The sequence below is a fragment of the Nonomuraea sp. NPDC002799 genome (assembly GCF_053592075.1).
The window spans coordinates 57,672-115,342 of sequence record NZ_JBSFVA010000011.1; the positions used below are offsets into that span (position 1 = coordinate 57,672).

Here is a 57,671-nt window from a genome sequence, read left to right on the forward strand (position 1 = left end):
GCCCACCTGCACACCAGGTGTCAAGCCCGCCCATCACGCCGGGGACCGTTCCGGCCTCACGCGGGAACGGCGGCCACTGCAGTGAGCTTCAACCGAACCCGGCGATGACGCGGCTTCTCCCGGCCCAATGGCCGGTCCCGGCCCATCGGACAACCGCTTTCCCCGGCTCGCGAGCGGTCCCGCCGCTTGCCCCATGTCCACCACGACCACCCCTGGGGGCCGCCACGCCATCCGTGCCGGTCAGCGGCAGCAACCGCCCATGTACCCGTCCCCGACCGTTCGGCGGCCAGCACCCCCAACGGCGGCGCAACGGCCGTCAGCGTGTCACTCAACCCCGCCCCCGCACCATCACCCCCACAAGCCGCACCCGCACCCGCACCCAATGCCGGAGGCGGTGACACGCTCCGCCTCGTACGAGCCCCATCCAGGTCCGTCGCCAACAGGCCGATCTCCGTCGCACCGTGCTCGATCGGGGCAGAAGCAGACGAGGCGGACTCGGCCGAGGCTGGCTCTGTCGGAGTGGGCTTGACCGGGATCGGTGGCAGTGCCTGACGCAGTTCCTCCGGGCCGGTCGCACTGATCACGACATGCTTGCCGCGCAACGCGAGCCACTGATACCGCACTACCAGGAAGGCCCAATCAGGCCATTCCCGGCGCAGCCAGGCCAGCGCCTGCTGCGCCCACGACTCCTGCCCGAACGCGGACACCCGATCCCCACCCTGCCTCACCACGACCTCCAGCAAGGGCCCGGAAAGGCGCACGCCAACAACCACCTCCCCGCCATCAGAGCCCGGTCTACTCACCGAGGCCATCAAGGCGTCCGGAATGCTGCCCGGCACGTCACACGCGGTCTCCTCGCGCATCATGGGCGCAAGATTCTGGCAGGCCACGGGGCGGAGTGTCTCCCGCGCGGTCAGAGCGGCAGATGCCAACTCTGGCCTATAGCCCAGCTCCGGTACCTGCGCGCCCAAGTCGAACGCCTCGACCTCTGAGACCACCGGAGCCCCGTCGGCTCTTCGGGCCACTCGGGCAGTCGTGCCAGTGAGAGCGAGTTCGGCCCACACCGCATGCCCGGTGACCGCATCACCCGCCGCCCCCACCCGGACCGCCAACTCAGCCACCCCGGCCAAGCCGCGCCCGTGCTCGGCCAGCTCAGGTGACGAGCCGGGCGTTCTTGAAAAGTCCGGGACCAGACCGCCACCCAGGTCATACACCACGATCCGGACCACATCCGCGCCGCGCAACACCTCCACCACGAAGAACCCCCGCGCCTGCCCCGAACGCGAATGCCGCAGCGCGTTGCTGACCAACTCGGCCGCCACCCACCGCGCATCCTCCATCCGGCCGGTGTCGGCCAGCAACCGGCCCACCATGCGACGCGCGGGAGCCGACTGATCAGCCCGCCCCGGGAACGCTCGCCGCCAAGCCATCCCACCCCACAGCGGACGCGAACGAAACGTCGATATCACCAACCCCGGCGCCAGATCCGGAAACTCCTCCACCAGCGACTCCGGGTACGCCCGCGGCGAAAGGAGGCGGCTCGGCTCGCCCGAGATGTGGTGCGTGCGGTGATCCATGCTGGCCGTCCCTTTCCGGTCACGCCCCCAGACCGTCCAGGAGCGACCAGCACGATCACCCACCTCGCCGCCCAAATCACACCCCCAACCAGCAACCCCACCCCGCACCGCTCCTGACCAGCACCAACGCCACCCGCGCCACCCACCTCACGCCCACCCGGATCCCGACGATCACCCCACGCAGAAGCTTGAGCCCCTCGACCCAGCCCACCTACCGTCCCCCAACCCCATGACCACGGGACACCAACGCGCCCCCACGACCTGAACAAGAGAGGACATCACCCAATGTCCGGCACCGGCTACCAGACACTTCTCGACTGCCGCCGCCGCAGCCGATACCTGCGCCAGCACGGCTTCACCATCGACCAGATCGCCGTCATCCTCAGCCTCGACCACCCTGCCACCCCACTACGCCTCTACCGCCACGCCGCCGGCCTCACCGCCGCCCAAACCGTGACCGCCTACCACCACCTCGCCAACACCACCGGCGCAGGACTCCGCGAATCCCGCCTCTACGACCACGAGACCTGGCCCGATGCGGGCCGGCGACCCTCCGCCCACACACTGCGCCTCCTGGCCCGCATCTATGGCACCCAGTCCACCCACCTGCTCACCCCCGCCATGCTCGCCACCTACACCCCGCGCGACCAGCACACCCTCCACAAAGGAGACGGATAAGGCCCTGGCCGCAGGATCGGGGCGCCACGATCGCCCGTTAGTGCAGGCGTACACGCTCAAGATCAGAGCTTGGTACATGTAACCAGGCTCGTGCTCGCTCCTGCACACCAGAAATACGCCGCCAACTCGCCGCCCACAGACCCTGGCTAACGCACGAATCGCTCGTACACCTGGCGAGCATGCGGGCTCGGCACCGCGTCGATCTCCGCCAGCCGCTCCCGCAGCAGCTCGAACGATCGCCGTCCCGCAAGCTGGCGCCCCAGCTCGCCCTGAATCGTCATCAGCAGACACCACAACATCTCGCTGTGCGGGTCGATGCGCTCCACAGCCAGCCGCAAGACATCCAACGCCTGATCCGGATCGCTCACACGCACTAGCTCGGCCAGCCGCTCAGTCGCATCAACCGCCTGCCGCTGAGCGGCCTGCCGCAGCGGGACAACCCACAGATCATCACGCCCAGCCAGCAACGGCCCCCGATACAAAGCCAGCATCTCGTGCAACGCGGCAAGCCGAGCCAGCCCCTCCTTCGCGGTGCCCGCCCGGACGAAGGCATCCTCGAACCGCCAGAAGTCCACATCGAAGTACGCGCCCGCCAACTGGCGCCGCTGCCGCGCCTTCACCGTGAACTTCACCTCCACCGCAAGACCAGACGCCTGCCGCATCACCTGGTTGAGCTGCCGAACCGCCGATTCCAACAGGCGCCCGCCACGCTCACCATCGCCCGCCCACAGGGTGTCGATGATGCCCTCCGTCGACACCCCCTCCCGTGACGTCGACAGCAACGCGAACAGATCAGACGCCTCCACACGACCGAAAGAGACCTCCGCCCCGCCATACGACAACCGCGGCGCTCCCAGCACCTCGGCCTTCGCCTTCCCCCGCGCCGCCACAAATCCGGACGCCGTCAGCACCGTGGAAGGAGCATCCAATGTCGCGCCCTCCGAGTTTGCGACGCCCGGCTCACCAGCGTCTCCCTCGGCCTTGCCCAGCCCAGGCACATCGACTTCCGCCGCCTCATCGGCCTTCTCTTCTGCTTCTTCGGTGTGGCAGTCGTCAGCAACGGACTCCGCCACGACGGCGTCGATCACCGGCGCCTTCGAGGAGACAACAGTCACCAAACCGCCGTCTGCCCTGCCGCCCGAGCGCCCGATAGCAAGCCTGGCCGAAGAGCCCGCGCCTGCGGCGGACCTCGGCCAGCGGCGACGGACGATCAGCACAGCGCCCAACAGCATGACTACCAACCCGAACACCAACGCGGCGGCCAGCGACCCCCAGACATCGGACGAACCCCCAGCCCGCCGACCCGCCGCATGGGCCTCGCCGCCAGTCGCCGCAGGCGAAGGAGACGACGCAGATGACGGGAAGGGCAACGGCGGAGAAGTTGGACTAACGCGACCATGACGCCACGGCGTGCGCGAGTCCTTGCGCTGACCGTGCCGACGATCGATACGCCTGACGTTATGACCTCTGCCAGAGACAGATCTCGACGGCCGATCTGGCCGCGACACCGCCTCCAGTTGCCTGCGTGGCTCGTCTCCCCCTCTATGCGTACTCGCCGCTGGCGCTGGCGCAGGCCCTGGCGTGGACGGCTTCTTCCTGGGAAGCGAGCCTTTCGGCGTCGAGCGCACCCGGGGCCTCGGAGATGACGCCGTCTCCGCCGGCACGCGCTGAGACTCCCCCAGCCGCTTTTCGAGATCGATTACCCGGCCCTGTGTTAGGTCCCCGTATACCAGTGTGCACAGCTTGTCAATGTCGAACATCTGGTGCCCCTGCTCCGGGACCGACTCCGAGGGACAATACGGCTCCGCACGCGCCATAGCCACGCTGGGGCCAGCCAGCAAAACGACCATCAACGCGCCAGCGGTGATAAATCGACCCAAAAACCCGGAATTTTCGCGCTTCCAGTGGCATGGAAGGCATTCCCGAATCACCAGGCTCCTCCAGAGGGGTTTGACTACGCCAACTGATCTACCACCGCACCCTTCGCATCACGCCACGGAAACAGAATGCACATCACAAAGACTTGAAATCGTGCTGAACTCCGTGCCTTATTCCAGCACCCCGGTTCACGGCCGACGGCGATGACACAGAGGCGACGAACCCCGCCACGGGCAGGGGCGATCACGGGGACCGGTGCCCAGGTCCATGACCCGCTACGTGCTTCAAGGCCAGAGGCCGAATCACTCCAGCAAGCGCGTCGTGGAAAGCAGCGTCAGCCGGGCTGGTATTCCGCATTGCACGGCGGTGAAGGCGAACACCTTCTCAAGCCTGCTGGGTATTACTTCACGTCATTTCTGAAGATGCCGCCAGCGTCTTGCAAGGCCGAGACTCCTTAACAGTCCGGAGCCGGGGTCGTCGAAAGCGCCGAGCCAGCGATAACCGCACCGCACCATCGCCACCAGGCGAGCACAGCCGGAAGCGTACAGACCATCCGCGTGCCAGACACGATTCTCGAACAGCACCATGTCGATGGATACGAGGCCAGCAAGTGACGAAACCGAGCGAATCGATCTCGCCGACGGGGACGCTGACCAGGTCAGCCCATGCCCTGGGACTGCCGGGCGGGCACACACCGCAAGCCCCGACCTGAGCGCCGCCTACCTGCTGCCTCACCACGACTAGGACGCCAGGCAGAAATCCACTCCCACCCCTGGCCGTCCCAGCAGAACAACACACCACCATGGACGCCAAGCGCCTCGACGACTCCCTAACGAGCCGATCCGTGAGCAACCAGCCAACTGGCCGGCACATGCCGACTGCGACCGTGGACCCGTCAGAAGCGGAAGACTGGACCCGTCTTGGCGTAGAGCTCACAGGCGTTGGGAAAGGTCTCCTTCCAGCCGATTATCCGGTTCCGCCACAAACCGTTCATCGTCGCTGTGACCGGGGCGTGCTCATCGGTGCACCGGCGGCGTGGATTGCCAGGAAGACGCTCGAAGTCTCCGTCAACGGCATCGATTACGGCGCACACAGCCTCACCGTAGGGGTGACCCTGCGTCAGGCCTGGACACTGCATGCCGACCGCCCTCAGGGTGCTACCTCCATGCGCCGTAACGGCAAGGAATACACCGTTAGGCCGGGCAGCACCGTGGGCCGGAAGCGCTGCGAGAACGAGACTGGCACCAAGGCCAGCACTGGTGATCAGCAGGGGCAGGCGCATCGACGCTCCAGACACCTTGGTAACGTAAAGTACCCACAACACTACCGTAAGCTAATCGCCCCTGCTTGGTATCCGACCAGTAAGCCTCATGAGACAAGATCGCTCCTCTTCCGAGGCGCCACTTCCCACAGCGGAGAACGCGCATCCCCACTCCGGCACCGACCTGACGCGATGCGAAAACCCTGCCAGAAGCGTCTGCACCTGGAGAAGCCCAACGTCAGCCCTGACAGGCGCCATAGAAGCGGTCGCCGCTACAGGGATACAGTCACCCGTCGACCCGCATGGTTGCCAACGCCATGAATCAGCAAGGGAAGATCAAAGCCCGCAGAAGGCTCGAAGCGCCGCCGGTACGCTACGCACCGTAATGATCACGAGCATCGGGGAGCCGGGATGCCCGACAGGGGTGAACGACCACGTGGACTGCGTGGACGAGTGCACGTCAAGACTCTGCTGCCGGCGGGCGGAGCCGCCGCCGTCATAGCCGCCGCGATGACGCTGGGCGGCGCTGGGACAGTCAAATCCGGCGGCCAGCAGGACTCTTCACCTCAAGCTGTGGACACTCTGCGAGACGTCACCGGCCATGACGTCGCTACTCTGCCGTGGCATAAGTCGCACACCTCCTCCGCACCGGTGTCACTGGCGCTGCCCCACAGAATCGGAAAGGGAGACGACGGGAGGGGCAGCGCCAAGCACGTGGGCGTGGCCAGGAACCGTCCACACATCAATGAGTCGCACGGCCGCCATAAACTTCTACGCCCACCGCCGCTGGCCAGTTCTGCAGCCGACCGCCATTCTCCCCAGTCGAGCCCTCGATCCAAGCGCGCACCGAGCGATCCTCGTCCAGCCTCGCCGGATATCTCCCGCGGTAGAAGCCCATCGCTGATCGACATGAAGTGCGACGAGTTGTTCCCCTCTCACAAACGTGAGTTCCAGGTGCGCAACATCGCATGCCATCGTCTCTTCGGCTGACCCACGATCCTCCCAGTTCAGCACCATGGCGGCATCAACCCACCAATTGGCTTCTGCAACTCCAGGTAGTCGTCGGTGAATTCTCCGACGACGAATTCCGACGACGACTTCCGACAGCGACTCGATGACATGCACACTGCCTTGCTCGGCGCTGAGCCCTGGTGGGACTACATCGGGGAGGTCGAATCGGTAACCCGGTACAGGGTGTGTCACCACCTGCTCGACTGCTTGGGCCGTCACGGTCGCGGCGTTCCCCTGGAGCCGATACCTGAGCAGCGCAGGATGGGCAGCAGCGGAGTGGTCCACCACAGCGCGGCGGACGCGAGGATCATCAGCGGCGGCCCGGCCGGGCCGTAGGCGTCGAGATACTCGCGTTCCCTGTGCAAGTACGTCCGGTGTCGCGCCCGGCAGCCCTGGCACATCTGCGAAGGGTCGCGCTCGGCGAGCAGGGCCCTGGAGACCAGGGCCGGGCGGATGCCCAGCAAGGTGAGAGGTCCCCACACCAGGCCGATCCACTGGATGACGGTCACGACGCCACCCGGCGCTTGCGCTTCTCGTGGTGGTAGTGGAGGTGACAGCCCACCAGGTGGTTCCACACGAGGAGGGCTTTGAGGTGCGGGCCTCTGCCGGTCTCCATGCGTTTCCCGTCTCTGCTCCACCGCGTCACAACGCCCTCGCGGCCTTCGTGGAGCAGCGTGTATGCGCCGCAGCATGAGGACTCCTGTACCCACACGAAGACATCCGATCTGAGAATGTATGGTTCCCACTTGAGTTGCACGTAGATCACTTCCGGGTGGCGCGGCGGCCGGACACGGAGACCGGGTGTGGTTCGGCCAACCGCCCCGCCTGCTAACGGGCCCCGTGTCCAGAGGCGTCGAATCGCGTGCCCCCAGGGCGTTCCACGGGCTGGCGTCAGAGGATCGTGCCGAGCTTGCGCCAGTCGTCGCCGGGCCTGCGAATGTCGCCCGGGTGCTCCACGTCGCGCACCGCGTAGTCGTCGCCGTCCCCGATCGTGGCGTACTCCAGGCCCGTGCCCTTGACCAGCTCGAACCTGTCCTCGTCCACGTCGATGTCGTGCAGGTCCACCTTGTCCGACGGCTGCTCTCTGCTGTCGGGCCTTCTCTGGCTGACGACCGCACCGAGCTTGCGGAAGTCGTCGCCGGCCCTGCGGATCTCGACGGCGGGGCGGCCCTTGTCGCGGACGGCGTAGTCGTCGCCGTCCGCGATCGGCGCGTGCTCCAGGCCCGTGCCTTCGAGCTGCGTGAACTTGGACTCTTCCACGTCCATCGCGTACAGGTCGGGCTCGAACAGCCTCTGTGCGCTAACCATGGGGGTCTCCTCGGGTAGTTGCTTCGTTGTTGCCGGGCGCCGGGCCCAGCCTGGATTCCCCGACCCGCCGAAGCCGCACGCGACGACGGGTCGAGGAGGCTTCACGGGCGACGGCCGGTCATGTCGTGGATGATTGCCATCTGATTGCTCAACTCCGCCATGAGGGCGACAGGGTTTTCGCGCTCCAGCCGTGGCCGCAGCCCGGCGGCCAACATTTCCACCGAGAGCTGCCAAGACGGCGCGGCCCGCCAGATCCAACCGGTCGAGGCGAGTTCGTAGGAGATCGCCCACTGCGGGTAGGTGAGGCGGAGTACGGCCAACTGGCGGTCACGCATGTCCAGCTCAAGCCATGCTTCGATCACGGTCTGGGCCATCTCAGGCACCGCCGGGGAACAGAGACGAACCGCCCGGTATGCGCTGGATGCATATGACCGGCCGCGAGGTCAGGTAGCCGACGGGGTTCGCGTGGCCGAACCGCACCAACCTGCCGTTCTCCACAGCGCCGGGCAAGGGGGCGATCATCGCGGAGATGAGTTTCACCGTGGCGCGCAGACCACCGCATGTGGGGCCGTATCGAGAGCGGCTTCGACCATCCCAGGCCGTCCAAGAGGAGAAGATTTCTGTGTCCGGGTGCACAGATCCATCACAACGCTGAGTAACCAAGCGCGGACAGGTGGCGTTGGGGGACACTGGGGGACGCGAGCGTGTCACCTTCCCCTGATGAGGTGTGACGGCATGACCGACGAGACAGGCCTGCCAGCCTGGGCCGAACGCATTCGACACGAACGCCGGCAACGCGGCTGGTCTCAGAAACAAGTGGCTGTCCACCTGTTCAAAGCCGCCGGTGACGAGATCGCTTTGGCGGAGTTCGAGTCGGTCCTGCGGAGGATTAAACAGCACGAAGCGGGCAAGGGTCGTCCTCGTGATCCGTATCCCCTTCTGTACTGCCGCGCATTCAAGATCCCAGAAGCTAAGCTGTTTGAGCGTCCGGCGTTGCCGGAGGTTACGACCGATGACAGCGTCGACGACGCGAACTCGGTCTCCTCACCCTCCCTGCCTTGGCTCTGGGAAGCAGGACCGACAGCCGATGCCATCTACGACATCACCATGAGCGACCTCATGCTGAACCGTCGCGAAGCGTTCAAGGCGCTGGCCATCACGGCAGGGCTCCCGCTCGTCGATCCGGTACAGCGCTGGCTCGCGCACCCGCCCCCCGTGCCCTCCCCGTCGGAGTACAGCGGACGGATCGGATTGGACGAGGTTGCCCAGTTGGAGCAGGCGGCGAACGTCTTCCGCACGTGGGACGACCAGCACGGCGGCGGGCTCGCCCGGAAGGCCGTGATCGGGCAGCTCAACGAGGTGGCCGACCTGCTGCGCGACAGGCATCCCCATGAGGTGAGCGTGCGCCTGTTCCATGTGATGGCGCAGCTTTCGAAGATCGCCGCCACCATGTCATGGGACTGCGGCATGCAGACCGCAGCGCAGAAGTACTACGTCATGTCTCTGCAGGCGTCCACGCCCGGCGAGGATAGGCCGTTCGGCGCGAGCGTCTTGGCGTCCATGGCCCGGCAACTGCTGTATCTCGACCAACCGCAGGACGCGCTGGAGCTGATCCGGCTCGCCCTGGACGGAGTCAGGTCCACGGCTACACCTCGACTCCGCGCGATGCTGCACACCCGAGAGGCGTGGTCGTACGCCAAGATGGGCCGACCCGAGTCCTTCAAACGCGCCACGGGCAACGCCGAGGAAGCATTCGGCGAGATCGGTTCCCGCGACCCCGACCCGGACTGGATTGCGTACTTCGACGCCGCCGAGCTGGCCGGGGTGACCAGCGGCCGATACCTGGAGATGGCCCACCACGACAGCCAATTCGCAGGCGACGCCCTCGACCACATCCGACAAGCGGTGGCGCTCCGGCAACGTTCCAGCATGCGCAGCCTCGCGCTCGATCAGGTGGGGCTCGCCTACGCCCACCTCATCAGCGGTGACCTCGACGAGGCCGTGACCGTGGGCAACGCCGCAGCCGACACTGCCGGGCAAGTCCAGTCCGACAGAGTCAGAGTGCAGCTTCGCGAGTTCTATCTTGAGATCGAGACTCGGAGAGATCCCGTCGTGGCTCCTCTTCAGCAGCACATCCGCGAGACGCTGGCACGCTAGGGACCGGCAGCTAGGAAGGACTTGATGATGCGTATCGGCGTGACCGGCCACATGAACCTGACCCCGGCGGCGGCCCGCCTCGTCTCCGACGCGCTCCGCGCGCACCTTGCCTCGTTCACCGGCGAACTCGTGGGCGTATCCTGCATCGCTCGTGGGGCCGACAGCCTGTTCGCTGACGCGGTGCTCGCGGCCGGCGGATCGCTGGAGGTGGTGCTGCCATCGCGGGACTACCGGCAGATCAAGGTGAAGCCGGATCACACTGAACAGTTCGACCGGCTCATGGAGGCGGCGAAGACCGTCCGTCTCATGGACTTCGACCACGCCAACCGGCAGGCGTACGAGGCCGCCAACGAGACCGTACTGTCATCGGTCGATGAGCTGGTGGCCGTCTGGGACGGACAACCCGGTACCGGCTCGGGCGGGACGGCCGAGGTCGTGAACGAGGCCTGGAAACGCGGCCTCCCCGTGACCGTCATCTGGCCCGAGGGCGCCGCGAGAGGGTAAGCACCAGGGAGATCAAGCTTGAGATTTAAACCTGACCAGCCGTCGTATCAGACCTCATCGCCGGCACCGCTGCCCGCCGCTACCGCGCGACGGCGCCTCGCCGCTGCTGGAAAAGGTGCTGGCCTACTCACGCCGTCGAACCCCTCGGCCAGGCATGCGTCACAATGACCCGAAGCCGCTTGGAGAGACGGGCAATGACGAGGGTGGAGCCGAGGTTAGGCGGGATGGATCGCTTCGCGATTGAAAGCGCGGGTCGTCCCCTATCTCGAACCGCACCTGGGGATTCTGAGCCATTAGTGCCGTCTCCCACGGATTTAGCTTCCAATCGTGAAAGACTCACGGGGTGGAGCAGCTGATCGTTATCGTTGAGCAGGATCACCTTGAGAGACTGATTAAGTCCCCAATCTCCGGAGTGGCGGAGCTGGTCTGGAACAGTCTCGATGCGGACGCCTCCACCGTTGCCGTGGAACTCGCGACCAACGAGCTTGGCGGGATCGAGAGCATCGTGATCACTGACGATGGCTCAGGGATCACCCAATACCAGGTGCAGAAGTACTTCAGTCACCTCGGCGGCTCATGGAAGAAGACGGTGACGCAGACCGACGGCGGCCGGCTACTGCATGGACGCAACGGACAGGGGCGATGGGCGGCTTACGGCATCGGTGAGATGGTGCAGTGGACTACCGTCGCCGACGATGTCCAAGGCCAGCGCATGCACCTCGAGATCACCGGACGTCGCAGTGCGCTTCGAGAGTTCCACGTGGGTTCGCCCATCCCGGCACCCGACGCCAGCACGGGTACGCGTGTGATGGTCACCAATCTCACGGATACAGCTCAGAAGACCTTGGTCCAAGAAGCGGCTGTCGATGAGCTGACGACGACACTCGCCCTCTACCTGAAGCAGTACCCCGTCAAGGTTCTCTGGCAGGGACAACTTCTCGATCCAGCACGCCTTCAGGTAAATCTCCACGAGACCGAGCTCGAAATCGCTGACTTGACCGGCATCGCCCTGACCGTGATCGAATGGAATCAGCCCGTCAAGCGCTCCTTGCACCTGTGTGATACGTCAGGAACGTCCCTCTTTCAGCTCCCCCCTGGTATTCAGGCTCCGGGGTTCGAGTTCACCGCATACATCACCTGGAACGGATTCCGAGACTCAATCGCAGATCTCGCGCTGGCAGAACTCGGACAAGAGCCCCTGGCCTCGATCGTCGACGCAGCCAAGGACGAACTGAAGAGATACTTCAAAGAGCGGGCCAACGAGCGCGGCAGCATCCTGCTGAAGAGCTGGAAGGATGAGCACACTTACCCCTTCGCCGATGAGCCCCGCACGGTCATCGAGCGTGCCGAACGGAACTTGTTTGACCTCCTCGCAGTAGCTGCCGCGCCAGCGGTAGAAACGACCGATGCCCGATCTCGCAAACTATCGCTCCGGCTCCTGCGAGAAGCGATCGAGAAGAGCCCGCGGCTTGTCCATGAAATCCTGCGCGAGGTCCTGGACTTGCCCCCAGATCGGCTTGCCGAGCTCACCGAGTTGATCGAACGCACCTCACTCAGCGCCATCATCACCGCCGCTCGACACATCACCGATCGGTTGGACTTCCTCACAGGGCTGGAACAGATCGTCTTTGACCGCGATCTGAAGAAGCACTTTCTGGAGCGCAAGCAGCTTCATCGAATCCTGGCCGCCGAAACCTGGGTCTTCCGCGAGGAGTACGCACTTACGGCCGACGATGTGACGCTCAAGACGGCACTACGCGACCACATTCACTTGTTGGGGAGAGACGAACTAACGCCAGCCGAGGTGGACGCCGCCGAAGTGCTGGACGAAGACGGCCGACGAGTCATCGTCGACATGATGCTGAGCCGTGTCGTCGAGCAGCGCCGCAACCATCGCGAGCACATCGTGATCGAGTTGAAGCGTCCCAACGTGCATGTCGGCATGGAGCAATACTCACAGATCCAGAACTATGCCAGCGCAGTCACCGACGACTCCCGCTTCGCCCGTATCGACTGCAGATGGGAGTTCTGGATCGTAGGCGATACCCTCAAGCCGGCCGTCGAGAAGATGGCGAACCAGAAGGGACGGGATCCAGGCATCGTGGTCGAGGGGGATGGCTTCGTGGTTCGCGCCGTTACGTGGGCCGAAGTAATCCAGGACGCCCGGCATCGGCTGGCCTTCGTCCGCCAGGCACTCGACTACCAGAGCACCAATGACACCGGCATCCAATACCTGCAGCGCGCTCATGGCCAGTACCTTCCCGACTTGCTAACGACACCACATGTGCCAGCGCCACGCATCGAGGTGGATGCCGACCTCCCCAATGAACCGCAGGTCGACGAGCTGCCTCACTAATCAAGAAAGGCACCGCAGTCACCCTAAGGCGATTAATCACAGGCATACCATGGATAGCCGGGAGCCCGGCGAGGCGCGAGAATGATGCCGACGGCGTGCAAAATCTCCCACGCGTGGAGGCCGCGATCGGATACCCCAGGCATACCAACTCGCCCTGGATTCTCCGGTGCCCCCAGGTCGGGTTCTCCCGCGTCATCCGAACAATCAGTGCCTTGACCGGCCAACGATTGCAAGGGCGTCCCGGGTGCCGCCTGTCGGTGAAGGTCCACTTACGCCACACGAGGGTGCGATGCCAGCGTAAGATCGCCGCCGGGGTGACCGGGAACACCTCCGCCCACCGGCAGCGGAGGATCAGCCGGGACAACGCCTCCAGCCAGATCCGGTCGGCGTGACCCCACCGCGACGGGCCGCCGAACTGACGGCGCAGCACCTGCTTCTCGTGACGGAGCACCAGCAGCTCAACATCCTTGGACAGATCAGAGCTGATCAGCACGGCCAGCAGTCCGAACAAGCCCCTCACCAACCAGTAAGCCAACGACAACAACACCTCGAGATGGTCGCAAGCCACCGCCCTTATCACGCAGCAAAACACCAGCTCACAGCACGAAACCGTGTTTTCGAACGGGACACGATTAGTTAAAACACGGTGGGTTTCTCTGATGACGCCACTGATGGAGACTTCCGGCTTGAGGCTGGGACCGGGAAGACTGCAGCCTGCTCAAGATCAGCGAGTGTGATCAACGGTCCAGCGCAGACGCGTTCGAGCAGGTCGGCTTGTTTAGGCTCACCCTCTACACATAGCGTCAGGACATTGAGCAGTTGTAGTAGTTCAGTTGTAAAGTCCGCCGTCCAATGGTCAGAGTGGACATCGTCGAGCGGCGTGGAATTTCGACCTGCGGGGTTCTTCTTCCGGTAGCCGAACCACTTCTTCACGACCTTCATCCCAGAGACCTCATAGGCCCAGACCGCAGCACGCACTGGCGATATCTCCCCGGCTCCGACATGCAAGGTAAGGGTCTCAGCGTCATAAGAGATATCGTCCGGCATTTGCTCGGCCGAACCCGGTATGGCAACCTGAACCTTGGGCCGATCCGAAGTGGCCGTCCTGGGCGGCCCCAGTGGGCGCCCTTCCTCTGGATTGGTGAAGCGCTCCCCATACGTGTGAAGCCACAGAATCGTCTTCCCAACCTGTACGGCAGCTTTCCAGAGTGTGGGGTCTGCCGTGAGCGGCACGCGCACGCCGGGCGTCCGAAGGCCTTCACGGAAGCGCTTAGTGTAGCCGCTATGTGCCGTAATGGCAGCGATATAGGCGAGGATATCGTCAGCTGCAACGACAGAATCGAGTCTTGCTGAAAGATAACGGGTGAGGCCAGGGGCGAGGTTCGCCACGCCAAGTCTACTGTCACGATAGAAGGGTAGTACTCGTCCGCCACCACTGCCCTTGAAGTAATGCATGTCCGGCACTAGGGCAGAGAACATGAGCCCGGGCCCCGAATCAACCGGCTCTGCATGAAACTCTGTCACGAAAACCTGCTCAGCGCTACGCACTTCCCATAGCGGTGGACGAGCGTAGTCGATCACGCGTGGGTCGTAGATAATCCACTGCCGGTCGAAACTTCGATATCCGACTCGCTCGGTCCGTGGTATTGCGTCAGACTCTCCTGCGATCGGGCACCCAGGCTTGGGCAAGCCGGGAAGCGCGGCGGGCATGATAGATATCGTTCGATCTCGCGTCTCTTTGAATAGGGCGCCTTTGTCTATTTGCGTCGCCTTGATGAGACGATTCCAGCGGAAGTGGAGAATCTCAGGAGAAGGAGCATAAACCCACGTCCGATTGGGTTTCACGCCCGGGGCCTGCCACGGCATGAGATCACCTAGCGCAGGGTAGCTCAGCCAGTCGACTCCACCGGGTGGTTGAAGCCTGTCTTGCCAGCCGCGCAAGCAATCGACCCATACTGGATCATCGAGAGTCGTCTCCGCGAGGCGGACGAATTTCTCACTGCGGCGGCCCGAGACTTTCATATAGTGAACTTGAGCCGGTATGTCCGCCACCTGCGCGCCATACCTTGCAAAGATACCAATACACAGCGGGTGCTGTACGCCCGGGAAGATGCGCGTTGAAACATCAGGCTGATGTCCCTCCGGCGATAGGTCGATGATCCAGCCTTCATCGGTTGTGCGCCGGAGGTATTCGCGCATGCCCGCAAAGCCAGGACCTCGCGTATAGCCCGCAGTAGTGATGAAGGCAACGATGCCTGAAGGCTGCTCTGGGTGGGCGTCGAAAACCTTCCAAGTCGCCCAGCGCCAGAAGTAAACGTACAGGTTGGACAGGACATATTCGTACTTGCCGCGATTTTCTGCCTTGAAGGCATGAAGCGGGACGCCAAGCTCAGTATTCTCTTCACCCTGCTCGATCCAGCCGCCCATCCCCTTCGCGCGCTCGCGATATGGCGGGTTGCCTATGACAACCTGAACTGGTGTCTCCAGCTTCACTTTGTTAGCACCACGTCGTGAACGCACGATCGGCTCGTACATCGAGCCCAGTTCAAGTGTCGTGCCTTCGAACGGACTATCCAGCGTGTCAGCCACGAAAAGCCGTTGCTCTTTCTCCGCTATCTCGGCCCCGTACTCGGCTCTGATCGCCTGGTTCAGGCGCAGTTCGGCGACTGCGAATGGGCCCGCTTGTCGCTCCATGCCGATGAGCCGTCGGAAGAGTTTCTTCAGTTGTCCGGGGACAGCACCCTTCCCCTCTTCCTCCTCTACGGTCTGAGCGACGCGGTTGACAATGTTGAGCAGGTACGTTCCCGTTCCCATCGCCGGGTCCACAACAACTACGTCATCGGAGGCAAATCCGTTTTCCTTGCCAAGCCTGCTCCGCAGGATGTCCTCGGTGAAGCGGACCATGAACGAGACGATCTCGTTCGGCGTGTAGTACGAGCCACTCTGCTTGCGCAGGTCAGAGTCGTAAACCTCGAGGAACCGTTCGTAGAGATGCAGGTACGAATCGGCCGAACCGTCACTGATCTTGTCCCAATCAACGGCGCCGATCACCCGCTTGAGCGTTTCGACCACAACGCTTCGGCCTTCGACGGTTTCGTGTGTGAGAACGGCCAAGGCCTTGCCCATCAGGGAGTGGCTTTTGCCGAGCTGAGCAGCGATCTGGCTCAACGCGCGCCCCTCAAACGAGATCCCATCGACGCGGGCTAGGAGTAGCGCGAAGGTGACCGTCTGCGCGTAGGCGTCGGCGAACTCTTCGTGCGTAAGGCCAGGAAACAACAGCAAGCGCCAGTCGGTGGTCAGGTCAGTGAAGACCTTGGTCTTCTCCTCGCCCCGCTGCTCGCGCCCGATGGTCTCGATTACCTCGGTACGGAGCAGCTTGCACAGCCCGGCAACGGCGCGCACCAGTTGGCGGATGTTCCGAGGAGGGTTGGGCTTCCACAACACGAAATCGGACACGACTCTGGTGAACTCACCGTCGGCCGGAACTAGCTTGTCCCCCACCTTGCGGATGTCACCGTCCAGTCGGGCAACCTGGCCGATCAGCTCGCCGTCTCGAAAGACGGCCCATTGGCATCCGTCTGTATAGAGGACATTTGGCAGCAGGCTGAGCTTCTCCCACTGCCCCTTCTCGTGCTTGTTCGGCGTCCACGTGCTCGGCACCCCCCTCCCCGGGGCCTTCAGTTCCACGTATCCCACCCGAGCGCCGGCCACATCCACGGCATAGTCAGGGCGCACCCCAAGCGTAGTAAGCGACTTCTCACCGATCATCGTGATAGCGACGCCAAGAGCAGCAGCCATGTCCTCGAACAGTCGCTCCAAAGGTGCACGCAGTTGATCCTCCGGACCACCACCTCCACGCAGCTTGGGTGTAGCTGACTTGCCGAAGCGCGAAACCGCTTCGGCAGCCTTGTCCAGCAACGAGGAAGGGGGGTACGTCGCGGGCATGGAGTACCAATCGATTTGAAGTTGTGGAGCGGCATGCTCACTCGATGTATCGTCCCGGTCAGCCCGACCGTTTCACACGGTCCAATTCGATCACCTCACTCAGACACCCCTAGCTAAGCAGACATGCCATCTGACGAGCCGTGCGCCTTGATTCCACCCCAAGCGAAGATCCAGTCGGTAACATGTTCGGATATTCGATGTAGCCTCGGGGGCTCCATCATGGAGACAGAGCGGATCACATGACCGACCTCTACCAGAGCATCACCCCACACACCCATCCCGAACGCTGGACGGAAGTCGAGAAGAAGCTCTTTGGCCAAGGAAAGTGCTGCTGGCTAATCGAAAGCGGAACGGTTCAGAATGTCTACTGCACCGAGGAAAGCAAGCAGGGAGCGTCCTTCGGCCATTGCATTGAACACGCCGATCAATTCCTAGAGGATTTCTATCCAAACGGAACACCCCGTCCTTAGCCTCGGTGATCCACGGGTTTTGGGGTGATTTCGCCCAGCGAGTCGACTGCCTAGTTGGTTGATCTTCGGATTCGAGTTCTGGGCAGGGTTGTCGTGCGCGTGGCGTGTAGGGTGTCGCGCTATGCGCCGCACGGCCTTTGCTGCTCGTCGTCGTATCGGAGGCACCGGCGGTAGTAGCTGGTGTCGACCTCATCGCCCGAGCCATGGGCAACCGGCCACCGGCCACCTGCGCGGCGACTTCACTAGCCAGGACGTGGTCACCCTGCTGCATGCTCGGCCTGTAGCTCGCGGCTATCGCATAGATGTACGAACGAGCACAAAGTTAACGGTCAAGGCCATGCAATTGACATCGAGGAACCCCCGCAAACGCCGTCGCCACATTCTCAACGCATGCTCTTCGGCCCGCGATACGACCCAACGCCGAGCGGCATTCTTGGACATTCGGAAAATAGACATTTGCAATCGAAATGATACAATGAAACAAGTTGAGACATGGGCTGTTACAAAAGCTGGCTACTTTTAATCCGCAAGTTCGAGCGTTCTGATCCGTCGCCATATGTGCCACGATAACCGTCGCCTACCATAACTGGGCACCTTCTACTGGTTCGTCCAGATGATGAAGGTCCGGCTGTTTCTGTTCTGGCTCCCGTCGCCATGGTCAAGTCTTTACTTGCAGCGCTGTCCTATTTCGCGCCTGCAGGCAGGTATTTAGAAGGTGACAGGGATTGGTGGCCCGGATGGTCGGGCCACAGCAACGTGACACCCACAACGACAGCACAGATCCGAGCAGATCGATTCATCCGTCCCGCACCCGCCTCTGCTTTCCGTCCCGCGGTGCCGTCCCAGGCGGGCGCCAACGATCGGCCGTCGCGGAGCCAGCCGTCTCATTCTGCCTGCCGGAGTTCCTCCGCATCTGCACCAGAACCGCCCCTGTACTCGTCAGCTTCTGAGGAGCCGGCACACGGTGGTCACCACGACGCTGTGCCGCCGCGGTCTGCGCGCCCGTGCCACGGTGACCGTCGGATTCGGCTTGACCATCGCCATCCAGGTGGGCGTCGATTCCCCTGTCCGACACGGCCATCCATGTGACGGGTTGATCACCACGGGCGTGCTCGCCCGATCACGCCGCATCGGCCGCGCCGGATGGCCGCACCAACCCCCGTGCATCGCCGCCCGCACAACGGCGATGACGACCGGGGCCACTGGCCGCTCTACCCCAGCCATCGCTGACCGCGGTCGACAGAGGGCCGTGGCCGACGCGGCGGGATGAACGCCCGGGGCGGGACGTGACCTGCGGCCCGCCCCGGTTACGCACCCGCACCATGCCGAACAGTGCTTCCCGCCGCCCTGCTCGCCACCACCTCAGCCCGACCGAACAGCACCGAAGAGAACAGGAACGAGACACACGATGGCCGAAGGACGCACCTTCAAACGCTGCTCCTGCCGCGACGACAACGGCAAAGCACTCGGGCAGCAATGCCCCAAGCTGCGCCGTCCCGGTGGCGGATGGAGCTACCGGCACGGCATCTGGAACTACCAGATCGAACTCCCACCCGGCGTGGACGGGAAGCGGCGCGGGCCGCTACGCCGCAGCGGGTTCGACTCCCAGGACGCCGCCGAGGCCGAACTCGGTCGGGTGCGCGATCTGCTGGCGCTGGCCGATCCGCGTGAGCCCGCCACCCGCACCCAGATCGCTGACCTGATCAAGCGGACGCTGGCCGAGACCGACACGCTGCCGAACGTGGAGACGGTCCGCCGCAAGGTCAAGACCGGGCAGCATCTGACCCAGGAGATCACCGTCGAGCAGTGGTTGGCAGAGTTCCTGAACCGTAAGCGGAAGATCGAGGAGACCACCCGCCGCTCCTACGAAGGGCACATCCGGCTCTACCTCATCCCGTATCTAGGGCGGCTGCGGTTGGATCAGCTCAAGGTCAGTGACATCGCGTTGATGTTCGAGCAGATCGAGGAGTTCAACGACAGCATCGCCGAACGCCGCGCCGACCCCGACCCAGCGGTGCGGGCGGGCGTCAAGTATCGGCGGGCGATCAGCGTCACCACCATGCACAACATCCGCGCCACCCTCCGCCACTCGCTCAACATGGCGATGCGGCAAGACCGGCTGATCGATTTCAACCCGGCCGCCGTGCTGGAGATGCCGGCCAAGACCCGGCCCAGACCGCTGGTGTGGACCGAGGACCGGGTGCGCGCCTGGCAGACCGACTACCGCACCTACCGGGAGACGGAGAAGCAACGCCGGGGCGGGCGGCGGGTCGACCCGATCGACGCCTACACCAGCGTGCCGCGCCCCTCCTCCGTCATGGTGTGGACGCCCGCGCACACCCGCCGGTTCCTCCAAGAAGCCAAAGCGCATCGCCTGTTCGCCCTCTACCAGCTGATCGCGCTCCGCGGCCTGCGCCGGGGCGAGGCGTGCGGGCTGCGGTGGAAGGAAGTCGATCTCGACGGCCACACTCTGACCGTGAACTGGCAACTGGTGCAGCTGGCCTGGGAAGTGCACGAGGGCACGCCGAAGACCGACGCCTCGGTCCGGACCATCGCCCTGGACACCGCCACCACCCAGGTTCTGCGCGCCCACCGGCAGCAGCAATGTCAGGAGCGGCTGGCGATGGGCGAGGCGTGGACCGACAGCGGGTTCGTCTTCACCCAGCCCGACGGCAGCCGCTTGCACCCCCAGTACGTCTCTGACCAGTTCCTGTGGCTGGCCTATCTCGCCGGGCTGCCGCCGATCCGGCTCCACGACCTGCGCCACGGCGCCGCCTCGCTGATGCTGGCCGCCGGGGTGGAGATGAAGGTGGTCCAGGAAACACTGGGACACACCTCCAGCGCGTTCACCGCCGACACCTACACCTCCGTTTATCCACAGGTGGCCACGGCCGCGGCGGAGAAGACCGCCGCCCTGCTCTTCGGCCAGGAAGACCAGGCCCAACCGGGCAAACTCATCTCACTGAGGAGCTGACAGTCGGATTAAGCATCCGGCCCCGCATTCGCCACCTGCTCGCGGCGAGGCGGGGCCGCCGCTCTTCCCGCAGCAGCCGGAGATGGCGAATGGATCATGGTGTGTGCAGGGTTGGTGCATCCGAGCACACACGGAGCACACAAACGCCAGACGGAAATTCTAGAACGCATCCGATCCCGCATCACCGCAGGTCAGACCATGATCAAAGCGCGCCCTGCAGGATTCGAACCTGCGACCGTCGGATTAGAAGTCCGATGCTCTATCCAGCTGAGCTAAGGGCGCTCCCGCCTTATTGTGCATGATCCGGCGACTTGTCACGCACACGTTTTGCCCGTGTCAGTCTGCCAAGCCGATCACACCCCACATGAGAAGCGTTCCTACCACCGTAGCGGTCAGGGTCCAGCCTGTGGCGCGGCGGGGAGTGTGCGCCTCGGGGAGGATGTCTGAGTTGGCCAGATAGAGGAGGAAGCCGGAGAAAAAGCCCAGATAGCCGCCCAGGATTTCGTCGGGGATGGTGATGAGGGTGGTCAGGGTGGCTCCTGCGACTGGGGCGAGGGCGTCCAGGGCGAGGAGGGTGAGGGCTCGTCGGCGGGCGTTGCCGTACAGGGCTGTGATCGTGTACGTGTTGAAGCCGTCTGTGAAGTCGTGAGCGATGACTCCTATCGCGACGGCCACGGCCAGGGAGGTGTCCGTCTGGAATGCGGCGCCGATCGCGGCTCCGTCCAGGAAGCTGTGGGCGATCAGGGCTGAGCCGGCGGCGAGGCCGATGCCGGCTCGGGTGTGGCGGTGGGTGGCGTAGTCGGCCTCGTGAGCGTCGTGCATGCCCATGGAGCGCTCGACGATGTGGATGCCCAGGAACGCGGCGGCGAAAGTGAGCATGGGGAGGGGTACGCCGTGTACTCGGATGTCGTCGTGGGCGAGGGCTTCCGGGAGGAGATCGAAGGCGACCACACCCAGCATTACGCCGGCGGCGGCGCCTAGGACGAGGTGGCGGCGTTCCTTGACGCGGTCGGCTACCAGCCCGCCCAGGAGCGTCATGAGGAATGCCGCCACCGAGAGCAGGATCGGCATGGGAGTCCAGGTTAGGGGGTGCGCCGCTGCTGCTCTGTTGCGACACGGCACCGCGCGGCACGGCTCTGTGGGAGTGGCCGGGGTCGGGGCGAGAGCGGGTCGTGGGCGAGGGCAGGGCGAGAGCGGGTCGTGGGCGAGGGCAGGGGCGAGGGCGAGGCGAGTTGCCGCAGCGCTGTGACACGTGGCCGCCGGTACGGGACCGCTGTGACGGGACCGCTGTGACGTGTCGCTGCCGGCAGCGCTCCCCCGTGACACACAATCCGGGAAAAGGCCAGGCGGGGACAGGGCAATGGGGCTAAGGTGTTTTGCCATGGTCGCGACGCTCCTGCATGAGATTCCCCTGCAGGGCGGGGACGTGACTGCCGGAGTGGTGCGCGTTGGGGACACTGTGCGCAGACCGGCCAGTTCGTCGACTCCCGCCGTGCATGCCCTGCTCAGACACCTTGAGGGCGCCGGGTTCGAGGGGGCGCCGAGGGTGGTGGGGATGGATGGGCTCGGGCGCGAGATCCTCACGTACATCCCGGGTTCGACGGGGTTGCGGCTGGAGAGCGTGACGGATGAGGCGCTGGCCGGGCTTGCCGTGCTGGTGCGGGAATATCACGATGCGACGGCCGGGTTTCCGCTCACGATGGGTGGGTGGAACGGCGGGTCGAATGATGACAAAGCGCCAGAAGTCGTCGGACATTGTGATTTGACGCCGGAAAACGTGATTTTTCGTGAGCACCAGCCGTACGCGCTGATTGATTTTGATCTTGCCAGGCCGACGACCCGGCTGTTCGACGTCGTCACCACCCTGCGCCACTGGGGGCCCATCGCCGACCCCGTCGATTGCTCCCCGCTGCTCCGCAACCTCGACGTGGGCGCCCGTCTCCGCCTGTTCTGCGACGCGTACGGCGTCGGCCCCCGCGACCGCCGCCGCCTCCTCGACCTGGCCAGGGTCCGCTTCCAACGCTCCTACACGGTCATGCGCACCCGCGCGGCGGCGGGCGGTGGCTGGGCCAAGATGTGGGCCGGCGGCGCGGGGCAGCGCATCCGCCGGGCCGCGGCCTGGCTGGATACGTACGAAGATGAGCTTCATGCCCATTTGGTATGACCCGCTCGGCCTCGCTCTGGGCGTGGCCCTCGACCGGCTGATCGCCGACCCGCGCAGCGCCGCCCACCCGGTCGCGGTGTTCGGGCGCGCCGCCGCGCGACTGGAGAAGTTCGGGTACACCGACAGGAGGGCCGGCGGAGTCGTTCACGTCGCGGTGTGCGTCGCAGGCGCGGCCGGGCTCGGGTTCGCCGCACAGCGCCTGCCCCACCCGCTGGCCCGTACGGCGGCCACCGCCGTCGCCACCTGGGCCGTGCTCGGCGGCACCACGCTCGCCCGCGAAGGCGCCTACCTGGCCGAGGCGCTGGAACGCGACGACCTCAAGCGCGCCAGAGCCCGGCTGCCGCACCTCTGCGGCCGGGACCCCTCCCGGCTGGAGGCTCCGGAGCTGGCGCGGGCCACGGTCGAGTCGCTGGCCGAGAACACCTCCGACGCCGTCGTGGCCCCCCTGTTCTGGGGGGCGGTGGCGGGGGTGCCCGGACTGCTGGCGTACCGGGCGATCAACACGCTGGACGCCATGATCGGCCACCACTCCCCCCGCTACGAACGGTTCGGATGGGCGGCGGCCAAGCTCGACGACGTGGCGAACTACGTGCCCGCACGGGTGACGGGCCTGCTCACGGTCCTGACGGGGCCTGATCCGAAGAACGCGCTGGCCATGTTGCGACGGGACGGCCATCGGCATCCCAGCCCGAACGCCGGCCGGTGCGAGGCCGCGTTCGCCGGCGCGCTCGGCGTCACGTTGGGGGGCGCGAACGTCTACGGCGGTCGCACCGAGCACCGCCCCACCATGGGCGACGGTCCCGCGCCCGACGTCAAGGACATTCGCCGCGCCGTACACCTGACGCGGTCGGTGAGCCTGGCCGCCGCCGGTGCGGCCGTGATGACAGCTTGGCTGATGGCCACCAAGCGCCGCCGCCACTGACCCACAAAGCCACGCTGACCCACAAACCCCCGACCCACAAACCCCCGACCCACAAACCCCCGACCCACAAACCACTGACCCACACAACACGGACAGCGGTCGGCGGATCGCGGTCAAGGGCTCCGAGTTGGTCAGCCCTCCGGCCGCGAGCCGCCGGCGCGCGCAGCCCGGATCACATGATCCGGTTGAGGTTGACCGCCACCCAGATCACGAACACCGCGACCACGGTGATCCCGATCATCGACTTAGCGGCATTGTGCGCGACCACTTTTCGAGCCGTCACCTGCTTGGCGCTCTGCTTCCACACCTGACGCATGATGATCATGGCCTGGAATCGGCGGCCGAGGGCGAACACGGCGACTGCGATGAGGATGAATAAGATGACGCGACCGTCTGCAGGTTCCATGAGGATCCCCCCTGCAAGCCTGGTAGAGGTAATGCCCCCGAAGCATTTGAGAACACAGGATACTCAAACGACAGCAGTTTGTGACCTGAATTACGGTTCGAGGTCAACCACGATCGGCGCGTGATCGGAAGGCCCTTTCCCCTTACGCGCCTCGCGATCGACGTACGCGCCCGTGACCCGCTCCGCCACCTCCGCGCTCACGTACACGAGATCGATCCGCATCCCCTTGTTCTGGTGGAACATCCCCGCGCGGTAATCCCAATACGTGTACGGATGCGGCCCCTTCATCGGCGTCGGCACCACGTCGTGCAGCCCGAGAGCCCGCAACGACGCCAGCGCCTCGCGCTCGGCGGGCGTGACGTGGGTGGCGCCGACGAACAGCGCCGGGTCCCACACGTCGGCGTCCGTCGGCGCCACGTTGTAGTCGCCGCACGCCACCAGCGGCCCGGCCGCCAGCTCCGGCTCCAGCGCCTCGCGCAGCGCCGCGAACCAGTCGAGCTTGTAGCGGTAGTGCGGCGAGTCCACCGTGCGCCCGTTCGGCGCGTACAGCGACCACACCCGCATCCCGCCGCAGGTCGCGCCGATGGCGCGGGCTTCGGGACGGGCGGCGCCGATCCCGTCGAGCGCGCCGAAGCCGGGCTCGCCGGGGAAGCTCAGCGTCACGTCGTCCAGCCCGGCCTTGGACAGCAGCGCGACGCCGTTCCAACGCCCGTCGCCGTGGGCCGCGACGGCGTAGCCGAGCGCGCCGACCTCCGCCGCCGGGAACGCCTCCGCAGGGCATTTGATCTCCTGCAGGCACAGGACGTCGGGCTCGGCCTCGGCCAGCCATTCAAGCAGGCGGGGCAGGCGGGCCTTGACGGAGTTGACGTTCCAGGTTGCCAGGCGCATCCTCCCAGCCTGCCATCGGCGCCCGCGTTTCGGTGTCCGCGACCCAGCCCGCGATCGAAATCACGCCTGGCCGGCACCGCGCGTGCGTTCCACCCCGATGGTGATCTCGTTGCCGAGCCTGCGGCCCATGAGCAGTTCCAGGTCGTCGCCGCTCCAGAACCGGCCGGGGTCGTACCAGTTGGGGCGGCGCCGGTCCGGCAGCAGCCCCATCTCCTCGTAGGTGACCGCCACGACCTCCGCGCAGTAGGCGCGCTCCAGGGTCTCCTCCGTACGGCCTTTGCGCGGGACCCGCCCCCTGGCCCAGCGGGCGGCCAGCCTGGCCGTCGAGGGGAACGGGGTGCCGTCGAGCCGGGCGACCGTGCGCAGGGCGGCGTCCTCCATCTCCTGCGTCGCCTCTGGCTCCAGCTGGCGCAACCAGGCGCGTTGGTCGTATCTGTCGGACCAGGTCGTCACCGCCTCCCGCAGGTCGTGCAGTTGCACCCCGCGTTGATGGGTGCCGGCCCACAGGTCGAGCAGCGACCTGCCGAGCTCGGCGTGCCACATCATCGGTGGCAGGTCCTCGATCACGATGGCCATGCCCACGTGGTTGACCGGGCTGTTGGTCATCGTCTGGATGGCGCGGTCGGGCACGGAACGACCGCGGAAGACCCACAGATCGCCGGTCCTCGTCACCTTGACGGCCTCGTCGAGAGTCAGCACAGGGCTAGCCTAGGCAACATGCGCTGGTGGAAGATGCTTGGTCTGGCGGGAATCATGGGTGTCGCGGCCACGGGGGTGGTGATCGCGCGCGCCGAACGGCGCCGCCGCGCCTACACCCCCGAGGAGATCAGGCAGCGACTGCGCGAGCGGGTCGAGGGTCAGCCGGAGGGCCGCAGGTCGTAGACGAAGACCACGTCCGGGTAGGCCGGGTTGTCGTCGTAGCCCTGGATCGTGCCCAGGTAGGCCCGCTGATAGTTGACCACCCACGGCAGCGCGGCGGCGACCCGCTGGTCGAGCACCCGGGTGGTGGCCTGCTCGTATGCCCGCTGCGCGGCCGGCTTGTCGGTGACGGTCAGCTCGGGCACCGTGTCCAGCAGCGCGTCCAGGTTCTGGTCACGCAGGTAGGTCAGGTTGAACACGGGCGGGTCCGCGCTGTGGAAGACGTTGCCGAAGTAGGAGTAGCCGTCGGCGTAGTCGGGCCACCAGTACATCGCGAAGATGTCCTGGCCGCGCTTCTTGCCCTGCTCCCACTGGTCGTTCCAGGGCATCGGACGGGCCTCGACCGTGACGTTCAGCGGTTGCAGGGTCCTGGTCAGGCTCGTGGCGAGCAGACGCCAGTCCGCGTCGCCCTCCCCGTACGTCATGCGCAGCCGCAGCGGCTTGCCCCCCGGGCCGTACCCCGCCCGGCGCAGCAGCTCGGCCGCGACCTCGAGGTTCTGCGCGGGGACCCGGCCGGGCGCGTGGCCCATCAGGCCGTCGGGGATCACGCCGCTGGCCGGCGCGGCGGCGCCCTTGAGCTGCTTGACCAGGCCCCGGTAGTCGACCGCCCGCTGGATCGCGCGGCGCACGCGGATGTCCTTCATCGGGCCGTTCGCGGTGTTGAACAGCAACATCGCCGTCTGGAACGACTGCCGCTCCGAGGTCCGCACGCCCGGTGTCACCGAGGCCCTGGCGAACAGCCGGGGGCTGAGCCGGTCCACGAAGCTCGCCTCACCGCGCTGCAGCAGCCGCCACGCCCTGTCGGGGTCCGGCACGGCCCGGAACGTGACCGCGTTGTAGTGCGGCCGGTTCCACCCGCCCCAATAGTCGTCGTACGCCCTGAGCGTGAGCTCCTCCTCCTTGCCCTTCTGCCAGCTCGCCACCGTGTACGGCCCCGTGCCGGCGTCCCTGCCGCTCGCGAACCACGTGCCGAGGTCGGGCGCCGCCTTGGTGTCGTAGATGTAGGCGGCGTAACCCGCCGAGGCGACCAGGTCCAGGGGCACCGAGTACTTCAGCGCGAACGTCACCGTGTCCGGGTCCTCCACCCTGATGGAGGAGACGGCGTCCCAGATGTAGGAGGCCCCGGCCTTGGTCCGCACGGTCCGCTCGATGGAGTCCTTGACCGCCGTCGCGTCCAGGGGCCTGCCGGTGTGGAAGGTCACCCCCGTGCGCAGGTGGAAGGTCCAGGTCCGGCCGTCGGGCGATGAGCGCCACGACGTGGCCAGCCGGGGGGCGGATTTCTTGGTGACTGGGTTCCAGAGCGTGAGGGTCTCGTAGATGTTCTGGAAGGCGACGATCTCGCTGGAGTAGGACTTGCCGGGGTCCCATTCGGAGATGACGTCGAGGTTGTTGACGTAGACGAACGGCGAGAGCCCGGCCGGGGCCTGAGGCACCTCCGCGGGTGCCGAGCAGGCCGCGAGGAGCATCAGCGCTGCGGCCGCTGCGAGACGACGGCGCAACGCTTCCCCCTCTGTCACCGATCTACCCGGGGAAACCTACTCCAAGATCAAGGATATGTGTCCAAAAGCCCCGAAAAATTGGGCAATCTGGTGATCGAATTGCTATCCTCGGGGCTTGTCCCGTCCGGGGTTGCCAGCTTGGGACCGACCGGAGTGAGGTGCCATGAGCCGCAGCCGAACGATCCGCATGAAGATCATTGGACTGCTCCTGGTGCCGCTGACCTCCATGGTGGTGTTGTGGGGCGTCATCACCGCCGTCACCGCCACCGAGAGTTTGGATCTACGCCAGTACAAGACACTCTGGACGAACCTCCGCCTACCCGCGTACAAACTCATCATCGAGATTCAGCGCGAACGCCTGGTCTCGACCAAGCTTCTGCGTAACTCGGCGGGCAAGCCGGCCGTGGACACGCAGCGGACGCGTACCGATGCCGTGAGCGACACGTTCAGGCAGCTCTCCAGCATTTCCAAGGACAGATCGGAAGAGATCCGCACGCAGGTGGACGCGGTGAACACGCAACTCGACAGGCTCGACGCGATCCGAGGAGAGATCGACACGGGCCTATCCGACCGTCTGCACACCGTGGAGAGCTACAGCTCGGTCGTCGACACGCTGTTCGGCCTGCACAAGCGGGTCGCGCTGATCGACGACATCCCGATCTACGAGCAGTCGCGCGTGGTCATCGACATGGGCTACGCCAAGGAGCTGCTCACCCGGGAGCAGGCCATCGGGCTGGGGGCGACGACGGCCGCGGAGCGCAGGGTGTTCACCCAGCTCGTCGGCAACCGGCGCTTCCTGATCGATCAGGCGCTGGGGGAGCTGGATCCGGTCCTGCGCGACACCCAGGTGGCGCTGATCACCTCCACGGCCTACCAGCGCATGCGGCTGATGGAGGACCAGATCATCGCCGGGGGCACGCCCTCGGCCTGGCTGAGCACCACGGACGGGCTGGCCAAGTCCTTCCAGGACGTGCAGATGCGGGCCAGCACGATGCTCAACACCCGGGCCGACCCGGTCGCCGACGAAGTGCTCAACAGGGCGTTCCTGCTCGCTGGGACGGGTCTGGCGCTGGTGGTGTTGTCGATCGCGGTCTCGCTGCGCATGGGCGACCGGCTGTCCAAGGAGCTCGGCTCGTTGCGGATGGCCGCGCTGGAGGTGGCTCAGGAGCGGCTGCCGCACGTGGTCGCCAAGTTGCGCAAGGGCGAGACGGTGGAGATGCCCGATCTCTCGGTGGCCAGCAGCACGGTCGAGATCGACGATGTCGGCCAGGCCTTCTCCACGGTCCAGCAGACAGCCGTCGAGGCCGCCGTCGGCCAGGCACAGCTCAGCGAGGGGGTCGGTCACGTGTTCCGCAATCTTGCCAGGCGCAGCCAGGCGCTGCTGCATCGCCAGCGCATCCAGCTGGAGGACATGCAGCACCGGGCCACCGATCCCGAGGCGCTGGACGACCTGTTCAGGCTCGACCACCTCACCACCCGCATGCGCCGGCACGCCGAGGGCCTGATCATCCTCTCGGGCGCCACGCCGGGACGCGGCTGGAGCAGGCCCGTGGCCCTGCACGACGTGGCCCGCGCCGCGACGGCCGAGGTCGAGGACTACCAGCGGGTCACCGTCGAGCCCATGTCGGGCAAGCGCCTGGCGGGGCCCGTGGTCGCCGACGTGATCCACCTGATCGCCGAGCTCATCGAGAACGCCACCGTCTACTCCCCCGAGCACACCCCGGTCATCGTGCGCGGAGAGGAGGCGGCTCGCGGCTTCACCTTCGAGGTCGAGGACCGCGGGCTCGGGATGAGCGCAGAGGAGCTGGCCGATCTCAACGAGCGGCTGGCCAGCCCACCGGAGTTCGACCTGGCCGACAGCGATCGGCTCGGCCTTTTCGTCGTCTCCCGTCTGGCCGCCAGGCACGACATCCGCGTCACGTTACGCGGTTCACCATATGGAGGGACCACCGCGATCGTGCTGATCCCGGAAGAGCACGTGGCCGACCCGGAACCGGAGGCGCACGTGACGGAACCCGCTCGCCCCATGCGGGTGGTGCGAAGTGACTGACGAGCGCTGGCTGGACGAGGACGCCGGTCCCATCGTCCCGGCGTACCTGCTGACCAGGGGCCGTACGGTCCCCGCGAGCGAGGCCATCGACCTCATCGCGGTGATCATCACGTCCGGCGGCCTGACGCCGCCCATGGGCCTCGGTCCCGAGCACCTCATCATCATGCAGAAGTGTACGAAACCGACCCGGCTCGTGGACGTCGCCGCCGAGCTGAACCTGCCCATCGGCGTGGTCCGGGTGCTCGTCGGCGACCTGCACGCGCAGGAGCTCGTTCAGGTCGAGCTCCCGCCCCCCGCTCCCGACGCGAAGGTGCTGCTAGAGGTGATCAGCGGGCTGAAGGCGCTGTGACGAGCCCGCGGTTGAGCCGCCCGTAGCCGGCCGCGAAGGCCGCGGCCACGATCCCGGCCGCGGCCGCGACGCCGAAGATCCACTGGTAGCCGGGCACGCCGGGCCGGGCGGCCAGGACGGCGGCGATCGTGGCGCCGGCCGTGCTGCCGCCCACGATGCGGACGAGGGCGTTCACGCCTGCCGCCAGGGCCGTCTTGGCCGGCTCCACATGCTCGACGGCCATGGTGCCCAGGGCCGCGTAGCCGACGCCGAGCCCGATGCCCATGAGCGAGGACGCCACGTACAGGTGGGCCGGGGCGTCGTGCGCGAGGACCAGCCAGAGCCCGGCCAGCCCGGTGATCGCGGATCCCGCCGCGACCATGGACGACGCCTGGAAGCGGCGCATGAAGCTGCCCGCGAACAGCGAGATCACCAGCATGAACACCGTGCTCGGCAGCAGGTAGAGCCCGACCTGCAGGGTGGAGGCGCCCAGCCCCCAGCCGGTGCTCTCGGGCACCTGGGCGAAGCCGGACATGCCCGTCAGCAGGAGGAAGAAGGAGAAGCCGAGCAGCAGCGAGGAGACTGTCGCGCCGATCGTGCCCCTGTGCACCAGCATCGCCATCTCCACCAGCGGCTCCGCCACGCGGCGCTCGACCAGCACCCACACGGCCGCCAGGACCACCGCGGCGGCGAACAGGACGAGCACCCCGGGTGAGGTCCAGCCCCACGAGCCGCCCTCGCTGATGGCCAGCATGAGCGCGACCAGCCAGCCGGCCAGCAGCGCGGCGCCGAGCAGATCGGGACGGCCCCGTCCGGCCGGAGCGCCGTCACGGACGAGCACGGACACGATGACGGCGGCCACCAGCGAGATGCCGGCCACGATCCAGAAGGCCAGGTGCCAGTTCCCCGAGGTCAGCCCGGCCAGGATCATCCCGCCGCCGCTCCCGAACCCCATCGTCGCGCTGAGCACGCCGATCCCGGTGGCGAGCTGCCGTCTGGGCAGCGTGTCGCGCACCACGCCGATCGCCAGCGGGACGAGCGCGGCCACGAACCCCTGCAACACCCGGGCCACGATCAATACCGTCAGCGAGGGCGCCAGGGCGGCCAGGACGGAGCCCACCACGAGAAGGACCAGGGCGGCGAGGATCATCGTCCGCCTGCCGTACATGTCGCCGAAGCGGGACAACAACGGCGTGGCCACCGCCGCGACCAGCAGGCTCACCGTGAGGGTCCAGCTCACGGCGGTGAGCGAGACGCCGAGCTCGCGCTGCAACACCGGAAGCAACGGGACCACCGCGGTGTTCTGCAAGGCGGCGATGGAGGCAGCGAAGGCCAAGGCCACCACCGCCGGCCAGGGGTTCTTGGTGGACGTCTCGTGTGTCGCGGGCGCGACCACTGTCGCCATGTCGGCTCCTTTGGATAACTTAGGTAAGTAATCAGAAGAGATAATACATACGTAAGTTAGGTAAGCAAACGGATGGACGCAGACCTCAACGCGACCGTGTCGGCCTTCCGCCAGCTCGTGACGACGCTCAACCGGGGCAAGACGCACGACCGGCTGACCGAGGCCGCCGGCGTCCGGCTGGACCGGCCCGACGTTCAGATCCTCGTCCACCTGCTGGACGCCGCCGAGCCGCGCAGGATCGGGCTGATCGCCGAGGGACTGCAGGTGGAGAGCCCGCACGTGACCAGGCACGTCGCCGCGCTGGAGCAGCGCGCGCTGGTCGAGCGGGTACGCGACCCGGACGACGGCAGGGCCTGGCGCATCGCGCTCACCGAGGAGGGGGCCGAGGTCGCCGCCAAGTGCCGCCGGGTCACCACGGAGTGGTTCGAGGGCGCGCTGGCCGGGTGGTCGGAGGCGGATCGGGCTGAGCTGTCCAGGTTGATGGGGAAGTTGTCGGAAGACGTCTGCGCGCACCTCAAGACGCGGTACACCCCGTGAGCCGGCTCACCGCGCGAGGACGTCCTCCGCGCGGTGGCAGGCGACCTGGCGGCCGTCCACGTCCCTGAGCGGGGGCGGCTGCTCGCAGTCCGGCCCGGCCAGCGGGCAGCGCAGCCGGAACGGGCAGCCGGTCGCCGCGGGCGCGGCCTCGGTCCTGCCCTTGGCCTCGGGCGGAGGGCCGCCGAGCGTGGGCACGGCGTCCCGCAGGGCGCGCGTGTAGGGGTGGGCCGGGCGGGCCAGGAGGTCGCTCGTGCGGCCCGACTCCACGACCCGGCCCGCGAACAACACGTACGAGGTGCGGCACAACCGCGCCACGATCGCCAGGTTGTGGGTGATGAGCAGCCGCTCGGTGTCCAGGGCGGCCAGCAGGTCGAGGATCCTGGCCTGAACGGTGACGTCGAGGGCGCTGGTGGGCTCGTCGAGGATGAGCAGCCGGGGGCCGGCGGCCAGGGCTCTGGCGATCACCACGCGCTGGCGCTGGCCGCCGGAGAGCTGGTGGGGGCGGCGGGTGGCCAGCTCCGGGTCCAAGCCGACCTGGTCGAGCAGCTCCGGCACCCGTGCGCGGGCGGCGCGGGGCAGGGCCTCGGCGATGGAGGCGCCGACGCGCATCCGGGGGTCGAGGGCCTCGGCCTGGAAGACGGGTTGGACATCTCGACGGAACGCCCTCATGTCCACTTTTTTCAGAGTTTGGTCGCCGTACCAGATATTTCCGGAGATGGGGCTGAGGAGGCCCAGGAAGGCGCGCGCGAGGGTCGTCTTGCCCGAGCCGCTCTCCCCGATCAGGCCGACGCCGCCCTCGGTGACGTCCAGGCTCACGTCGTGCACGACGGGGCGCCGGCCGTACGCGAGCGTCACCCGCTCCGCCCTCAGCCTGGTCACGGCAGCGCCTCCAGCAGTTCGCGGGTGTAGGGATGGGCGGGCTCGGCCAGCACCCGGGCGGCGGGGCCCGACTCCACCACCACGCCCGCGCGCATGACGAGCACCCGATCGGCGATCGTCGAGACCAGGGCGAGGTCGTGGGAGACGAGCAGGAGCGCCAGCCCGCGCTCCTGCCTGAGCCGGCGCAGCACGCCGACCACCTCGGCCTGCACGGTCACGTCGAGGGCGCTGGTCGGCTCGTCGGCCAGGATCACCTCGGCGCCCAGCGCGATGGCCAGCGCGATGGCGAAGCGCTGGGCCTGGCCGCCGGAGATCTCGTGGGGGTAACGGCGCAGGATCTCGCGATCGAGCATGACCGCCGCCACGGCCTCCGCCAGGACCTGGGCCGAGCGCGGCTTGCCGTGCAGCTTGAGCGCGCGGCGCATGAGGACGCCGAGGCGGGTGGCGGGGCTCAGCGCGGCCTGGGGCGACTGCGTCACGAGCGCCACCCTGGCGCCTCTGATCTCGCGCAGCCGGCTCGGGCGGGCGGTCAGGACGTCGACGCCGCAGACGCTGACCCGTCCGGAGACGTCGGCGTCCGGGATGAGGCCCAGGAGCGAGAGCAGCGTCGTGGACTTGCCCGAGCCGCTCTCCCCCACGATCGCCACGCACTCCCCCGCGCCCACGTCCAGCTCCGGAACGTCGGCCACGAGCCGCCCGCCGTAGCGGACCTGGAGGTCGCGTACCTCGATCATCGCACCGCCCTCCTCGGGTCGAGCACGTTGCGCAGGCCCTCGCCGAGCACGTTGAACGCGAAGGCCGTCACCAGGATGGCCAGCCCGGGGAAGGTCACGACCCACCAGTTCGTGGTGAAGAGGGCCTGGCCCTGCGCCACCATGAGCCCCCACTCCGCCGTCGGCTCCTGCGCGCCCAGCCCCAGGTACGACAGCGCCGCCGAGGTGAGGATCACGCCGCCCGCGTCCAGGGAGAGCTGGACCAGGACGGGGGTGAGCGAGTTCGGCAGGACGTGCCGCGCGATGATCAGCGGGGCGGGCACGCCGAGGCACCGGGCGGCGTCCACGTAGCCGCGGGTGGCGATCGAGGCCGCCACGGAGGAGGCCAGCCGGGCGTACCAGGGCCACCAGGTCACCGCGATGGCCAGGACGACGGTGTTCACGCTGGGCTGCAGCACGACCGCCAGGGCCAGGGAGAGCAGCAGCGCGGGGAAGGCCAGGAACACGTCCGTGATCCGCATGATCACGTCGCGGAGCCAGCCGCCCGCGTACCCGGCCACCACCCCCAGCGTGACCCCGGCCAGCGCCGACGCGGCCAGGACGGCCACGGCGATGAAGAGCGAGGTGCGGCCGCCGTACAGGATCCTGGTGAGCACGTCGCGGCCGACGTTGTCGGTCCCGAACCAGTGGGCGGCGCTCGGCGGCTGCAGCCCTGCCAGCGGGTTCAGCTCGTCCACCGGGTACGGCGCCAGCCACGGCGCGAAGACCGCGGCCAGGACGACGATCACGATGAGCACCGCGCCCAGGGCGGCGAACCGGTCGGGGATCCTCGGCAACGTGCGGCGCAGCGGCGCCTCGACGTCCGTCATCGCGCCCTCGTCCGCGGGTCGACGAAGCCCTGCAGGAGGTCCACGACCAGGTTGGCCAGGACGTACATCAGGGCCACCAGCAGGGTGACGCCCGCGATGGCCGGGGTGTCCAGCGAGCGGATCGACTCGGCGGCGTAGCGGCCCAGGCCGGGCCAGTTGAAGACGGCCTCGACGAGGAAGCCGTTGACGATCGCGTAGGCGAAGACCAGGGCGATCAGCGACAGGACGGGGCTCAAGGCGGGTCTCAGGGCGAATCTGGTCAGGATGGACGTCTCGCCGAAGCCCAGCGCCCGCTCCAGCCGGGCGTGGTCCTGGCTCGACTCTTCGATGAGGGCCGCCCTGGTCATCTGGGCGATGACGCCCGTGGGGTAGGCGGCCACGACGAGGGCGGGCAGCACCAGGTGTTCGAGGGTGCTGGCGAAGATGGGCCAGTTGCCGGTGATGAGGGCGTCGACGACGGTGACGTTGGTCCACAGGGTGAGGGGGCTGGTGGTGTCGAGGGTGGTGTCGTACTCGCCGGCGACCGGGAACCAGCCGAGGTTGCCGGCGAAGACGGTCTGCAGGGTCAGGGCCAGCCAGAAGACGGGGACGGAGACGGCCAGCACGCTGACGAACCGCACCCCAAAGTCCGGAAATTTCGTCTTATAGCGGGCGGCGAGTACGCCGACCGGAATGCCGACGACTACCGCGACGACAAGCGCCGTGCCGACCAGCTCAAGAGAGGCGGGAAAGGCGAGGTAGAGGTCGTCGCGCACCGGCTGCCTGGTGCGCAGGCTGACGCCCCAGTCGCCGGTGACCAGGTCGCGCACGTAGTGCAGGAGCTGCACCAGGACCGGATCGTCCAGCCCGAACCGCTCGCGCGCCGCCGCGAGCTCCTCGGGCGTGGCCTTCGGCCCGGCGAAGGCCACCGCCGGATCGCCGGGCACCAGCCGCATGACCGCGAACGTGAGCGCGACCACGCCGGTCACGACCAGGAGGGTCTGGCCGAGCCGGCGGGCCAGTTGACGGAGCATGAGTCAGCTTGCGCGCTTGAGGTCGTGGAAGAAGACCACGTTGGGATAGGCGGGGTTGTCCGCATACCCCTCGACGTCGCCGGTGAGCGCGCGCTGGTAGGTCTGCACGTACGGCACGGCCACCGCCGCCCGCTCCTCGATGATCTTGCGTTGCAGGTCCTGGTAGGCCTGGTCGGCCTGCATCGCGTCGGTGGCCGTGAGGCGCGGCAGCGCGTCGATGGCCGAGTCGATCTCCTTGTCCTTGAGGTAGGAGAGGTTGAACTGCGGCTCGGCCGCGCTCTTGAACACGTTGACGAACCAGGAGTAGGCGTCCGCGTAGTCCGGATACCAGTACATGACGAAGATGTCCTGCCCCTGCTTCTTGCCCAGGTCCCACTGCGCGTTCCAGGTCATCGGCCTGGCCTGGAGGGTCACGTTCAGCTGCTTCAGCGCTGAGCTGAGCAGCGTGACCAGCAGCTTCTGGTCGTCGTCGCCCTGGGCGTAGGTCAGGCTGAGCTTGAGCTCGGGGTTGTCGGGGCCGTACCCGGCCTCGCCGAGGAGCTGCTGCGCCCTGGCCAGGTCCTGCTTGGGCTGCATGGCGTTGGCGTGGCCGAGCAGGCCCTGCGGCACCAGGCCACTGGCCTTCTGGCCCGAGCCCTTGAGCGCCGCCGCGAGCCCGTCGTAGTCGATCGCGGCCTGCAGCGCCTGCCGGACCTTGACGTCCTTCGCCGGGCCGGTCGCCGTGTTGAACAGCACCAGCAGGTTCTGGAAGGACGGCGACTGCACGGTCCGCACGCCCTCGGTGGTCCCGGCCTGCTCATAGAGCTGCGGGTTCAGGCGCCGGACGAAGTTCACCTCGCCCTTGCGCAGGAGCTGCCAGGCCGTGGTGATCTCCGGAGTGACGCGGAAGGCGATCTTCTTGTACTGCTCCGGCTGCCAGCCGCCCCAGTAGTCCTCGAACGCCTTCAGCGTGAGCTCGGTCTCCTTGCCCTTCTGCCAGGAGTCGATCGTGTACGGGCCGGTGCCGCCGGTCTTCTTGCCGTCCTTGTCCACCGCGTCCACGTCGTAGATGTAGGCGGCGTAGCCGGAGGAGGCGACGAGGTCGAGCGGGGTGGCGTACTTGAGGGTGAACTTCAGCGTGGCCGCGTCCACCGCCTCGATCGTGTCCACCGCGTCCCAGATGTAGGCCGCGCCGCCCTTCTTCCCGATCGTCCGCTCGATGGCCTTCTTGGCGGTCCCGGCGTCGAAGGTGGCGCCGGAGTGGAACTTCACGCCCTGCCGCAGCTTGAACGTCCACTCCTTGCCGTCCTTCGCCGAGGTCCACTCGGTGGCCAGGCGCGGCTCGGCCTTCTGGGTCTGGAAGTCGTACCTGGTCAGGCCCTCGTAGATGTTGGACATGGCGATGATCTCGTTGGAGTAGGAGGTCGCCGGGTCCCAGTCGCTGACGACGTCCAGGTTGGGCGCGTACACGAACGTGTCGTCGTTGGCCTGCCCGGCCTGCGCGGCCTGGGTGGGCTGGGTCGCCTGGGTGGCCGTCGGGCCTGTCCCGCCGGCGCCGCGCACCTGGCCGCCCGCGCAGGCGGATGCGGTCAGGGCCAGGACACCGGTGATCCCGGCGATCAGCAGGCGCTTGTGCCAGCGCATGGTGGGGGGTCCTTTCGATCAGTCACCGGGCGAGGGGTCCGGCAGCTTTGACGTGTACCCGCACGGCGGGCTCGGAGAGGTAGCTCAGCGGCACTTCGAGGAGGTCGACGATCTCGACGCCGGAGGCATCCGCCCCCGCCGCCACGGCCCGTGCGACCGCCTCGACCTTGGCCCTTTCGATGGCCTCTGACCGGTTATCTCCTGCAGGCAAGATCGTATCGACTCTGCCGCCGGCGAGTGCGATCGCGGCGCCCACGGCGTTGGCCACCTCGGCGTGCTCGGGGCGGATCACCCGGCTCGCGCCGGGGATGTGATCGGGCAGCAGGAACGCCCCGCCGCCCACCGCGACCAGGGGCCTGTCGGCCCTGCCGAGCGCCATCCGGTCCACGGCGTCGATGATCAGCTCATCCGCGAGGGCCACCGCCCGGGACAAGGCGTCGCCGATTCCTTCCGCTATGTCAGTCATTCCGGTTTTTTCTGACAGGTCGATGGCGGCCTCCAGGCGCTCGCGCCAGCCGGCCGCGTCGCGCGGGCTCCGGCCCGCCGCGACGGCCGCGTCCGTCATCGTCACCGTGCCGCCGCCGAACACCAGCGCCTCCCCGGTGATCCGGTAGCCGACGGAGTCGGGCCCGATCCCCCGGTCGCGCACGACGGTCCCGCCGCCGAGCGCGATGGCCAGGATGTCCGGCATCCGGAAGTTCGTCAGCACCCCGCCGATCTCGACGGCCGCCGCCGACTCTCTCGGGAAGCCGCCGGTCAGCACCCCCAGGTCCGTGGACGTGCCGCCCACGTCCACCACGATCGCGTCCGTCACGCCGGACAGGAACGCGGCGCCGCGCAGGGAGTTCGCCGGGCCGGAGCCGATCGTGGACACCGGCAGGCGCGCGGCGTGCTCCACCGTCATGAGCGTGCCGTCGTTCTGCGCCAGGTACGGCTGCGCGCCCAGCCCCCGCTCGGCCAGCGCGGTGACCAGGGCGCCGGTGACGTGGGCCGCGACGCCGTACAGGGCGGCGTTGAGCACGGTGGCGTTCTCGCGTTCCAGCAGGCCCAGCGAGCCGATCTCGTGGCTCACCGAGACCGGCAGGCCGTACTCCGCCCGGATCAGCTCCGCCACCAGGCGCTCGTGCTCGTCGCTCGCCGGGCTGAACACGCTGGTCACCGCCACGGCGTCGGCCTCCGTGCCGTCCAGGAAGCGGCGGACGGCGTCGAGGTCGGGCGGGCTGATCTCGCGGCCGTCGACGTAGTGGCCGCCGCGCACGATCGCCTCACCCGCCGAGACGGCCGCGCGCAGGTCGTCGGGCCAGTCGGAGAGCGGGGGCACGGAGGTGGTGGCGGGGGCGCCGAGCCTGAGCACGGCGACGCGGCCGAGGTTGCGCCGCTCCAGGATGGCGTTGGTGGCGTGCGTGGTGCCGAGCATGACCCGGGTGATCCGCTGCTCCGGCGCGCCCGCTCCGTCCGGCTTCTTTGATGCGCCCGGCGTCCTGGGCGGGGGCAGTTCGGCCAGGACGGCGTCCAGGGCCGCGCGCAGGCCCTCGGTCACGTCGGGCGTGGTCGGCCGCTTGGCCTTCGCGATCACCCGGTTGTCGGCGCCGAGCACCACCGCGTCGGTGTTGGTGCCGCCGACGTCGATCCCGATCCGCAGGTCAGCCACGCGCCATCAGCTCCTCGACGGGAACGTAGTCCAGGTCGTAGCCGAACGCCTTGGGCCCGGCCGTCTCCAGGCCCTTGGGCGTGCGCCAGAGCGGGTCGCACGGCCAGGCGAGGACCGTGACGCGCTGGCCGTACCGGAGGGCCTCGGTCTGGACGGCGCCGGCGGTCTCGGTGTCCACGACGGTGATGAGGTCGGGCACCATCGCGCGTACCCGGTCGTTCTCGACGGCGACCAGGTTCTCGTTCTGGAGCTCCAAGGTCAGCGTGCGGCCCCGGTCGGCGCCGGTGCCGTCCACGGTGGCCGTGCCGCGGACGAAGCCGCCCGTCGTCCTGCGCGCCACGTCGGACAGCTTGCCGGTGATCAGCCGGCCGGCGCCGAGCCGGCCCTGGAGCGCCTGGAGAGGGTCGGCCGCGCCCTCCGTGGCCCTGCCGACCTCGATGGCCCGCGTGACCGTGCCCTCGATGACCGCGCCCCTCGCCTGGGCTGCGGTGAGCACGTAGTCGGCCATCAGCGCACTCGATCCCGACGCCACGCACACCGCCCGCGCCAGCCGCTCCGACCACAGGCCGTCCACCGGGCGGATGGTCGTCACGTTCCCTGCGACGTCCGTCATGATCACCAGGTCGGCCGGGAGGCCCGCCACGTACATGGAGACCATCTGCACCTCCGGGAACGCCCGCCCCATGCCGTCGGCGTCGAGCAGCGGCAACCCGAGCTGCGCCGCCCACGCCACGGGGACCACCCCGTTGGAGCCGCCGATCTCGGAGGACATGATCGCGCTCGGACGGCGGCCGAAGATCCGCTCGATCTCGTCGGCGATACGTTTCGGCTCGTCCTCGCTGTGGATCATCTCGTGGCCGACGGTCGGGGCGCCGATGCCCGACAGCGGCACGACCAGCGCGTCGTCGGGAAGGTCGGCCAGCTCGATGAGCGGCACCTCGCCGTACTGACGGATCGCCCTGACGGCGGCCAGCGAGCCCGTACGCACGTCGCCCCCGCCGCCCGTGCCCAGAACGGCGCACCCTCGGGCGAGCGCCGGAATATCACTCACGTCAATAGTCATATGACGCCACAACCAAGCACATAGCACCTCAATGTGCCAGCGCGACACGGATGACCACGGTATATGCGCAGCGGCCGCCCGTTCCGTTCCGCGCGGGCGCCGGTGTGCCCGCCGTTTCATCGGCCGTTCCAGGCGGGCCGCACTCGCCACCGTTCGCGGATTCCCTTCAGGCCCGGTGCGCTGGTACATCTGTGGTGAGGAAGGGAGGGCACATGCGCTTTTCCGTGGCCGCCGACAGCAAGGACGGTGTCGCCGAGCGAGTCGTGGCGCAGTTGCTCAGGCGGGGGCACGAGGTGGTGGCGGCCCACGGCGCGCTCGCCGAGGAGGAGCGCGACGACTGGGCGTGGGCCTGCGAGCTGGCCGCCAGAGACGTCGGCGAGGGGCGGGCCGACCAGGCGGTCGTCTGCTGCTGGACCGGCACGGGCGCCTCGATCGCGGCCAACAAGGTGCCGGGCGTCCGGGCCGCGCTGTGCGTCGACGCCTACACCGCCGACGGCGCGCGCAAGTGGAACGACGCCAACGTGCTGGCGCTCAGCCTGCGGCTGACCTCGGACGTGGTGCTGGAGGAGATCCTTGACGCCTGGTTCGAGGGGCGGCCGAGTACGGACCCCGGTGACGTGGCCAACGTCTCCCACGTCGACGAGCTCTGACCGGCGCGCGCCGACACCCCGACCGCAACCGTCACGGCCGAGGCACCGAATTCGTCGGTCCCGCCGTTTAGGGTGCTTGGCATGACCGACGTGTTGCTCCGCGGCGGGCGCCCTTGGGGCCTCGACGCCCCCGCCGACGTCCTGATCCGCGACGGCCGCATCGACCGTGTCGATCAGCGCGTCGACCGACCCGCTGACCAGCGTGGCGACTCAGGCGTCGACCAGCGTGTTGACCAACGTGCCGACCCGGGCGTCGACCAACGTGGCGACCAGCGTGGCGATCCGGGCGTCGACGCCTCCGGTGTCCTGGTCGTCGACATCGAAGGGCAGCTCGTTCTGCCCGGTCTGGTCGAGGCGCACTGCCACCTCGACAAGACCCTCTACGGCGGTCCGTGGGTCCCGCACACCGCCGACGACACGCTGGCGGGCCGCATCGGCAACGACCTCGGCCGCCGCGCCGGCCTCGGCGTGCCGAGCGTCGAGCGGATCGGCGCGTTACTGGCGCGCATGAGCGCGGCGGGCACCACCCACGTCCGCACCCACACCGACATCGACCCGCAGGCGGGCCTCCGGGGCGTCGAAGCCGTGCTCGAAGCCGCCGCCGGCTCGCCCGTCGACGTGCGGCAGGTCGCGTTCCCGCAACACGGCGTGCTCACCAACCCGGGCACCGCCGAGCTGCTCGAAGCGGCCCTGAAGAGCGGCGTCGAGGCGGTCGGCGGCCTCGACCCGGCCGGCGGCGACCGCGACCCGGTGCGCCACCTCGACGTGATCTTCGGCCTGGCCGAGCGCCACGGCGCCCGGCTCGACATCCATCTGCACGACGGCGGCTCGCTGGGCGGCTGGGAGCTGGAGCTCATCACCGAGCGCACCAAGGCGCTCGGGCTGGGCGGCAGGGTGGCGGTCAGCCACGCCTACGCGCTCGGCCAGCTCGACGAGGCTTACCAGGACCGTCTGATCCAGGGCTTCGCCGAGGCGGGCGTCGCGCTGGTGACCGCGGCCGTCTACAGCTTCCCCGTGCCCCCCATCAAGAAGTTGCGGGCCGCGGGCGTGACCGTCGCCTGCGGGCACGACGGCATCCGCGACCTGTGGGGCCCCTACGGCACCGGCGACATGCTGGAGCGGGCGATGCACGTCGCCTACCGCAGCACGTTCCGCGGGGACGACGACATCGCGCTCGCGCTGGAGGCGGCCACCTACGGCGGCGCCACGGCGCTCGGGCTGGCCGATTACGGCCTGAGGCCGGGCGACCGGGCCGATCTTGTCGTGGTGCCCGCCGGGAGCGCGGCGGAGGCGGTGGTCGTTCACCCTGCGCGCACTCTGGTCATCAAAGACGGCGTAGTCCTGCACAATTGACCCGCGGGACCATCGAAAGGCAGGCAAGTGCTCTCTATTCATCAGCGGATCGCCGCGGAGCTCGGCGTACGCGACGGACAGGTGCAGGCGGCCGTCGACCTGCTCGACAGCGGCGCGACCGTGCCGTTCATCGCGCGCTACCGCAAGGAGGCCACCGGCACCCTCGACGACGCGCAACTGCGCACGCTGGAGGAGCGGCTGCGCTACCTTCGCGAGCTGGAGGAGCGCAGGGCGGCGATCCTGGAGTCGATCGAGTCCCAGGGCAAGCTGGACGACGAGCTGCGTGCGCAGATCATGGCGGCCGAGACCAAGGCCAGGCTTGAGGACATCTACCTGCCTTACAAGCCCAAGCGGCGCACCAAGGCGCAGATCGCCCGCGAGCTGGGCCTTGAGCCGCTCGCGGACCAGTTGCTCGCCGACCCTGCGCTCGACCCCGCGGCCACGGCCAAGGACTTCGTCACCGAGGGCGTGGCCGACGCGGGCGCTGCGCTGGAGGGGGCCAGGGCGATCCTCATCGAGCGCTTCGCCGAGGACGCCGACCTCATCGGCAGCCTGCGCGAGCAGCTCTGGACCCGGGGGCGGCTGGTGTCGGCGGTCCGCGACGGCAAGGAGGAGGCGGGGGCCAAGTTCTCCGACTACTTCGAGTTCGGCGAGCCGTTCACGAAGCTGCCCTCGCACCGGATCCTCGCGATGTTCAGGGGTGAGAAGGAGGAGGTGCTGTCGGTCACCCTGGAGCCCGACGACAGCCCCGACTACGAGTTGCGCATCGCCTCCCGGTTCGGCGTCTCCGACGAGGGCCGCCCGGCCGACAAGTGGCTGACCGAGACCGTGCGCTGGGCCTGGCGCACCCGCATCCTCGTGCATCTCGGCATCGACCTGCGGATGCGGTTGTGGCAGGCGGCCGAGGACGAGGCGGTCAGGGTGTTCGCCACCAACCTGCGCGACCTGCTGCTGGCCGCTCCGGCGGGCAGCCGGGCGACGATGGGCCTCGACCCGGGCCTGCGCACCGGCGTCAAGGTGGCCGTGGTCGACGCCACCGGCAAGGCCGTCGAGACCGCGACCATCTACCCGCACGAGCCCAAGCGGCAGTGGGACCAGTCGCTCGCCGTGCTGGGCGCGCTCGCGCAGCGGCACGGGGTCGAGCTGATCGCCATCGGCAACGGCACGGCCTCCCGCGAGACCGACAAGCTGGCCGGTGAGCTGGTCGCGCATCTGCCGTCGGTGACCAAGATCGTGGTCTCGGAGGCCGGGGCCTCGGTCTACTCCGCCTCGCCGTACGCGTCGCAGGAGCTGCCCGACATGGACGTGTCGCTGCGCGGCGCGGTCTCCATCGCCCGCAGGCTGCAGGACCCGCTGGCCGAGCTGGTCAAGATCGACCCCAAGTCGATCGGCGTCGGCCAATACCAGCACGACCTGGCCGAGTCCAAGCTCTCCCGCTCGCTCGACGCGGTCGTCGAAGACTGCGTCAACGGCGTCGGGGTCGACGTCAACACGGCGTCGGCGCCGCTGCTCACCCGCGTGTCCGGCATCGGCGCCACGCTCGCCGAGAGCATCGTCCGCCACCGCGACGCCAACGGCCCCTTCCGCAGCCGCGCCGCGCTGAAGAGTGTGCCGCGACTGGGCCCCAAGGCGTTCGAGCAGTGCGCGGGCTTCCTGCGCATCCGTGGCGGCGACGATCCGCTCGACGTGTCCAGCGTGCACCCGGAGGCCTACCCGGTGGTGCGCCGCATCCTGGGCTCGGCCAATACCGACCTCAAGACCCTGATCGGCAACACGGCGGCGCTGCGCACGCTCAAGCCGGCGGACTTCACGGACGAGACGTTCGGGCTGCCCACGGTCACGGACATCCTGCGCGAGCTGGAGAAGCCGGGCCGCGACCCGCGTCCGGCCTTCAAGACCGCCACCTTCAAGGAGGGCGTCGAGAAGATCTCCGACCTGGCCTCCGGCATGATCCTGGAGGGCGTGGTCACCAACGTGGCCGCCTTCGGCGCGTTCGTCGACATCGGCGTGCACCAGGACGGCCTGGTCCACGTGTCGGCCATGTCCCGCAATTATGTGAAGGATCCGCGCGATGTCGTCAAGTCCGGCGACATCGTCCGCGTCAAGGTGCTCGACGTCGACATCCCCCGCAAGCGCATCTCCCTGACGCTTCGCCTGGAGGACGAGACGACCGCACCCGCCGCCGGCGAACCCCGCAGAGGCGGCGGACGCCAGGGCACCCGCGGCGACGACACCCGCAGCAGCCGCGGCCCCTCCGGTGGCACCAGCACCAGTGGCGGCCCCGGTGGCGGTTCCGGCCCGGGTTCCAGTGGCGGCCCCGGCCCGGGTTCCAGTTCCGGTGGCGGCCCTGGTGGCGGTTCCGGCTCCGGTGACGGCGGCCGTGGCGGCAGCCGAGGGGATGGCGGCCGAGGTGCAGGCCGAGGTGGTCGTGGGCAAGGCGGCCAGGCAGGTCTGGGTGACGGCCAGCGCGGACGCGGCGACGCAGGCCGAGGCGACGGCAGGGGCGACGGCGGGCAGCGCGGCGGTGACGGCGGGCAGCGCGGCCGGGGCGACGGGCAGCGCGGCGGACGCCGCCAGGACCGTCCGGCTCCCACGGGCGCCATGGCCGAGGCACTGCGCAAGGCAGGGCTGGACGGCGACAACCGCTAGAACGTGCGGGCAACCCGGCCGGTCGCAGGCCACCAGCGATGCGACCGGCCGGGAAACGCGAAGGACACGAGACCGAACCTGCTCTCAGCCGGCTGCGATGTGCTCGATGATCGCGGAGGCGATGTCGTCGAGGGCGACGACCTCCTTGACATGGTGGGTGTCGATGGCGGCCGACGGCATGGCGAAGAACTTGGAGGAGGCCTGGTCCTGGGCGATGACGGTGCCGCCGCAGTGCGCGATGGCGCGTACGCCTGCCTGGCCGTCGTGGCCCATGCCGGTGAGGATGACCGCCAGCGCACGGGGGCCGCAGGTGACCGCCAGGGTGGCCAGGAGCAGGTCCGCCGAAGGGCGGGCCGGTGGCAGGTCCCCGGCCTCGATCAGGCCGATCTTGGCTTGCGCGGTCACCAGCAGGTGCTGTCCTGGCGGGACCACCATGACCGTGCCCGGCCGCATCTCGCTGTTGTTCTCGGCGACCGTGACCGCGAGGTCGGTCCGTTTCTGGAGGATGGCGGCCAGATGGGAGGGGCGGAGCGGGTCCTGGTGCAGGGCGGCCAAGATGGTGGCGCCCAGCTCGGCGGGGAGGGGAGCCAGCACGCGTGACAGCGCGTCGATTCCACCGGCGGAGGCGATCAGCGCCACCACCGGAAAGGGCACGGCGAAGTCCCTCTCGACGCCGGAGGGGACACGAACCACGCCCCTGTCCGATGGAACATCAGGGCCGCTCCCCATGCTCGTCATACGAGCAATTAACCACATACCGCGTCACCGTGCCGAGACCTACCGCTGTGAGCTGCCGGTTCTGCGGCGGAGTCACCCGCTTCGGGGAACATCCGGGTGGGTGGCCGGATCCTGCCTCTCAAATGCCGGGTGGTGGCCGGCTCCTGTCTCGCGGATCTCGCGTCCGTGGTGGCGATACGGTGCAGATGTGAGTACGACAACGTTCGACACGGCGATCACCCAGGCCCGAGACCTGCTCAGATGGCGTTCCCCGTTGCGGACGGAGCTATGGGCGGCCCGGCTCGCGGGAGCTCTGGAGCCCGATGAGGTCGAGCCCCTTCTGCGGCGGCTGGCGGCGGACGGCGGGACGGAGGCACGCCTCACGCTCGCCGCCCTGGCAGCGGTCGGCGAACCAGGCGAACGGGCAGCGGTCAACGAACCCGGCGGGCCGGCAGCGGCCAACGAACCGAACGAACGGGCAGCGGTCAACGAGCCAGGCGGACCGGCAGCGGCCAACGAGCCAGGCGAACGGGCAGCGGTCGACGAGCCGGGTGGGGCCGGCGCCGGGCCGTACACGGCGGCCGGGAGCGGGGTGGCGGTGACGCTGCCTGAGTGGGCGAGCCGGATGGGCCGGGTGACGTCCGAGGGCGCCTGGTACGGCAAGGCCGACCCCTACGGCGAGCAGACCCTGGCCGTCCTGTCCTTCCGCTACGAGAACGGCAAGGAGCCGCATCTCCTCGTCGTCGGCATCGACCAGCCCAACGGCGGGCTGGCGGTCGACGCGCTGGTCGAGGAGGTGAAGTTCCTCGACGACCTGGGGCTGCGGGCGGCGGAGCCGGGGGTGGTCGCGGGACGCGTGCTGGACGCCTTGGAGCTGGGTGACCGGATCATGGGCTCGATGGTGGCCGAGACGCTGGCGGCCGTGCGCCCGTTCGCGGTCGCGCGTGCCCACGCCGTGCCCGGTCTGGTACGCGGCGCGTCCGACGGCACGACGGCGGAGTTCGATGGGCTGCCGGAGCTGCCGGGGGCGCGGGAGGCGTTCGAGAAGCTGTCGGAGTTCGTCGGGGATCGGGCGTTGTGGTGGAGCCCGGCGCGGGTCTCACAGTTCCTGACCTCGTGGTTGCCCCGGGAGGCGATCCTGTCGGATGAGGCCATCGCGGCGATGCCCGAGGTGCTCCGGGCGTGGAGCCGGTTCTCAGGTGATCACCCGGCGGTGCTGCGGCAGGTCGACGAGGACGCGCCCGGCCTGCCCCTCCTCATGGCCGACGACTCCCTGGCCGGACTCGGCAAGCGCATCGCTCGGCAGCAGCAGGAACAGCAGTAGGAGGAGGAGCAGAAGAGCGGGTGCCCGTCACGATCCGGCTGTCTCATGAGACGGCGCGGCGCTCCGCACGTTACCGGCGTGGAACCCCACTTCAGGGCCCCACGCCGGTGCCTGCCGGGTCAGCGGATCCTTGATCCTGCGGAAGAGCTGCTCAGCCCGTCTCACCCATCGTGCGGCCGGCCTCCACGCGAGGAGCCGGGTGCTGAAGAGAGCACGTCAGGTGATGCGGCCGGTCCAGAGGGAGGCCGCGGCGTGGTAGATGCCGGCCAGCGAGGTGTCGAAGTAGGGGGAGATCCCCGTGTCGTAGCGGCCGTCGCCGTCGGTGTCGGAGACCCCGGCCGTGATGCCGTTGAGGTAGCCGAGGCCGCGCTCGTCCACGTAGTCCTGCAGCCAGGGCGAGCCGAGCGAGCCCTCACCGGTGAACGGGGACTCGACGCCGACCAGCAGGTCGGCGGACGGGCTGGACAGGTTCGTCGCGGACTCCTGCCCGCTGGAGCGTTCGAGGCTCTGGCCGGTGTAGGGCCGGGTCCCGTCGGGGTGGGGGCCGGCGGGGTAGCCGAAGACGTCGACCGCGGGGGCCGTCGTCTCGTCGATCCTCTGGTTGAAGGCCAGACCCTGCCCGCCGACGATGTCCCCCAGTCGGCCGTTGGTGGTGAGTGTGCCATCGCCGGACGGGACGACGCCGCTGTAGACGCTGACGAAGGCGACGTCGCGGTCGGGATCGCGATATTGCGTGAAGTCGTAGTGGGTGATCACCTGCTTGCCGGCGTAAATGCCGTACGGGTGCGTGCCGTCGGTGGCGGGGCCGGGGATGAAGACCCAGTGGTAGGTCGTGGCGGGCGGGCTCACCATGTCGTACACGCAGTGCGCTGCCGTGGCGACGAGGTTGCGGTACTGGCCCTGCAGGGCGACGCCCGTGCACCAGTGCGGCTGGTGGTCACCGCCGACGAAGAACACCTTGCCAGTGGTCCGGGGCGGGTCGCCCTCTGTCGGCGGGACCAGCGGGGGGTAGTGGATGGGCTTGCCGGGCGGCACGATGGTGCCGGAGGTGCGTTCCCCGCTGACGTCGTACGGCGGGACGAAAGGAGCGGCGTTCCGCAGGTTGGCGCCCCCGTCGGCCAGCCAGTACGCCACGGCCTGCTGCGCCTGCGGCACGCCGGAGACCAGTGGGGCCGACACCACGTCCGCCGCGAGGGCGGGCGCGGCCGGAGCGATGGCGGTCAACAGGCCTAACGCGAGCCCGCACGCGAGCAGTTTGCGTCTCATGTCGATCATCCCCATTCCCCTGTGGGGCCGCCTCGGTGACGGCCCGCCTGGAGCAGCAGGAAGATCGTAAACGCCAGAGATCACACGGGAAAGACTTTTTCGAACTGAATTTCGATCGATAATTGATGGGCGGACAGGCGGGCGAAGTCAGAACGCGTACCGGATCCGGCAGCAGGGAAGCCGGGTGGCGATCAGCTCCGTGAGAGCGGCCACATAGTGCCCTTTGTGCCCGGTCCGATAGCGAACGTTCCATCCGCCGGTCTCCGAGCGCTTGGCCTGCTGCAGCTCCGGCCGCCACAACACTTCCTCCGCCTTCGGATGCCACCCCAGATTGACGGTGTGCAGCCGGTCGTTGTGGGTGAGGAAGATGACCTCGGCGGCGAGCTGGCGGCGCGCCTCCGCGCTGAGGGCGTCGTCGAGCTGGGTGAGCAGCTCAGCCCAGTCCTCCAGCCAGCCCTCGCGTACCACCACGGGGCTGAGGTTGACGTGGACCTCGTAGCCGGCGGCGACGAAGTCGTTGATCGCGGCGATCCGATCGGCGATCGGCGAGGTGCGGATGTCGAGCAGCTTGGAGTCGGCAAAAGGCATCAGGCTGAACCGGATCCGGGTGCGCCCCTGCGGATCCCAGTCGAGCAGGTCCCGGTTGACGTGCTTGGTGGCGAAGCTGGCCTTGGCGTTCGGCAGGAAGCGGAAGAGCTCCACCAGGTCGCGTACGTTGCCGGAGATCGTCGCGTCCAGGGAGCAGTCGGAGTTCTCGCCGATGTCGTAGACCCAGGCGTGCGGGTCCACCTGGTTCGGCTGCGTTTTGGGGCCCTGCCGGGCGGCGTGGCGGGAGACGTACGCGATGATCTTGTCGATGTTGGCGAAGACCGTGATCGGGTTGCTGTAGCCCTTGCGGCGCGGCACGTAGCAGTAGGCGCAGGCCATGGCGCAGCCGTTGGCCGTGGACGGGGCGATGAAGTCGGCGGAGCGGCCGTTGGGGCGGGCCGTGAGCGACTTCTTGACCCCGAGCACCAGGGCCTCGGTCTTGATCCGGACCCAGCGGGCCACGTTGGCCTCATCCCCGTAGAGCTCGGGGATGCGATGGTGGCTGTCGATCTCGATGCGTTCGGCGTCGGGGAAACGGGCGAGGATCTCGCGGCCGCGCGGCAACCCGGCCGCCGCCGGCTCGACGTAGACGCGCCGGATGTCCAAGAGGCCGCTCATGGTCGCTCCGGCTGGTCCATCGGACAAGAATATGCGGTCCTGGAGGCAAGTTGCCAGGTCAGGACGGGTGTACCGCACCGGCGGCAGTGCTCTCTCCGGTAGACCCAGCGCTCGTCGGGGGCGTCCGGGTCGCTGATCACCTGCCCGGCGTCCCGCCCCAGGGCGAGGTACGCGACCGCGGCGTCCCACAGGCGGCCGGCGGTGTCCGCGTCGAGACGGCGGGCGCCCGGATGGAGGCCGGCGAGGAAGAGCAGCTCCGCCCGCCACGCGTTCCCGATCCCCGCCCACACCTTCTGGTCGAGCACGGCGGCGCCCACGGGTCCGCCGAACGCCGTCAGCCGCGCGACCGCCTCCGATCGGGCGGCGTCGGGTCTGAGCGGGTCGGGGCCCAGCGAGGCACGCAGCGCACCGACCGCCTCCGCGTCGAACGGCTCGCACCGCGAAGGGGCGATGAGGTCGAAGGCCACGTCGTCCGCGGCCAGCCGCAGCCGGGTGCCGGGACGCGGCGCCGACGCGGGGTCGTCGTACCGCAGGAAGATCCCGCGCATGCCCAGATGCACGTGGATCGCCGGCGCGTCCTCGAAGTGGTAGAGCAGGTGCTTGCCCAGGGCCTCCACCGCCACGAGCGCCCGCCCGTCGTACGGCCGCGCGTCGAAGCGCCCCTGCGGCCCAGATGCTCGCAGCACGTGCCCGGCCAGCGCCGCGTGCTGCTCCGCCGCGTGGCGGTGAACCAGGTGTCCCTCGGGCATGCCCGGTCTCTACCCCCTGAGCTGGGCGGACGCGCTCGACAGGAGCATGTCGAGTGCCGTCGGGTAGGCGCTGTCGTTCATCCGGGCGACGAGCAGGGGCGCGGTGGCGGCGATGTGGGGATGGGTGGCGGCGGGCAGGCGGGCGTAGGTGTCGCGCCACACCTCCTCATCGGCCTCCCGAGCGGCCTTGGGCAGGGCCAGCGTGGCGGCGTCGAGGATGGCGAAGGCCAGGCTCTGGTCGATGAACGCGTGATAGATCCGCACCGCGTCGGCGTCCGCGAACCCGGCCCCGCGCAGGATGCCGATGATCGTCTCGTCGCCGGTCACCTCGTTCGGCCGGCCCGTGACCCGGCTGGCCGTCAGCACGGCGGCCTGCGGGTGGGCCTGATAGGCGTGGTGGACGCGCAGGCCGAGGTCGCGCAGGTCGGCCCGCCAGTCGCCGGTGGGCCGCCAGTCGGCCATCGCGTGGCTGAACAGCTCGTCCGCGATGGCCAGGATCAGGTCGTCCATGCCACGGAAGTACCGGTAGACCGTGCTGGCGTCGGCGCCCAGCGCGAGGCCGAGGCGGCGGGCGCTGAGACCGTCGGCCCCGTGCTCGCGCAGCATGCGCAGGGCCGTCTCGACGATGAGCGCGTGCGTCAGCACCTGCCCCTGCTTGGTGGGACGCCGCCGCCTGCGTGCCGTCTCCGGCACCACCCGCTTGGCCACGGAGGTCCTCCTTATGCCAACGCCATTGACGTTGATCAGCCTACTGACGTTGGATTGATGACACACCCCTCCAAAGCATGAAAAAGGGGATTTATCGTCATGCGCATCCTTCTTGTCGGGTCTGGTGGTGTGGGTACGGCCATCACCCGGATCGCCGCCCGCCGTCCCTTCTTCGACCACATGGTGGTCGCCGACCACGACTTCCCCCGCGCCAAGGCCGCCGTCGCCGCGCTGGGCGAGCGGGCCGGCCGGTTCACCCCCGTCAAGGTCGACGCCGCCGACTCGGCCGCCGTCACCGCCCTGCTGGCCGAGCACCGCTGCGACGTCCTGCTCAACGCCACCGACCCGCGTTTCGTGTTGCCGCTGTTCGAGGCGGCGCTCGCGGCCGGGGCCGACTATCTCGACATGGCCATGTCGATGTCGAAGCCGCATCCCGACCGCCCGTACGAGGAGGTCGGCGTCAAGCTCGGCGACGACCAGTTCGCCCGCGCCAAGGAGTGGACCGCGGCGGGCCGGCTGGCGCTGGTCGGCATGGGCGTGGAGCCCGGTCTCGCCGACGTCTTCGCCAGGTACGCCGCCGACGAGCTCTTCGACGAGATCGACGAGATCGGCATCAGGGACGGCGCGAACCTCACGGTCGACGGCTACGACTTCGCCCCGTCGTTCTCCATCTGGACCACCATCGAGGAGTGCCTCAACCCGCCGGTCATCTACGAGAAGGACCGCGGCTGGTACACCACCGAGCCCTTCAGCGAGCCGGAGATCTTCGACTTCCCCGAGGGCATCGGCCCCGTCGAGTGCGTGAACGTCGAGCACGAGGAGGTCCTGCTGGTCCCCCGCTGGGTGGACGCCCGCCGGGTGACCTTCAAGTACGGCCTCGGCGAGGACTTCATCGGCACCCTCAAGACCCTGCACGCGCTCGGCGTGGACAGCACCGAGCCGGTTTCGGTCATGACCGATCGCGGCACGGCGAGGGTGTCCCCGCGCGACCTGGTCGCCGCCGTGCTGCCGGACCCGGCGGAGCTCGGCGACCGCATGCACGGCAAGACCTGCGCCGGCACCTGGGTGAAGGGCGTCAAGGACGGCCGGCCGCGCGAGGTGTACCTGTATCACGTGGTGGACAACCAGTGGTCGATGCGCGAGTACGGCTCCCAGGCCGTCGTCTGGCAGACCGCCGTCAACCCGGTGGTCGCGCTGGAGCTGCTCGCGGGCGGGGTCTGGCGGGGCGCGGGCGTGCTGGGGCCCGAGGCGTTCGAGCCCCGGCCGTACCTGGACCTGCTGGTCGAGTACGGCACACCGTGGGGCATGCGCGAGCAGTGAGGGGCCGGGGGTCACCGGCCGGACCCGGCGCAGCATCATGGAGGGGCCATCACCCGCACCCCGGAGGACCCTCTTGAGCATCGCCGACGATCCCGATCGCGCACCGGCCCGCTCCCACCTCTACGCCATGGGCATGTCGGAGGAGGAGATGCGCCGGCCGGTGGTCGGCATCGCCACCACCTGGACGGGCACCATGCCGTGCAACCTCACCCACCGCGAGCTGGCCGGCCACGTGGCCGAGGGGGTGCGGGCGGCGGGCGGCCTGCCGATGGAGTTCAACACCATCGCGGTCTCCGACAACCTCACCATGCACACGCCCGGCATGCGCGCCTCCCTGGTCAGCCGCGAGGTCATCGCCGACTCGATCGAGCTCATGGGGCTCGCGCACGGCTTCGACGCGCTGGTGGCCATCGTCGGCTGCGACAAGACCGTACCGGCCGCGATCATGGCGCTGGCCCGGCTCGACGTGCCGTCGGTCGTCCTCTACAGCGGCAGCATGATGCCCGGCCGCTGGCGCGGCCGCGACGTCACCATCCAGGACATGTGGGAGGCACTCGGCGAGCGGGCCGTCGGCCGTCTCGACCAGTCCGAGCTGGACGACCTGGCCAAGCACGCCTGTCCGGGCGCCGGCACCTGCGCCGCCCAGTACACCGCCAACACCATGGGCAGCGTCGCCGACTTCCTCGGCCTGGCCCCGTTCGGGATCGGCGACATCCCGGCGGTGGCCGCGGAGAAGAACGCCGCCGCGCGGCGCGTCGGGGAGATCGCCATGGAGGCGCTGGCCCGCGACGCCCGCCCCTCGCGGGTGCTCACCGAGGACGCCCTGCACAACGCGATCGTCTCGGTCGCGGCCATGGGCGGCTCCACGAACGCCGTCCTGCACCTGCTGGCCATCGCCCGTGAGGCGGGGCTGCCGCTGGCCATCGACGAGATCGGCGAGGTCTGCCGCCAGGTGCCGATCATCACCGGGCTCAAGCCGAGCGGCGGCGACAGCACGGCCCTGGACCTGTGGCGGGCCGGCGGCACCTCGCTGGTCGTGCGCCGCCTGCTGGAGGGCGGCCTGCTGCGCGAGAACGTCACGCTGGTGGACGGCCGCACGCTCGCCGGCGTCGCCGCCGACGCCAAGGAGACGCCGGGGCAGCGGGTGGTCGGGAGCGTGGCGGAGCCGTTCAAGGCACACGGCGCGCTGGCCATCCTGCGAGGCTCGCTCGCGCCCGACGGCTGCGTGCTCAAGCTGGGCGGCAAGGAGGACTTCCGGCACGAGGGGCCGGCCAAAGTGTTCGACTCGGAGGACACGTGCACGACCGCCATCGAGGCGGGGCTGATCGTGCCCGGTGACGTGATCGTCGTCCGCTACGAGGGCCCGGCGGGCGGGCCCGGCATGCGCGAGATGCTCTCGATCACGGGCCCGCTCGTCGGACGCGGCCTCGGCTCCTCGGTGGCCCTGGTCACCGACGGGCGCTTCAGCGGGGTCTCGCACGGCCGGGTGATCGGGCACGTGGCGCCCGAGGCGTACCACGGGGGGCCGATCGCGCTGGTGCGGGACGGCGACACCGTGATCATCGACAGCGCGGCCGGCACGCTCGACCTGGTGGTGCCCGAGGCGGAGCTGGCCGGGCGCCGGGCCGCCTGGCGGCGGCCGGAGCGGGCGGTGGAGCGGGGCGTGCTCACCAAGTACGTGGCGGCGGTGGGGTCGGCCTCGGACGGCGCGATCACGACCTGACGGATCAAGCAGCCGGTGGGGACGGCTATGCTGCGCAATGACGTTGTGCGCCGCCCCCACCCGGGCGTTCTACGAAGGAGACGTACGCGATGTACAAGGAGTTCGCGGCCGAGGTCGTGATGTGGCTGGTTCCGGTCGTGGTGCTGATCGGAGTGGCACTCCTCGTCACCGCGTGAGCCAGGGCCGTGGCCGGGGGCCGGTCGGCCCCTGGCGGTCGCTCAGCGGTAATACCGGTAGGACACGTAGGTGCTGGCGTAGCGCCTGAAGTCCCGCTCGCCGTCGAGGGCCTGGTTCCAGAGAGTGTCCAGGGTCCTGGTGCGCACCGTGCAGGTGGCCCAGGCGACCCTGCGGGCCCGGATGGACCCGACGTAGTCGTAACACGTCCCGGCCTTGCGGCCGTCCACCTTCAGCGTGGCGTTGAGCTTCACGTTGTAGAGGTTCTTGCGGGAGATGTTCGTGATCCGGACCCTGATCCGGCACGTGTCCTCACACTTGCCGAAGTAGACCTTGCTGCGGATGAGCTGCTTGGCGGCGGACTCGGCCGTCACCGAGGTGGCGGAGGATGTGGACGCCGAGGCGGGTGCCGCCATGAGCGTCGTCGCGGCGGCCGTCACTAAGGCCACGCCGGCAAGATTCTTGATCATTCTGCCCCCAGTGCAGAAAAACAGCCGCTTCCCCCTGCTGGCAGCGGCTTGTGCTTGTTCGACTACTATCAAGATTCGCGCATGCCGATGTTTCGCGCGCATCATCTGATACGAAACGGTTATCCGCTTATGCCCGCTTTATGGGGCTTCGGCTAGGACGCCCACGCCAGCATCGGGCCTCCCTGCCTCAGTCGTTTCAGCGCCTGCTTCTCCAGTTGCCGGATGCGCTCCCTGGTCAGGCCGAGATGTGCCGCTATTTCGGTGTACGTCTGCGCCTCCTGGCCGGCCAAGCCGAACCGGAGCCTGATCACGAACGCCTCGCGGGGCGGCAGCGTGGTGACCACCTGGTGGAGCTCGGCGCTCATGGCGCGGCGTTCGGTGATCTCCTGCACCTGCAGCCCGTCGTCGTCGGCGATCATGTCGGCGATCCGGCTTTCGCCGTACTCGCCGACCGGCACGTCCAGGCTCACCATGTCCTGGCCGAGCCGCCGTAACGCGGCCATCTGCGCGGCCGAGCGCTCGGCCGCCACGCCGAGCTCGGCGTCGGTGGGCTCACGGCCGATCTCCGCGGCGAGTTGCCGCTCGACCCTGATCATGCGCGACAACTCCTCGGCCACGTGCACCGGCAGCCGTACGGTGCGGCTCTTGTCGTGGATGCCGCGCTCGATCGCCTGCCGGATCCACCACATCCCGTACGTGGAGAACTTGAATCCCCGCCGGTAGTCGAACTTCTCCACCGCCCTGATGAGTCCCAGGTTCCCCTCCTGGATGATGTCGAGCAGCGGCAACCCCCGGAAGGAGTAACGCCTGGCGGCGGCGACCACCAGCCGGAGGTTGGACCGGATCAGCAGGTCCTTGGCGCGCTGCCCGTCGATGACAACGAGTTCGAGCTCTGGCGTTCCCGCACCACGCTCGATCAGATGGCCCGCGTAGAGGCCAGCCTCGATCCGCCGGGCGAGCTCCACTTCGCCCATGGCGGAGAGCAAGGGGGTCTTTCCTATCTGCTCCAGGTAGGTGCCGAGCAGATCGGGCTCTTCAGCCGACATGCACGAGAACTACCCGGTAAACGGCGGCGAATTCCCGGGTTCGTTGAGTTCTGCGATGGCCAGCTCCGCCGTGGTGCGGATATCGAAGAACTTGTCGAGCGCGGTGATCGCGAACAGGTGCTTGCACCTGCCGTTCAGCCCGGACAGCAGCAGCCGGCCGCCGGAGGCGGTGACGGCCTTGTGCAAGTAGACGAGCACCGACAGACCGGAGGAGTCACAGACGCTGACGGCCTGCATGTCGATGACGAGCAGCGGTGGCTGTGTGAGGTCGAGGGCCTTGGTGACGCGGTCACGCACCTCCGCGGCGGATCCGAAGTCGAAGTCCCCCGTCAGCCGTGCGATGACGCAGGGGCCCTGGAGTCCGAGGCTTATCGACAAGACCTGCTCCGAAGTCAACCAGCTCCACCTACCCGCATTGCTTTCCCGATCCGACCACTTTACGAGAAGTAGCGCTTCGGGTTGAACACCAGCATCTGCTCGATCTGGTCATCAGTCACACCCGAGTCCAGCAGTGCGGCCAAGACGTCATCGTGAATGTGATCGTAGCGCCAGTTCGGCGCGAGCGCGGGACGGGTCTCGTCCCAGGCACCGCCGAAATAGTCCATGAAGCACGCCGCGTCGTGGCTGAGGACCATCCTGTCGGCGTATCCGCGCTGGCAGAGGGCCGCTACGGTGGCCACGCGCTGCGGGGTGGAGTTGTAGGCGTCCAGGCCGAATCGGTCCATTCCGAGCGTCGCACCGGTGTCGGCCAGGCGCATGAGGTAGTCGAGGTCGTTGCTGTCGCCCGCGTGCCCGACGACCACCTTCGCCAGGTCCACCCCCTCCTTGGCGAACAGGTCCAGCGCGAGCGGCCCGCTCTGCGTGAACGAGTTGGTGTGCACGGTGATCGGCGCCCCGGTGCGCACGTGCGTCCGCGCGACCGCCCGGCAGATGCGCTCGACGCCGGGCGTCAGCCCCTTCTGCTCGACGACGCACTTGAGGAAGGCGGCCTTCACGCCCGTGTCCGCTATGCCCTCGGTCAGGTCGCGGGTGAAGTCCTCGACCATCGGCTCCGGCCCGTCGATGATCAGGCCGGGACCGCGGAACTCGTAGGCGTGCGGCAGCTCCTCGAAGGCGTAGATGCCGGTGGCGACGACGATGTTCAGGCCGGGCACCTGCTCGGCGATCCGCTGGATGCGCGGGATGTAGCGGCCCAGCCCCCACACCGTCGGATCGACGATCGTCCGCACACCCTTCGCGGCCACCGCGTTGAGCTTGGTGATCGCGTCCGCCACGCGGAACTCCTCGTCCCACCACGCGCCCGTGCCGTAGTTGTCCAGGTGCTCGGTGGACACGACGAAGACGTGCTCGTGCATGAGCGTCTGACCGAGCTCGTCAACGTCCACAGGGCCGCGTACGGTGTTGACGACGGGCATGAGCTGCCTCCATACCGACTGGTCTGTGCGCGCCAACCTAGGCTTCACACCCGACCGCCGTCAACCGGCCGCACAGCCGCCGAGCGACCGCACCACGGTCATCCGGCCGCACGGCGTCAGCCGGCCAGGCGGCGGAAGAGTGGCTCGGGGGGTGGCAGCCGTTCCGCGCCGCGCACCGCCGCGGCCACGCGCGCCGCCGCCGTCGGCAGGAAGGGCTCCAGCTCCACGGCCAGCACCCGGCACGCGTGCACCAGCGCCCCCAGCGACGCCTCCTGCCCGGCACGGTCCTGCTGCCACGGCCGCGTCCTTTCGACGTGCTGGTTCGCCTCCTCGACGATCGACCACACGGCCGCCGCCGCCCGCCGGAAGTCGAAGTCCGCCAGCGCCGCACCCACCGCACCCCGAACCCCGGCCGACACCTCGTCCGCCGCACCCCGACCCCCGCCGGACACCTGCGCCGGTGCGGCCGGCACGCGGCCGTCCAGGAAGCGGTGGACCATGGTGACGACCCGGTTGACCAGGTTGCCCACGCCGTTGGCCAGGTCCGCGTCCGCCCTGGCGACCAGCCGCGCCTCGGTGAAGTCGGCGTCGCCCACGCGCGGCACCTCGCGCAGCAACCACCACCGCACCGCGTCGACGCCGTACGCGTCCACGAGCGCCATGGGATCGGCGGCGTTCCCGGAGGACTTGCTGATCTTGCGCCCGTCCGCCGTCAGGTAGTCGTGCACGTAGATCCCCGTCGGCAGCGGCAACCCGGCGGACAGCAACATGGCCGGCCAGTACACGGCGTGGAACCTGATCACGCCCTTCCCCACGAGATGGAGCTTGTGCCGCTCGGCGACCCACCAGCGCTCGTAGTCGCCGCCGTCGAGCGCGGTGACGTAGTTGGCCAGCGCGTCCCACCACACGTACACCACCTGGCCGGGATCGCCGGGCACCGGGATCCCCCAGTCGCGGGCGCGGGCGGCCGAGCGGGAGACGCTGATGTCGTCGAGTCCCGCCTCGACGAACGCCAGCACCTCGTTCCGCCGCGCCGCGGGCTCGATCCTGAGCCGCCCCGACCGGATGAGGTCCAGCAGGGCGTCCTGGTGGCGGGAGAGCCGGAAGAACCAGTTCCGCTCGGACACGCGCTGCAGGGGCGCCTCGTGCCCGTCCGGGCAGGGCCCGGCCGGACAGAACTGCTCGCAGCCCACGCAGTAGAGCCCCTCGTAGTGCCGCTGGTAGAGGTCGTGCGCGGTGGCCGCCCAGATGCGCTCGACGCCGGCGCGGTGGCCGGGGTGGCGGCTCGTCCTGATGAAGGCGTCGAACGACAGGTCGAGCGGGCCGCGCAGCCCTTCGAAGGCGGCCGCGTTCCGGTCCACCAGCTCGCGTACGGGCACGCCCGCGGCCTCGGCGGCCAGCACGTTCTTCAGCGAGTTGTCGTCCGTGCCCGTCTGGAACCGCACCGGCTCGCCCCCGCGCCGGTGGTGCCGGGCCAGCACGTCCGCCTGCACCAGCTCCAGGGCGTGGCCCAGGTGGGGGCGGGCGTTGACGTAGGGGATGGTCGTCGTGATGTACATCGGATGCCTCCAGAAGGGGCCCGAACACGACGAGAGGCCCCGGGTCGCAGGGCCTCACGCAAGACGTGCCGGATGAAACCCCCTAGGGGGCCGTCATCACCAGGCGCGTCGTCATACCGGCCATCCTACTCCGGCCGCGCCCGGTGACGGCAGGCACCGATCAGGTGCTCTTCGCTGGAGCGGGCACCACCAGCACCGGCCGCCCCGCGTGATGCAGCACCCGGTCGGAGGTGCTCCCCAGCAACAACGAGCGCACCCCGCCCAGCCCGCGCGTCCCGGTCACGATCAGCTTGGC

At 68.4% G+C, this 57,671-nt stretch carries 49 protein-coding genes and 1 tRNA gene (1 of these 50 only partly in view); 18 read left to right on the top strand and 32 right to left on the bottom strand.

All coding sequences use genetic code 11. The features are described from left to right. Positions 1 to 56: 56 nt before the first annotated feature. Complete coding sequence (locus ACWD0F_RS21220) at positions 57 to 1,577, bottom strand: ATP-binding protein (protein ID WP_449877918.1); 1,521 nt, start codon at positions 1,575 to 1,577, stop codon at positions 57 to 59. 285 nt (positions 1,578 to 1,862) lie between these two features. Between ACWD0F_RS21220 and ACWD0F_RS21225 the strand changes: the two genes are divergently transcribed. Further along, positions 1,863 to 2,255, top strand: coding sequence for a hypothetical protein (locus ACWD0F_RS21225; protein ID WP_449877920.1), 393 nt, complete (start codon positions 1,863 to 1,865; stop codon positions 2,253 to 2,255). A gap of 146 nt (positions 2,256 to 2,401) precedes the next feature. Here the strand turns inward: ACWD0F_RS21225 and ACWD0F_RS21230 are convergent, their stop codons facing one another. From ACWD0F_RS21230 to ACWD0F_RS21250, 5 genes are all read right to left on the bottom strand, one after another. Beyond that, positions 2,402 to 3,472 carry an AfsR/SARP family transcriptional regulator gene (locus ACWD0F_RS21230; protein WP_449877922.1) on the bottom strand — a complete coding sequence of 357 codons (1,071 nt, stop codon included), beginning with the start codon at positions 3,470 to 3,472 and terminating at the stop codon, positions 2,402 to 2,404. A 1,556-nt stretch (positions 3,473 to 5,028) separates the two neighbouring features. Continuing rightward, a complete protein-coding gene (locus ACWD0F_RS21235; protein ID WP_449877923.1) occupies positions 5,029 to 5,415 on the bottom strand; it encodes an SSI family serine proteinase inhibitor in 387 nt (128 codons plus the stop codon). Positions 5,416 to 6,620: 1,205 nt separating this feature from the next. After that, positions 6,621 to 6,914: a hypothetical protein gene (locus ACWD0F_RS21240; RefSeq protein ID WP_449877924.1), complete on the bottom strand. Its 294-nt coding sequence runs from the start codon at positions 6,912 to 6,914 to the stop codon at positions 6,621 to 6,623. 382 nt (positions 6,915 to 7,296) lie between these two features. After that, positions 7,297 to 7,713: a hypothetical protein gene (locus ACWD0F_RS21245; protein WP_449877925.1), complete on the bottom strand. Its 417-nt coding sequence runs from the start codon at positions 7,711 to 7,713 to the stop codon at positions 7,297 to 7,299. Positions 7,714 to 7,814: 101 nt separating this feature from the next. Then, positions 7,815 to 8,087, bottom strand: coding sequence for a hypothetical protein (locus tag ACWD0F_RS21250; protein ID WP_449877927.1), 273 nt, complete (start codon positions 8,085 to 8,087; stop codon positions 7,815 to 7,817). A gap of 361 nt (positions 8,088 to 8,448) precedes the next feature. On the opposite strand from ACWD0F_RS21250, the gene ACWD0F_RS21255 reads away from it, so the two are divergent. From ACWD0F_RS21255 to ACWD0F_RS21265, 3 genes are all read left to right on the top strand, one after another. Then, a complete protein-coding gene (locus tag ACWD0F_RS21255; RefSeq protein WP_449877929.1) occupies positions 8,449 to 9,870 on the top strand; it encodes a helix-turn-helix domain-containing protein in 1,422 nt (473 codons plus the stop codon). Between the two features lie 24 nt (positions 9,871 to 9,894). After that, positions 9,895 to 10,374, top strand: coding sequence for a hypothetical protein (locus tag ACWD0F_RS21260; protein ID WP_449877931.1), 480 nt, complete (start codon positions 9,895 to 9,897; stop codon positions 10,372 to 10,374). 343 nt (positions 10,375 to 10,717) lie between these two features. Then, positions 10,718 to 12,730, top strand: a complete 2,013-nt coding sequence (locus tag ACWD0F_RS21265; RefSeq protein ID WP_449877933.1) for an ATP-binding protein — start codon at positions 10,718 to 10,720, stop codon at positions 12,728 to 12,730. A 636-nt stretch (positions 12,731 to 13,366) separates the two neighbouring features. Here ACWD0F_RS21265 and ACWD0F_RS21270 read toward each other — a convergent pair. Further along, positions 13,367 to 16,648: a type ISP restriction/modification enzyme gene (locus tag ACWD0F_RS21270; protein ID WP_449877935.1), complete on the bottom strand. Its 3,282-nt coding sequence runs from the start codon at positions 16,646 to 16,648 to the stop codon at positions 13,367 to 13,369. A 266-nt stretch (positions 16,649 to 16,914) separates the two neighbouring features. On the opposite strand from ACWD0F_RS21270, the gene ACWD0F_RS21275 reads away from it, so the two are divergent. Both ACWD0F_RS21275 and ACWD0F_RS21280 read left to right on the top strand, forming a co-directional pair. After that, positions 16,915 to 17,145 carry a hypothetical protein gene (locus tag ACWD0F_RS21275; RefSeq protein ID WP_449877937.1) on the top strand — a complete coding sequence of 77 codons (231 nt, stop codon included), beginning with the start codon at positions 16,915 to 16,917 and terminating at the stop codon, positions 17,143 to 17,145. Between the two features lie 1,408 nt (positions 17,146 to 18,553). Continuing rightward, positions 18,554 to 20,119 carry a site-specific integrase gene (locus ACWD0F_RS21280; protein WP_449877939.1) on the top strand — a complete coding sequence of 522 codons (1,566 nt, stop codon included), beginning with the start codon at positions 18,554 to 18,556 and terminating at the stop codon, positions 20,117 to 20,119. Positions 20,120 to 20,327: 208 nt separating this feature from the next. On the opposite strand, the gene ACWD0F_RS21285 is transcribed toward ACWD0F_RS21280, so the two are convergent. Continuing rightward, positions 20,328 to 20,401 (bottom strand) — tRNA-Arg (locus ACWD0F_RS21285). A gap of 54 nt (positions 20,402 to 20,455) precedes the next feature. Continuing rightward, complete coding sequence (locus tag ACWD0F_RS21290) at positions 20,456 to 21,190, bottom strand: ZIP family metal transporter (protein WP_449877941.1); 735 nt, start codon at positions 21,188 to 21,190, stop codon at positions 20,456 to 20,458. A 310-nt stretch (positions 21,191 to 21,500) separates the two neighbouring features. Here ACWD0F_RS21290 and ACWD0F_RS21295 point away from each other — a divergent pair, with 310 nt between their 5' ends. Together ACWD0F_RS21295 and ACWD0F_RS21300 are read left to right on the top strand one after the other, a co-directional pair. Beyond that, complete coding sequence (locus ACWD0F_RS21295) at positions 21,501 to 22,283, top strand: phosphotransferase (RefSeq protein WP_449877943.1); 783 nt, start codon at positions 21,501 to 21,503, stop codon at positions 22,281 to 22,283. Then, on the top strand, positions 22,267 to 23,205 hold the full coding sequence (locus tag ACWD0F_RS21300; RefSeq protein WP_449877945.1) for a cobalamin biosynthesis protein: 939 nt from the start codon (positions 22,267 to 22,269) through the stop codon (positions 23,203 to 23,205). Before ACWD0F_RS21295 ends, ACWD0F_RS21300 begins: the two co-directional genes overlap by 17 nt. A 172-nt stretch (positions 23,206 to 23,377) precedes the next feature. Here the strand turns inward: ACWD0F_RS21300 and ACWD0F_RS21305 are convergent, their stop codons facing one another. The 3 genes from ACWD0F_RS21305 to ACWD0F_RS21315 all read right to left on the bottom strand — a co-directional run bounded on the left by ACWD0F_RS21305 (position 23,378) and on the right by ACWD0F_RS21315 (position 25,195). Beyond that, the gene (locus ACWD0F_RS21305; protein WP_449877947.1) at positions 23,378 to 23,611 is read right to left on the bottom strand and encodes a hypothetical protein; all 234 of its coding nucleotides are present in this window, start codon (positions 23,609 to 23,611) and stop codon (positions 23,378 to 23,380) included. Between the two features lie 90 nt (positions 23,612 to 23,701). Continuing rightward, a complete protein-coding gene (locus tag ACWD0F_RS21310; protein WP_449877949.1) occupies positions 23,702 to 24,499 on the bottom strand; it encodes an exodeoxyribonuclease III in 798 nt (265 codons plus the stop codon). Positions 24,500 to 24,559: 60 nt separating this feature from the next. After that, entirely contained in the window at positions 24,560 to 25,195 is a 636-nt protein-coding gene (locus ACWD0F_RS21315) for a hypothetical protein (RefSeq protein ID WP_449878312.1), read from the bottom strand. 21 nt (positions 25,196 to 25,216) lie between these two features. Here ACWD0F_RS21315 and ACWD0F_RS21320 point away from each other — a divergent pair, with 21 nt between their 5' ends. Beyond that, positions 25,217 to 25,381, top strand: coding sequence for a hypothetical protein (locus ACWD0F_RS21320; RefSeq protein ID WP_449878318.1), 165 nt, complete (start codon positions 25,217 to 25,219; stop codon positions 25,379 to 25,381). Here ACWD0F_RS21320 and ACWD0F_RS21325 read toward each other — a convergent pair. Further along, positions 25,357 to 26,916, bottom strand: a complete 1,560-nt coding sequence (locus ACWD0F_RS21325; RefSeq protein WP_449877951.1) for an ABC transporter substrate-binding protein — start codon at positions 26,914 to 26,916, stop codon at positions 25,357 to 25,359. The genes ACWD0F_RS21320 and ACWD0F_RS21325 overlap by 25 nt on opposite strands. A gap of 187 nt (positions 26,917 to 27,103) precedes the next feature. On the opposite strand from ACWD0F_RS21325, the gene ACWD0F_RS21330 reads away from it, so the two are divergent. Both ACWD0F_RS21330 and ACWD0F_RS21335 read left to right on the top strand, forming a co-directional pair. Further along, complete coding sequence (locus tag ACWD0F_RS21330) at positions 27,104 to 28,966, top strand: sensor histidine kinase (RefSeq protein WP_449877953.1); 1,863 nt, start codon at positions 27,104 to 27,106, stop codon at positions 28,964 to 28,966. Then, a complete protein-coding gene (locus ACWD0F_RS21335; protein ID WP_449877955.1) occupies positions 28,959 to 29,315 on the top strand; it encodes a DUF742 domain-containing protein in 357 nt (118 codons plus the stop codon). The genes ACWD0F_RS21330 and ACWD0F_RS21335 overlap by 8 nt, the downstream gene beginning before the upstream one ends. Here ACWD0F_RS21335 and ACWD0F_RS21340 read toward each other — a convergent pair. Continuing rightward, positions 29,293 to 30,699, bottom strand: a complete 1,407-nt coding sequence (locus ACWD0F_RS21340; RefSeq protein ID WP_449877957.1) for an MFS transporter — start codon at positions 30,697 to 30,699, stop codon at positions 29,293 to 29,295. The two genes, ACWD0F_RS21335 and ACWD0F_RS21340, sit on opposite strands and share 23 nt — an antisense overlap. A 72-nt stretch (positions 30,700 to 30,771) precedes the next feature. Between ACWD0F_RS21340 and ACWD0F_RS21345 the strand changes: the two genes are divergently transcribed. Beyond that, a complete protein-coding gene (locus tag ACWD0F_RS21345) occupies positions 30,772 to 31,236 on the top strand; it encodes a MarR family winged helix-turn-helix transcriptional regulator (protein ID WP_449877959.1) in 465 nt (154 codons plus the stop codon). 6 nt (positions 31,237 to 31,242) lie between these two features. Here the strand turns inward: ACWD0F_RS21345 and ACWD0F_RS21350 are convergent, their stop codons facing one another. Genes ACWD0F_RS21350 through ACWD0F_RS21380 form a run of 7 tightly spaced genes read right to left on the bottom strand, consistent with a single transcriptional unit; the run spans position 31,243 to position 39,035 of the window. Beyond that, positions 31,243 to 32,115 (bottom strand): ABC transporter ATP-binding protein, encoded by an 873-nt coding sequence (locus tag ACWD0F_RS21350; RefSeq protein WP_449877961.1) that lies wholly within the window; start codon positions 32,113 to 32,115, stop codon positions 31,243 to 31,245. After that, positions 32,112 to 32,849, bottom strand: coding sequence for an ATP-binding cassette domain-containing protein (locus tag ACWD0F_RS21355; RefSeq protein WP_449877963.1), 738 nt, complete (start codon positions 32,847 to 32,849; stop codon positions 32,112 to 32,114). Before ACWD0F_RS21355 ends, ACWD0F_RS21350 begins: the two co-directional genes overlap by 4 nt. Beyond that, positions 32,846 to 33,697, bottom strand: coding sequence for an ABC transporter permease (locus ACWD0F_RS21360; protein WP_449877965.1), 852 nt, complete (start codon positions 33,695 to 33,697; stop codon positions 32,846 to 32,848). The genes ACWD0F_RS21355 and ACWD0F_RS21360 overlap by 4 nt, the downstream gene beginning before the upstream one ends. Then, on the bottom strand, positions 33,694 to 34,710 hold the full coding sequence (locus ACWD0F_RS21365) for an ABC transporter permease (RefSeq protein ID WP_449877967.1): 1,017 nt from the start codon (positions 34,708 to 34,710) through the stop codon (positions 33,694 to 33,696). The genes ACWD0F_RS21360 and ACWD0F_RS21365 overlap by 4 nt, the downstream gene beginning before the upstream one ends. Positions 34,711 to 34,713: 3 nt before the next feature. Then, positions 34,714 to 36,333, bottom strand: a complete 1,620-nt coding sequence (locus ACWD0F_RS21370; protein ID WP_449877969.1) for an ABC transporter substrate-binding protein — start codon at positions 36,331 to 36,333, stop codon at positions 34,714 to 34,716. A gap of 22 nt (positions 36,334 to 36,355) precedes the next feature. Continuing rightward, positions 36,356 to 37,984: a hydantoinase/oxoprolinase N-terminal domain-containing protein gene (locus ACWD0F_RS21375; RefSeq protein WP_449877971.1), complete on the bottom strand. Its 1,629-nt coding sequence runs from the start codon at positions 37,982 to 37,984 to the stop codon at positions 36,356 to 36,358. Next, complete coding sequence (locus tag ACWD0F_RS21380) at positions 37,977 to 39,035, bottom strand: DUF917 domain-containing protein (protein ID WP_449877973.1); 1,059 nt, start codon at positions 39,033 to 39,035, stop codon at positions 37,977 to 37,979. Before ACWD0F_RS21380 ends, ACWD0F_RS21375 begins: the two co-directional genes overlap by 8 nt. 224 nt (positions 39,036 to 39,259) lie before the next feature. Between ACWD0F_RS21380 and ACWD0F_RS21385 the strand changes: the two genes are divergently transcribed. The 3 genes from ACWD0F_RS21385 to ACWD0F_RS21395 all read left to right on the top strand — a co-directional run bounded on the left by ACWD0F_RS21385 (position 39,260) and on the right by ACWD0F_RS21395 (position 43,699). Further along, positions 39,260 to 39,697, top strand: coding sequence for an RpiB/LacA/LacB family sugar-phosphate isomerase (locus ACWD0F_RS21385; RefSeq protein ID WP_449877975.1), 438 nt, complete (start codon positions 39,260 to 39,262; stop codon positions 39,695 to 39,697). A gap of 81 nt (positions 39,698 to 39,778) precedes the next feature. Then, a complete protein-coding gene (locus ACWD0F_RS21390; RefSeq protein WP_449877977.1) occupies positions 39,779 to 41,050 on the top strand; it encodes an amidohydrolase in 1,272 nt (423 codons plus the stop codon). Between the two features lie 27 nt (positions 41,051 to 41,077). Continuing rightward, on the top strand, positions 41,078 to 43,699 hold the full coding sequence (locus ACWD0F_RS21395) for a Tex family protein (protein ID WP_449877979.1): 2,622 nt from the start codon (positions 41,078 to 41,080) through the stop codon (positions 43,697 to 43,699). An 84-nt stretch (positions 43,700 to 43,783) separates the two neighbouring features. Here the strand turns inward: ACWD0F_RS21395 and ACWD0F_RS21400 are convergent, their stop codons facing one another. Further along, positions 43,784 to 44,392, bottom strand: coding sequence for a chemotaxis protein CheB (locus ACWD0F_RS21400; RefSeq protein WP_449877981.1), 609 nt, complete (start codon positions 44,390 to 44,392; stop codon positions 43,784 to 43,786). 232 nt (positions 44,393 to 44,624) lie between these two features. Between ACWD0F_RS21400 and ACWD0F_RS21405 the strand changes: the two genes are divergently transcribed. Next, complete coding sequence (locus ACWD0F_RS21405; protein WP_449877983.1) at positions 44,625 to 45,740, top strand: hypothetical protein; 1,116 nt, start codon at positions 44,625 to 44,627, stop codon at positions 45,738 to 45,740. A gap of 216 nt (positions 45,741 to 45,956) precedes the next feature. Here the strand turns inward: ACWD0F_RS21405 and ACWD0F_RS21410 are convergent, their stop codons facing one another. The 4 genes from ACWD0F_RS21410 to ACWD0F_RS21425 form a co-directional block, all read right to left on the bottom strand. Continuing rightward, positions 45,957 to 47,006, bottom strand: coding sequence for a trypsin-like serine peptidase (locus tag ACWD0F_RS21410; RefSeq protein WP_449877984.1), 1,050 nt, complete (start codon positions 47,004 to 47,006; stop codon positions 45,957 to 45,959). A gap of 147 nt (positions 47,007 to 47,153) precedes the next feature. Continuing rightward, positions 47,154 to 48,212 (bottom strand): spore photoproduct lyase family protein, encoded by a 1,059-nt coding sequence (locus ACWD0F_RS21415; protein ID WP_449877986.1) that lies wholly within the window; start codon positions 48,210 to 48,212, stop codon positions 47,154 to 47,156. Continuing rightward, positions 48,209 to 48,961 (bottom strand): DNA-formamidopyrimidine glycosylase family protein, encoded by a 753-nt coding sequence (locus ACWD0F_RS21420; RefSeq protein ID WP_449877988.1) that lies wholly within the window; start codon positions 48,959 to 48,961, stop codon positions 48,209 to 48,211. Before ACWD0F_RS21420 ends, ACWD0F_RS21415 begins: the two co-directional genes overlap by 4 nt. A gap of 9 nt (positions 48,962 to 48,970) precedes the next feature. Next, positions 48,971 to 49,669, bottom strand: coding sequence for a TetR/AcrR family transcriptional regulator (locus tag ACWD0F_RS21425; RefSeq protein ID WP_449877990.1), 699 nt, complete (start codon positions 49,667 to 49,669; stop codon positions 48,971 to 48,973). A 99-nt stretch (positions 49,670 to 49,768) separates the two neighbouring features. On the opposite strand from ACWD0F_RS21425, the gene ACWD0F_RS21430 reads away from it, so the two are divergent. Next, a complete protein-coding gene (locus ACWD0F_RS21430; RefSeq protein WP_449877992.1) occupies positions 49,769 to 50,989 on the top strand; it encodes a saccharopine dehydrogenase family protein in 1,221 nt (406 codons plus the stop codon). A gap of 73 nt (positions 50,990 to 51,062) precedes the next feature. Beyond that, entirely contained in the window at positions 51,063 to 52,712 is a 1,650-nt protein-coding gene (gene ilvD, locus ACWD0F_RS21435) for a dihydroxy-acid dehydratase (RefSeq protein WP_449877994.1), read from the top strand. A gap of 218 nt (positions 52,713 to 52,930) precedes the next feature. Here ilvD and ACWD0F_RS21440 read toward each other — a convergent pair whose 3' ends face one another. From ACWD0F_RS21440 to ACWD0F_RS21465, 6 genes are all read right to left on the bottom strand, one after another. Beyond that, positions 52,931 to 53,335, bottom strand: a complete 405-nt coding sequence (locus ACWD0F_RS21440; RefSeq protein WP_449877996.1) for a hypothetical protein — start codon at positions 53,333 to 53,335, stop codon at positions 52,931 to 52,933. Positions 53,336 to 53,508: 173 nt separating this feature from the next. Next, positions 53,509 to 54,402, bottom strand: a complete 894-nt coding sequence (locus ACWD0F_RS21445) for a sigma-70 family RNA polymerase sigma factor (protein ID WP_449877998.1) — start codon at positions 54,400 to 54,402, stop codon at positions 53,509 to 53,511. 9 nt (positions 54,403 to 54,411) lie between these two features. Next, positions 54,412 to 54,780: an STAS domain-containing protein gene (locus ACWD0F_RS21450; protein WP_449878000.1), complete on the bottom strand. Its 369-nt coding sequence runs from the start codon at positions 54,778 to 54,780 to the stop codon at positions 54,412 to 54,414. 59 nt (positions 54,781 to 54,839) lie between these two features. Then, the gene (locus tag ACWD0F_RS21455; protein WP_449878002.1) at positions 54,840 to 55,817 is read right to left on the bottom strand and encodes a phosphotriesterase family protein; all 978 of its coding nucleotides are present in this window, start codon (positions 55,815 to 55,817) and stop codon (positions 54,840 to 54,842) included. A 116-nt stretch (positions 55,818 to 55,933) separates the two neighbouring features. Continuing rightward, on the bottom strand, positions 55,934 to 57,376 hold the full coding sequence (gene metG, locus ACWD0F_RS21460) for a methionine--tRNA ligase (RefSeq protein WP_449878004.1): 1,443 nt from the start codon (positions 57,374 to 57,376) through the stop codon (positions 55,934 to 55,936). Positions 57,377 to 57,536: 160 nt separating this feature from the next. Beyond that, a protein-coding gene (locus tag ACWD0F_RS21465; protein WP_449878006.1) for a universal stress protein crosses the window boundary here: on the bottom strand, positions 57,537 to 57,671 show its final stretch. The gene runs 324 nt beyond the window's last position; the window shows 135 of its 459 coding nt (coding positions 325–459); the start codon falls outside the window, past its right edge; the stop codon is at positions 57,537 to 57,539.

Coding starts and splice junctions, on each gene's coding strand:
- ACWD0F_RS21220 (WP_449877918.1), bottom strand. CDS start 1,577: ATGGATCACCGCACGCACCACATCTCGGGCGAGCCGAGCCGCCTCCTT.
- ACWD0F_RS21225 (WP_449877920.1), top strand. CDS start 1,863: ATGTCCGGCACCGGCTACCAGACACTTCTCGACTGCCGCCGCCGCAGC.
- ACWD0F_RS21235 (WP_449877923.1), bottom strand. CDS start 5,415: ATGCGCCTGCCCCTGCTGATCACCAGTGCTGGCCTTGGTGCCAGTCTC.
- ACWD0F_RS21245 (WP_449877925.1), bottom strand. CDS start 7,713: ATGGTTAGCGCACAGAGGCTGTTCGAGCCCGACCTGTACGCGATGGAC.
- ACWD0F_RS21250 (WP_449877927.1), bottom strand. CDS start 8,087: ATGGCCCAGACCGTGATCGAAGCATGGCTTGAGCTGGACATGCGTGAC.
- ACWD0F_RS21255 (WP_449877929.1), top strand. CDS start 8,449: ATGACCGACGAGACAGGCCTGCCAGCCTGGGCCGAACGCATTCGACAC.
- ACWD0F_RS21260 (WP_449877931.1), top strand. CDS start 9,895: ATGATGCGTATCGGCGTGACCGGCCACATGAACCTGACCCCGGCGGCG.
- ACWD0F_RS21275 (WP_449877937.1), top strand. CDS start 16,915: ATGACCGACCTCTACCAGAGCATCACCCCACACACCCATCCCGAACGC.
- ACWD0F_RS21280 (WP_449877939.1), top strand. CDS start 18,554: ATGGCCGAAGGACGCACCTTCAAACGCTGCTCCTGCCGCGACGACAAC.
- ACWD0F_RS21290 (WP_449877941.1), bottom strand. CDS start 21,190: ATGCCGATCCTGCTCTCGGTGGCGGCATTCCTCATGACGCTCCTGGGC.
- ACWD0F_RS21295 (WP_449877943.1), top strand. CDS start 21,501: ATGGTCGCGACGCTCCTGCATGAGATTCCCCTGCAGGGCGGGGACGTG.
- ACWD0F_RS21300 (WP_449877945.1), top strand. CDS start 22,267: ATGCCCATTTGGTATGACCCGCTCGGCCTCGCTCTGGGCGTGGCCCTC.
- ACWD0F_RS21305 (WP_449877947.1), bottom strand. CDS start 23,611: ATGGAACCTGCAGACGGTCGCGTCATCTTATTCATCCTCATCGCAGTC.
- ACWD0F_RS21310 (WP_449877949.1), bottom strand. CDS start 24,499: ATGCGCCTGGCAACCTGGAACGTCAACTCCGTCAAGGCCCGCCTGCCC.
- ACWD0F_RS21320 (WP_449878318.1), top strand. CDS start 25,217: ATGCGCTGGTGGAAGATGCTTGGTCTGGCGGGAATCATGGGTGTCGCG.
- ACWD0F_RS21330 (WP_449877953.1), top strand. CDS start 27,104: ATGAAGATCATTGGACTGCTCCTGGTGCCGCTGACCTCCATGGTGGTG.
- ACWD0F_RS21340 (WP_449877957.1), bottom strand. CDS start 30,699: ATGGCGACAGTGGTCGCGCCCGCGACACACGAGACGTCCACCAAGAAC.
- ACWD0F_RS21345 (WP_449877959.1), top strand. CDS start 30,772: ATGGACGCAGACCTCAACGCGACCGTGTCGGCCTTCCGCCAGCTCGTG.
- ACWD0F_RS21355 (WP_449877963.1), bottom strand. CDS start 32,849: ATGATCGAGGTACGCGACCTCCAGGTCCGCTACGGCGGGCGGCTCGTG.
- ACWD0F_RS21360 (WP_449877965.1), bottom strand. CDS start 33,697: ATGACGGACGTCGAGGCGCCGCTGCGCCGCACGTTGCCGAGGATCCCC.
- ACWD0F_RS21365 (WP_449877967.1), bottom strand. CDS start 34,710: ATGCTCCGTCAACTGGCCCGCCGGCTCGGCCAGACCCTCCTGGTCGTG.
- ACWD0F_RS21370 (WP_449877969.1), bottom strand. CDS start 36,333: ATGCGCTGGCACAAGCGCCTGCTGATCGCCGGGATCACCGGTGTCCTG.
- ACWD0F_RS21385 (WP_449877975.1), top strand. CDS start 39,260: ATGCGCTTTTCCGTGGCCGCCGACAGCAAGGACGGTGTCGCCGAGCGA.
- ACWD0F_RS21390 (WP_449877977.1), top strand. CDS start 39,779: ATGACCGACGTGTTGCTCCGCGGCGGGCGCCCTTGGGGCCTCGACGCC.
- ACWD0F_RS21410 (WP_449877984.1), bottom strand. CDS start 47,006: ATGAGACGCAAACTGCTCGCGTGCGGGCTCGCGTTAGGCCTGTTGACC.
- ACWD0F_RS21415 (WP_449877986.1), bottom strand. CDS start 48,212: ATGAGCGGCCTCTTGGACATCCGGCGCGTCTACGTCGAGCCGGCGGCG.
- ACWD0F_RS21420 (WP_449877988.1), bottom strand. CDS start 48,961: ATGCCCGAGGGACACCTGGTTCACCGCCACGCGGCGGAGCAGCACGCG.
- ACWD0F_RS21430 (WP_449877992.1), top strand. CDS start 49,769: ATGCGCATCCTTCTTGTCGGGTCTGGTGGTGTGGGTACGGCCATCACC.
- ACWD0F_RS21445 (WP_449877998.1), bottom strand. CDS start 54,402: ATGTCGGCTGAAGAGCCCGATCTGCTCGGCACCTACCTGGAGCAGATA.
- ACWD0F_RS21455 (WP_449878002.1), bottom strand. CDS start 55,817: ATGCCCGTCGTCAACACCGTACGCGGCCCTGTGGACGTTGACGAGCTC.
- metG (WP_449878004.1), bottom strand. CDS start 57,376: ATGTACATCACGACGACCATCCCCTACGTCAACGCCCGCCCCCACCTG.